Source organism: Ancylomarina euxina, assembly GCF_003863355.1.
GTDB classification, from domain to species: domain Bacteria; phylum Bacteroidota; class Bacteroidia; order Bacteroidales; family Marinifilaceae; genus Ancylomarina; species Ancylomarina euxinus.
In genome coordinates this window covers 1-57,671 of sequence record NZ_QQWG01000009.1, presented here as the reverse complement: position 1 = coordinate 57,671, position 57,671 = coordinate 1, and the positions used below count along the sequence as shown (strand labels likewise).

The 57,671-nt window shown below is 35.8% G+C and carries 42 protein-coding genes and 1 tRNA gene (1 of these 43 running past the window's edge); 21 read left to right on the top strand and 22 right to left on the bottom strand.

The window, feature by feature from the left end:
* From glgP to DWB61_RS10275, 4 genes are all read right to left on the bottom strand, one after another.
* Window positions 1-3,706 carry the 5' portion of an alpha-glucan family phosphorylase gene (gene glgP, locus DWB61_RS10290; RefSeq protein ID WP_125030830.1) on the bottom strand. The gene continues 533 nt to the left of window position 1, outside the view, so only the first 3,706 of its 4,239 coding nucleotides appear in the window; it begins with the start codon at window positions 3,704-3,706; the stop codon falls past the left edge of the window.
* Window positions 3,707-3,883: 177 nt separating this feature from the next.
* Window positions 3,884-5,104 (bottom strand): glycoside hydrolase family 57 protein, encoded by a 1,221-nt coding sequence (locus DWB61_RS10285; RefSeq protein ID WP_125030829.1) that lies wholly within the window; start codon window positions 5,102-5,104, stop codon window positions 3,884-3,886.
* A 43-nt stretch (window positions 5,105-5,147) separates the two neighbouring features.
* Window positions 5,148-6,452 carry a glycosyltransferase family 4 protein gene (locus DWB61_RS10280; RefSeq protein ID WP_125030828.1) on the bottom strand — a complete coding sequence of 435 codons (1,305 nt, stop codon included), beginning with the start codon at window positions 6,450-6,452 and terminating at the stop codon, window positions 5,148-5,150.
* A 550-nt stretch (window positions 6,453-7,002) separates the two neighbouring features.
* Window positions 7,003-7,551, bottom strand: a complete 549-nt coding sequence (locus tag DWB61_RS10275) for a hypothetical protein (protein ID WP_125030827.1) — start codon at window positions 7,549-7,551, stop codon at window positions 7,003-7,005.
* Window positions 7,552-7,723: 172 nt separating this feature from the next.
* Between DWB61_RS10275 and DWB61_RS10270 the strand changes: the two genes are divergently transcribed.
* Window positions 7,724-7,807 (top strand) — tRNA-Leu (locus tag DWB61_RS10270).
* 112 nt (window positions 7,808-7,919) lie between these two features.
* Here the strand turns inward: DWB61_RS10270 and DWB61_RS10265 are convergent.
* The 3 genes from DWB61_RS10265 to DWB61_RS10255 all read right to left on the bottom strand — a co-directional run bounded on the left by DWB61_RS10265 (window position 7,920) and on the right by DWB61_RS10255 (window position 15,706).
* Window positions 7,920-9,098: a hybrid sensor histidine kinase/response regulator gene (locus tag DWB61_RS10265; RefSeq protein ID WP_125030826.1), complete on the bottom strand. Its 1,179-nt coding sequence runs from the start codon at window positions 9,096-9,098 to the stop codon at window positions 7,920-7,922.
* 7 nt (window positions 9,099-9,105) lie between these two features.
* A complete protein-coding gene (locus DWB61_RS10260) occupies window positions 9,106-14,406 on the bottom strand; it encodes a PAS domain S-box protein (protein ID WP_125030825.1) in 5,301 nt (1,766 codons plus the stop codon).
* A gap of 601 nt (window positions 14,407-15,007) precedes the next feature.
* Complete coding sequence (locus tag DWB61_RS10255; protein WP_125030824.1) at window positions 15,008-15,706, bottom strand: hypothetical protein; 699 nt, start codon at window positions 15,704-15,706, stop codon at window positions 15,008-15,010.
* A 325-nt stretch (window positions 15,707-16,031) separates the two neighbouring features.
* Here DWB61_RS10255 and DWB61_RS10250 point away from each other — a divergent pair, with 325 nt between their 5' ends.
* Window positions 16,032-16,388 (top strand): hypothetical protein, encoded by a 357-nt coding sequence (locus tag DWB61_RS10250; protein ID WP_125030823.1) that lies wholly within the window; start codon window positions 16,032-16,034, stop codon window positions 16,386-16,388.
* 28 nt (window positions 16,389-16,416) lie between these two features.
* Window positions 16,417-16,731 carry a putative quinol monooxygenase gene (locus DWB61_RS10245; RefSeq protein WP_125030822.1) on the top strand — a complete coding sequence of 105 codons (315 nt, stop codon included), beginning with the start codon at window positions 16,417-16,419 and terminating at the stop codon, window positions 16,729-16,731.
* Window positions 16,732-17,108: 377 nt separating this feature from the next.
* On the opposite strand, the gene DWB61_RS10240 is transcribed toward DWB61_RS10245, so the two are convergent.
* From DWB61_RS10240 to accC, 3 genes are all read right to left on the bottom strand, one after another.
* Window positions 17,109-18,644 (bottom strand): acyl-CoA carboxylase subunit beta, encoded by a 1,536-nt coding sequence (locus tag DWB61_RS10240; protein ID WP_125030821.1) that lies wholly within the window; start codon window positions 18,642-18,644, stop codon window positions 17,109-17,111.
* 68 nt (window positions 18,645-18,712) lie between these two features.
* Window positions 18,713-19,222: an acyl-CoA carboxylase biotin carboxyl carrier protein subunit gene (locus DWB61_RS10235; RefSeq protein ID WP_125030820.1), complete on the bottom strand. Its 510-nt coding sequence runs from the start codon at window positions 19,220-19,222 to the stop codon at window positions 18,713-18,715.
* Between the two features lie 20 nt (window positions 19,223-19,242).
* On the bottom strand, window positions 19,243-20,766 hold the full coding sequence (gene accC / locus DWB61_RS10230; protein WP_125030819.1) for an acetyl-CoA carboxylase biotin carboxylase subunit: 1,524 nt from the start codon (window positions 20,764-20,766) through the stop codon (window positions 19,243-19,245).
* 499 nt (window positions 20,767-21,265) lie between these two features.
* Here accC and DWB61_RS10225 point away from each other — a divergent pair, with 499 nt between their 5' ends.
* The 5 genes from DWB61_RS10225 to DWB61_RS10205 all read left to right on the top strand — a co-directional run bounded on the left by DWB61_RS10225 (window position 21,266) and on the right by DWB61_RS10205 (window position 28,134).
* Window positions 21,266-21,502 (top strand): VF530 family protein, encoded by a 237-nt coding sequence (locus tag DWB61_RS10225; RefSeq protein ID WP_125030818.1) that lies wholly within the window; start codon window positions 21,266-21,268, stop codon window positions 21,500-21,502.
* A 193-nt stretch (window positions 21,503-21,695) separates the two neighbouring features.
* Window positions 21,696-22,199 (top strand): GbsR/MarR family transcriptional regulator, encoded by a 504-nt coding sequence (locus tag DWB61_RS10220; RefSeq protein ID WP_125030817.1) that lies wholly within the window; start codon window positions 21,696-21,698, stop codon window positions 22,197-22,199.
* Window positions 22,200-22,326: 127 nt separating this feature from the next.
* Window positions 22,327-23,493 carry an efflux RND transporter periplasmic adaptor subunit gene (locus DWB61_RS10215; RefSeq protein WP_125030816.1) on the top strand — a complete coding sequence of 389 codons (1,167 nt, stop codon included), beginning with the start codon at window positions 22,327-22,329 and terminating at the stop codon, window positions 23,491-23,493.
* Between the two features lie 43 nt (window positions 23,494-23,536).
* A complete protein-coding gene (locus tag DWB61_RS10210; RefSeq protein ID WP_125030815.1) occupies window positions 23,537-26,704 on the top strand; it encodes an efflux RND transporter permease subunit in 3,168 nt (1,055 codons plus the stop codon).
* Window positions 26,705-26,715: 11 nt separating this feature from the next.
* Window positions 26,716-28,134 (top strand): efflux transporter outer membrane subunit, encoded by a 1,419-nt coding sequence (locus DWB61_RS10205; RefSeq protein ID WP_125030814.1) that lies wholly within the window; start codon window positions 26,716-26,718, stop codon window positions 28,132-28,134.
* An 82-nt stretch (window positions 28,135-28,216) separates the two neighbouring features.
* On the opposite strand, the gene DWB61_RS10200 is transcribed toward DWB61_RS10205, so the two are convergent.
* Window positions 28,217-29,569, bottom strand: coding sequence for an SO_0444 family Cu/Zn efflux transporter (locus DWB61_RS10200; protein ID WP_125030813.1), 1,353 nt, complete (start codon window positions 29,567-29,569; stop codon window positions 28,217-28,219).
* Between the two features lie 200 nt (window positions 29,570-29,769).
* Here DWB61_RS10200 and DWB61_RS10195 point away from each other — a divergent pair, with 200 nt between their 5' ends.
* On the top strand, window positions 29,770-30,948 hold the full coding sequence (locus DWB61_RS10195) for a porin family protein (protein WP_125030812.1): 1,179 nt from the start codon (window positions 29,770-29,772) through the stop codon (window positions 30,946-30,948).
* Between the two features lie 87 nt (window positions 30,949-31,035).
* Window positions 31,036-31,563, top strand: a complete 528-nt coding sequence (locus DWB61_RS10190; RefSeq protein ID WP_125030811.1) for an FMN-binding protein — start codon at window positions 31,036-31,038, stop codon at window positions 31,561-31,563.
* A 1-nt stretch (window position 31,564) separates the two neighbouring features.
* Here the strand turns inward: DWB61_RS10190 and DWB61_RS10185 are convergent, their stop codons facing one another.
* The 4 genes from DWB61_RS10185 to nadB form a co-directional block, all read right to left on the bottom strand.
* A complete protein-coding gene (locus tag DWB61_RS10185; protein ID WP_125030810.1) occupies window positions 31,565-33,691 on the bottom strand; it encodes a tetratricopeptide repeat-containing sensor histidine kinase in 2,127 nt (708 codons plus the stop codon).
* A 263-nt stretch (window positions 33,692-33,954) separates the two neighbouring features.
* Window positions 33,955-34,881 (bottom strand): quinolinate synthase NadA, encoded by a 927-nt coding sequence (gene nadA, locus DWB61_RS10180; RefSeq protein WP_125030809.1) that lies wholly within the window; start codon window positions 34,879-34,881, stop codon window positions 33,955-33,957.
* A 12-nt stretch (window positions 34,882-34,893) separates the two neighbouring features.
* Window positions 34,894-35,745, bottom strand: coding sequence for a carboxylating nicotinate-nucleotide diphosphorylase (gene nadC, locus DWB61_RS10175; RefSeq protein ID WP_125030808.1), 852 nt, complete (start codon window positions 35,743-35,745; stop codon window positions 34,894-34,896).
* 13 nt (window positions 35,746-35,758) lie between these two features.
* Window positions 35,759-37,336, bottom strand: a complete 1,578-nt coding sequence (gene nadB / locus DWB61_RS10170) for an L-aspartate oxidase (RefSeq protein WP_125030807.1) — start codon at window positions 37,334-37,336, stop codon at window positions 35,759-35,761.
* A 342-nt stretch (window positions 37,337-37,678) separates the two neighbouring features.
* On the opposite strand from nadB, the gene DWB61_RS10165 reads away from it, so the two are divergent.
* The 3 genes from DWB61_RS10165 to DWB61_RS10155 all read left to right on the top strand — a co-directional run bounded on the left by DWB61_RS10165 (window position 37,679) and on the right by DWB61_RS10155 (window position 39,765).
* A complete protein-coding gene (locus DWB61_RS10165) occupies window positions 37,679-38,476 on the top strand; it encodes a sulfite exporter TauE/SafE family protein (RefSeq protein WP_125030806.1) in 798 nt (265 codons plus the stop codon).
* Window positions 38,477-38,606: 130 nt separating this feature from the next.
* The gene (locus DWB61_RS10160) at window positions 38,607-39,386 is read left to right on the top strand and encodes an HD domain-containing protein (protein ID WP_156190232.1); all 780 of its coding nucleotides are present in this window, start codon (window positions 38,607-38,609) and stop codon (window positions 39,384-39,386) included.
* A 157-nt stretch (window positions 39,387-39,543) separates the two neighbouring features.
* On the top strand, window positions 39,544-39,765 hold the full coding sequence (locus DWB61_RS10155; RefSeq protein ID WP_125030804.1) for a (2Fe-2S)-binding protein: 222 nt from the start codon (window positions 39,544-39,546) through the stop codon (window positions 39,763-39,765).
* Window positions 39,766-39,898: 133 nt separating this feature from the next.
* On the opposite strand, the gene trxB is transcribed toward DWB61_RS10155, so the two are convergent.
* The gene (trxB, locus tag DWB61_RS10150; protein WP_125030803.1) at window positions 39,899-40,894 is read right to left on the bottom strand and encodes a thioredoxin-disulfide reductase; all 996 of its coding nucleotides are present in this window, start codon (window positions 40,892-40,894) and stop codon (window positions 39,899-39,901) included.
* Window positions 40,895-41,331: 437 nt separating this feature from the next.
* On the opposite strand from trxB, the gene DWB61_RS10145 reads away from it, so the two are divergent.
* A complete protein-coding gene (locus DWB61_RS10145; protein WP_125030802.1) occupies window positions 41,332-41,748 on the top strand; it encodes a BT0820 family HAD-type phosphatase in 417 nt (138 codons plus the stop codon).
* A gap of 113 nt (window positions 41,749-41,861) precedes the next feature.
* On the opposite strand, the gene DWB61_RS10140 is transcribed toward DWB61_RS10145, so the two are convergent.
* From DWB61_RS10140 to DWB61_RS10115, 6 genes are all read right to left on the bottom strand, one after another.
* The gene (locus tag DWB61_RS10140) at window positions 41,862-42,764 is read right to left on the bottom strand and encodes a DUF4249 domain-containing protein (protein ID WP_125030801.1); all 903 of its coding nucleotides are present in this window, start codon (window positions 42,762-42,764) and stop codon (window positions 41,862-41,864) included.
* Window positions 42,765-42,772: 8 nt separating this feature from the next.
* Entirely contained in the window at window positions 42,773-45,367 is a 2,595-nt protein-coding gene (locus DWB61_RS10135; RefSeq protein ID WP_125030800.1) for a TonB-dependent receptor, read from the bottom strand.
* Window positions 45,368-45,536: 169 nt separating this feature from the next.
* Entirely contained in the window at window positions 45,537-46,217 is a 681-nt protein-coding gene (locus DWB61_RS10130; protein WP_125030799.1) for a hypothetical protein, read from the bottom strand.
* A 45-nt stretch (window positions 46,218-46,262) separates the two neighbouring features.
* Window positions 46,263-46,718 (bottom strand): hypothetical protein, encoded by a 456-nt coding sequence (locus DWB61_RS10125; protein WP_125030798.1) that lies wholly within the window; start codon window positions 46,716-46,718, stop codon window positions 46,263-46,265.
* 8 nt (window positions 46,719-46,726) lie between these two features.
* On the bottom strand, window positions 46,727-47,689 hold the full coding sequence (locus tag DWB61_RS10120; RefSeq protein ID WP_125030797.1) for a FecR family protein: 963 nt from the start codon (window positions 47,687-47,689) through the stop codon (window positions 46,727-46,729).
* A gap of 74 nt (window positions 47,690-47,763) precedes the next feature.
* On the bottom strand, window positions 47,764-48,339 hold the full coding sequence (locus tag DWB61_RS10115) for an RNA polymerase sigma-70 factor (RefSeq protein ID WP_125030796.1): 576 nt from the start codon (window positions 48,337-48,339) through the stop codon (window positions 47,764-47,766).
* 266 nt (window positions 48,340-48,605) lie between these two features.
* On the opposite strand from DWB61_RS10115, the gene DWB61_RS10110 reads away from it, so the two are divergent.
* From DWB61_RS10110 to DWB61_RS10080, 7 genes are all read left to right on the top strand, one after another.
* A complete protein-coding gene (locus DWB61_RS10110; protein WP_125030795.1) occupies window positions 48,606-51,167 on the top strand; it encodes a DUF5686 and carboxypeptidase-like regulatory domain-containing protein in 2,562 nt (853 codons plus the stop codon).
* A 45-nt stretch (window positions 51,168-51,212) separates the two neighbouring features.
* A complete protein-coding gene (locus tag DWB61_RS10105; protein ID WP_125030794.1) occupies window positions 51,213-53,114 on the top strand; it encodes an LTA synthase family protein in 1,902 nt (633 codons plus the stop codon).
* Between the two features lie 93 nt (window positions 53,115-53,207).
* A complete protein-coding gene (locus DWB61_RS10100) occupies window positions 53,208-54,416 on the top strand; it encodes an aminotransferase class I/II-fold pyridoxal phosphate-dependent enzyme (protein ID WP_125030793.1) in 1,209 nt (402 codons plus the stop codon).
* On the top strand, window positions 54,407-55,537 hold the full coding sequence (locus DWB61_RS10095; protein WP_125030792.1) for a hypothetical protein: 1,131 nt from the start codon (window positions 54,407-54,409) through the stop codon (window positions 55,535-55,537). Before DWB61_RS10100 ends, DWB61_RS10095 begins: the two co-directional genes overlap by 10 nt.
* Window positions 55,530-56,534: an NAD-dependent epimerase/dehydratase family protein gene (locus DWB61_RS10090; protein WP_125030791.1), complete on the top strand. Its 1,005-nt coding sequence runs from the start codon at window positions 55,530-55,532 to the stop codon at window positions 56,532-56,534. Before DWB61_RS10095 ends, DWB61_RS10090 begins: the two co-directional genes overlap by 8 nt.
* Window positions 56,531-57,055 (top strand): DUF4833 domain-containing protein, encoded by a 525-nt coding sequence (locus tag DWB61_RS10085; RefSeq protein ID WP_125030790.1) that lies wholly within the window; start codon window positions 56,531-56,533, stop codon window positions 57,053-57,055. The genes DWB61_RS10090 and DWB61_RS10085 overlap by 4 nt, the downstream gene beginning before the upstream one ends.
* A 120-nt stretch (window positions 57,056-57,175) precedes the next feature.
* The gene (locus tag DWB61_RS10080; protein ID WP_125030789.1) at window positions 57,176-57,559 is read left to right on the top strand and encodes a hypothetical protein; all 384 of its coding nucleotides are present in this window, start codon (window positions 57,176-57,178) and stop codon (window positions 57,557-57,559) included.
* The last annotated feature ends 112 nt before the right edge of the window (window positions 57,560-57,671 follow it).

Here is a 57,671-nt window from a genome sequence, read left to right as displayed (position 1 = left end):
GTAATTTCCCATCTTCACGATCATAAAATAAAGGAATTATTTCATTTTCGAATTTGCTATAGATGATTTTAGCATCCAGTTGATCTTGTAAATCCTGACTTTCGTAAGTTCGTTTTTCTGTTATAGCCCAACCTGCTTCTTTTTTATAACCTTCCATCCACCAGCCATCGAGAACACTAAAGTTCAGAACGCCATTCATCACGGCTTTTTCACCCGAGGTTCCAGATGCTTCAAGAGGTCTGGTAGGTGTATTCATCCATATATCAACTCCTTTAACAAGCCGCTTACCCAGTTCAATGTCATAGTTTTCAAGAAATAGAATTTTACCAGCAAACTCTGGTCGACGCGATATCTTGACAATATTTTTAATTAAATCCTGACCTGCTTTATCTGCTGGGTGAGCTTTCCCTGCAAATATAAATTGAATAGGACGTTCCGGATTATTCACGAGTTTAGATAATTGATTTAGGTCGCTAAACAGGAGATGTGCACGTTTATAGGTTGCAAATCGACGTGCAAAACCGATAGTTAAAGCATTTTCATTAATTGATTCAATAATTTCAAGCATTCTGCGTGGATCTTCGTAACGACGAATCCAGCTTTTTCTGAATTTGTTTTTTACAAAATAGATGAGATTCTTTCGCAATTCTTGGCGTATTTCCCAAATTTTCTCATCGTCAACATCATATATCTTTTCCCAATGTTCCGAATTTGATTGGTCTTGTATGAAATTCTTTGGGAATTCGGATTCGTATAGAGAACGCCATTCTTTAGCTGTCCATGTTGGATAATGTACGCCATTGGTCACGTAGTCTATGTGTAACTCTTCGGGGAAATAGCCTGCGTAAAGATTATTGAATATTTGTCGAGATACTTTTCCATGTAGCCAGCTCACACCGTTCATTTGATGAGAAGTGTTGGCCGCCAGATTACTCATTGAAAATTTCTCATTATGATCTTTAGGATTAACTCTTCCCAAAGAGAGAAACTGTTCCCAGTTAATTCCAAGTTGCGATGGAATATGGGCAAGGTAATGACGAATCATACCTTCTTCAAATGTATCGTGTCCAGCGGGAACAGGAGTATGCGTTGTAAATAATGAGGATGTCCTTACAATTTCGAGGGCTTCGCTGAAATTATGTGACTGTGCGCATAATTGTGTCAATAGCTCCACATTGATAAGGGCTGCATGGCCTTCGTTACAGTGATACAAGTCTGGATGAATATCGAGAGCGTTTAAAGTTCTGATACCCCCCATTCCTAAAATAATTTCTTGCTTGATACGATTGTCCCAATTACCGCTATAAAGTTGATGAGTAATTGCTTTGTCTTCTTCTGAGTTTGTTTCGATATTGGTATCTAGCAGGTAAAGAGGAATACGACCTACATTTACTCGATAGATTATTGCATCTACACTATGATTGGCAATTTCAATACTGATCGTTATAGGCAAACCTATTGAATCCCTTACTTGGGTGATTGGTAGGTGACTTAATTTTTGTTCTTCGTTAGTGACTTGTTGTTCTCCATTTAAAGAGAGACTTTGAGTAAAATAACCAAATCGGTACATTAAACCGATTCCGATCATATTTATATTAGAATCGCTCGCTTCTTTCAAGTAGTCTCCAGCTAAAATCCCAAGGCCTCCTGAATAAATTTTAAGATTATCATTTAAACCATATTCCATACTAAAATATGCAATCTTAGGCTGTTTAATTTCTGGTTCAACAGCCAGATAATCTTTAAAGTCCTGATAAACATGATTATATTTTTTAATAAAGTCATCATCAGTTACTAATTGTATTAGACGCTTGCTTGGGATTTGTTTTAATAGTAGTATGGGATTTTTGTTGCATTTATGCCAAAGTATCGGATCGATAAATTTAAAAAGGTCAATTGCATGATAATTCCACGACCACCAGATATTCATTGAAAGCTCTTCGAGTCCCTTGATTGATTCGGGTAAATTTGATCCTATAAATAACTTTCTCCAGCTAACCTGATTGCTTTTAGGGGTTTCTAGTTGCTGGTTTAAATATTCGAAGTTTGTATCTCTATTGGTAGTATTTCGATTTACATTATTTTTCATGGCAATTTCGTATGCTTGAAGATAATAGTTGATAAAATTTTTCCATAAAGCTTTCTTTGATAAAGCCTGAGCTTTGTTTCGAATGACTTGCAAGTCTTTTTCGGAGTTTCTTGAGAATGATAAAATAGATTGACTAAGATTTTTGATTAATTCCAATGTATTGAGATCAGTACGTTCTAATACTTCAACTCCGCTAAAATCTTGACCATTCGTTTTGTTTACCCATTTCCCAAAGCCTGCCAAAGTGGTCGTGATGGTAGGTACTTTAAAAGCAATACTTTCATGAGGCGTATACCCCCAAGGCTCATAGTATGATGGGAAAACAGACAAGTCTAATCCCACAAGTAAATTGTAATATGATAGGTTGAAAATACCATCTTCACCATTTAAATAAGTTGGACAAAGAATCACTTTAACTTTATCTTTGTCTGTGTTTTTTAAACAGATATTTTGTATTTTATTGAGAATGGGATCTTGATTCGTATTTCCCAGATAATGGGTGACATACGGTATTGATAAGGTCTTACTTCTTTCATGTTTAATATTTTCTAATAGATCTTGTCGAGGTCCTTTGGGATCGCCTGGAATAAATAAAAAGGCTACAATTTCTCGATTTAGGCTTTTGTTGAGATTGAGTTTGGCTAGTGATTCTAAAAAGATGTCGATACCCTTATTTTTATATTCGTATCTTCCGCTAGTACCAATAAATAGTGTATCTGCTGGCAATTGATATCCGAACAAAGCTTCGGCAACACGCTTGAAACTTTGGCGGGCTATATTCCGTTTTTCTTCCAGTTCAATATCACTGGGTATTAAATCCTCTTCAAAACCATTGGGGGTAATCATATTTACCGGACGACCATAAAACTGACGACATTCCCATGAAGTAATATGGCTTACAGTAGTTAAACAGTCGGCTGCAATGGCAGCTGATTTCTCAAGTGAACATTTAGAAATAACATTGTATTGTTCAGCTTTTTCTTTAGCATCAAAATAAACTAAATTGGCATATAAATTCTCGTAATTACTGGCCAATACACGCCCCATCATGGTAGCATGCGTGGTGAATATGGTCGTGATTTCAGGAGAATTCATCTCAATATAAAGGCAACCAGTACCCGACATCCATTCGTGGAAATGAGCCAATGGAATATCTGAGTCTGATAGCTGAAAATCGATAAAACTTTCTATTACGATACCACTGGCATAGCCAAATAGAGCAGCTTCCACAAATTCCCATTCGGCATTTAAGGATTCCAATCTATAGACTTCCCATAGATGTGTAAAAATCTCATCTTTACGAGGTATTAGACTCTTAAAATCGATAAGTATGGCAAGTGGATTCCCTAGGATTAACCAACGACCAATCTTGACGTTTATACCACAAGAAGCCACTTGTAGTTTCCATTCTTTAAATAAAGTCAAATCCTCTTTGAATTCCTGACAGGGGTTATTTTCATTCCATAAATCAGGCCCGATATAGATGATGTTATCGCCGAAAGCTTTTTTTAGAGATAATGCCTTTGTTGAAATTACAGTGTGTATGCCTCCAATTTTATTGCAAACTTCCCAACTAACCTCAAAAATATAATCTGGTTTTCCTTTTATTTCCTTCATAATTCATCAACTCAAAATTCTCAATGAAATTAAAATCCATTTTCGGTCTGATTCTTAACTAAAGCTATTCCTGAATATATTTATTAAAGTTCTAGTAAACTTTAGTTTGCATGTTGCTGAGCACTATGTTTTTAAGAATATTCTATTTTTACTGGCATTGAAGAATCATGTTGCATTTTAAACTTTCTGATATTCATACCCGGGAATAGCTTCAGCCTTATGCATATTTAATTCTGTGAGTCTATTTTTGAAATCGCTCAAAATATTCATGTAGTTGATAAATGCATCGTAGGGTGAATTATATGGACTACAACAGTTATGAATATCACCATCTGTAAAGAAATTGTTGCTCATATAATAGAAATGATCTGACGATTGCAAAAACTTCCAGTCCATGTTTATGTGATCATTATCTACTCTGAGAACAGAATTGCGTAATATATACAATTTACGACTTGCTTCTTTCTGTAAGTCGTTACCCTGCCAGGCCGATAAATTATCTTCTTTTTTGTTCCATGAAACTGGCTGTGGCATGTTTATAGCCCCAATAGGTTCTTGATTTTTTACGATTTCGGAAAAAGTCGCAAATTCAAATTCTGTATTTGATAAAATAACCTTTGGTAATTCAGTGAAGAAATTCAACATGCTCGTATTCTTTGTTTGATTTTCGTTGAAGATCTCGTAGTCTAAGAAGATATTGACAATATTTCCATTTTGATTTCCTTTATTAAGCAGTTTTGTGAACTTTTCAGCAGTTAATCCGTTTTTATCTGAGAATCGAGAGGTTATGGCATCACTTAACCTTTTGTTTTTCACCATAACCCTCAGATTTGGGTTTATGAAGTTAGAGTATAGATAATTTGGCTTATTTGATTCTACTAATTGTCTTGCTCCTCCAGCCAAAATACCTTCGTAACCCAGTTTGGCTATCATTTCGCCAATATGATCGGAATAGATGAGTTCGGTATTCCTGAAAATCTTGGGTTTTTGTCCGAATAGTTTCTCTATACGTTGAGAGTGTGTCTGCACTTGCGCGGCAAATTCGTCTTTATTATTGAGCGAAGCTAAAGAGTGGGAATAGGTTTCTGCCAGAAATTCAACATATCCGGTTGCAGCCAGCATTTGAAAGCTTTCAATCACTTCGGGGGCATAGTGTTCAAATTGATCTAGCGCCAGTCCTGTGATAGAAAAGGATAATTTAAACTTTCCTTTTAACGACTGAATCAAATTTAAGAGAATTGCATTGGCCGGTAAATAGCATTCCTTTGCAATTTTTTGTGTAATACTTTCGTTGGTATAATCGTCGTAATAATAATGATCGTTGCCAATTTCAAAAAAACGATATCGTCTAAGTCTGAGTGGTTGGTGTACCTGGAAATATAAACATATTGCTTTCATATTTTCGTATTTGATTGTAATGAATATCCTAGGAGTAGGTGATTTAGAATACGAATTGTTTATTTTCTATTGCTTTTATATAAACATCGTATACGTTGAGAGCTGAGTTCTCCCATTTCAAATTATCGACTTCGACTCTTCCGTTCTTTTTAAACATTTTAGGTAGGGTATCGTAAGTCACAATACCATAAATCGCATCGGCTAAAGCATGAACATCCCAATAGTCGAATTTGGCTGCATGAGTTAGTATTTCTGAGACGCCGGATTGATTCGTTATAATGGTTGGTACATCGGATTGCATAGCTTCGAGCGGAGATATGCCAAAGGGTTCTGATACCGAGGGCATCACGTAAACATCACTCTTGTGAAGCATTTCGAAAACCTCAGAGCCTTTCAAAAAACCTGGGAAATGGAATTTGTCAGAGATACCTAATTGAGCAACACGATCAATCATTTTTTCAAGCATATCGCCACTGCCTGCCATTACGAATCTGACATTATTGTTTTTTTGCAAAACAAGTTTGGCAGCCTCTATGAAATATTCGGGTCCTTTTTGCAATGTAATTCGCCCTAGAAATGTTACTATTTTTTCATTACTATCTTTCTTAACGTCCTTTCTTTCTTTCTTGGTGATGGGTTCAACAGCATTATATACCGTTGTTACTTTGTTGGGGTTCTGTCCGTATTTCTCAATCACTATCTGTCTGGTCAGATTGCTTACGGTGATAATCTGATCGGCAGCATCCATACCTCTTTTTTCTATATCGAAAACCGTCGGGTTTACCTTTCCTCCACTACGGTCGAAATCTGTAGCATGTACATGAATAACAAGAGGTTTTCCTGATACTTCTTTGGCGGCAATTCCTGCTGGGTATGCCAACCAGTCGTGGGCGTGAATCACGTCGTGTTCGTTCTCTTGGCTGATAACCGAGGCGACATAAGCATATTTATATATCTCTTCAATAAGCTTATCGCCATATAAGCCAGTGAATTTTATTTTACCTTTTTCATCGACATCAAATAAATTTTGATTGTCAATAAAGTCATCGCTAAAAAAAGTATAACGCTTTTCTGGATCATTATATGGGATAAGCATCGCATTTACTTCGAGGTAAATGTGTTTGCGTCTAAATTCTTCAATATTTTTCGGGATCTGACTAACTTTTGTATTGTTGGCTCCAAGCAATTCCATATTGTTTTGATCTTCGTCGCCGTATGCTTTGGGTACGACAAACACAATATCGAGATCATTAATTTTAGACATTCCTTTGGTTAAACCGTAGCAAGCTGTGCCTAAACCACCCGAAATATGGGGGGGGAACTCCCATCCAAACATTAATACTTTCATACTTTAATTATTCCATGTTTCTAAATATAATCTATTCCGAATTATCGGCAGAAGTAGCCCAATCAACCAATATTTGTATTAGATACAATGGCTAGCTCATTTCATATGATCTATTAATTTCAAACTATTAAAGTCCTGCAACAGAATTAGTAAATTATTAAAGTCAGTATGGTTTATTAGCTCAAGATTGTGCTTGTTTCGAATCTATTTATCTTTAATTTCATCTGTATCGCTTAACAATTATGTGTTTTTTTGTTCATCGACTAATTGATAAATACAATTCGATTTATTAGCATTAGGATCTGTATATTTTAAGCATAAAAACAATCGATTAATAAAGTTATTAAAAAAGGTTTAATAAAAAAATAAAAAAAATAGCTCCTAATGTGTTGATTGTGTGTGGATCTAAAGGGGGCGGAATTGAATCTCTGATTTTACTTTTATGCTATGTCTTATGTTGTCTACTTTTATAAAAGTAAATTCGTAGATAAAAAAAATGTGATTCCATTATGGAATCACATTTTCTAGGGTCTTTTAAGAATGGTGCTTACTATACCTTTACTCCATTATTGTGTAGAATAGTTTTAACCTCACTGCCAAGCTCAGAATAGATGAGACTCACTTGTGCATTCACCTTTTCATTATCAATATCAAGTAGTCCTAAAAGAACATAGGCAGAACGAGCATCGTTTAAATCCTCTCGAATCAGTTCTAAAAGAATTTTAGCACCTGAAATGGCTTCCTTGTTTGAGATAATTGATAGATTGACAAAAAACTGAGCTGATGTACGAATGATGTTAGCATCTTCCTCCACTTGTATAAAAGGGAAAAGCGCCATAATTGCCTTTGTATTCTTTTTTCTAATGTTAGCACTAAGTGCGGTTAGCATCTTAGTGCGATCTGTAGCAGAAGAACTGGCCATGAGGAACTCATACATTTCGAAAACGGTGAGTATCATGTTTTTATTTTGTGATTGCCCATAAAGCAGGAAAGTTCTGAAGCACATCACCTGTAATTCAGATTTATTTAGATCATTCCATTTCTCTTTTTGTAGGGCTATTTGATCGAGATAGCTATAGTCTTGTATCTGTTCTGACATATTGAATAAATTATAATATGGCACAAAGATATAAAAAGGCTTGAAAGCACCTTTGAGCTTAAGCTTTGAAAATCTGTTTTTTGATCATTTATCAGTCTTTTTTATTTTAATTGATTCTCTTATTCCTTTGCATATAGAACATATTTATTACTTTTGTTGTCACGCAAAACAAGCCCAGGTGGCGAAATTGGTAGACGCGCCAGCTTGAGGGGCTGGTGGCCTTATGGTTGTTCGGGTTCGAGTCCCGATCTGGGCACATAAAAAAAGCTTTACAAATCGATGATTTGTGAAGCTTTTTTTATTTTGATAGTCCTGAAACTCTCAATAAAGTCCTGATATTCATGATTAAAACTGAAAATACATTGAGTTTAATTTGGAAAAATTAATGAAACAATAGTTCCTTTCTCTTTATTGTTAGTGGCTATGATTTTTCCGCCATGGGCATCCATAATAAGTTTCACCAGAGCTAAATCAAGACCATTATTCTCATCTAAATATTCCGAACTGGGTACAAATAATTGGAATAAATTTTTCAACGTATCTGAATTAAATCCTTCCCCCTGATCAATAAAAGAACAGACTGTTTTTTCTACGTCAGTCTCGACTTTCACATGAATAACTCCTTCGTTGGGTGAATAATTAACCGCATTTTTAATAACACTTTCAAAGCAAAATCCAACTAGTTCCTGCGCGCCATTAATAACTGTATGATCTAGCTTACCATCATAGGTTATGCTAATGTCTTTGGTTTTAATTCGTTCTGTAAGATTTGCCTGTGCTGATTCAACTAAATCAGCTAATATGATATCTCTTTTTTGAAGCTCAATTTTTTTTGTACGTAATTCGGTAATTTTTAAGCTCACACTAGCGAACCTATCCAGCCGATTGGCAGAAATCTCAAGATAATGTATCATCTCTTTAATATTTGAATCAACCTCTTCGTTTTTCAGAACAGTAATAAAACCGATTATGCCATTTAGAGGTGTTTTTATTTGATGACTAATAAGGGAAAGAAAGTCAGATTTCGCTTTGTCGAGCTCCCTTAATTCCTGATTGGCTTCTTCAAGTTTCACGTTTGTTTTTTGAAGTTCTTTAGTGCGTTCCTCAACTTTTTCTTCAAGCCATTGGTTTACTTTTTTAAGCTGGTCTTTATTCCTTTTCAGGTCGATATGTGTTTTGACACGCGATAAGATTTCTTTTGAATTAAAAGGTTTGGTTACATAATCCTGACCTCCCACTTCGAACCCTGCAACAAGGTCTTTAGGATCATTTAGTGCGGTTAGAAATATAACTGGAATTTCCTTCAGATTCTTGTTATTACGCATGGCCTTGCAGGTTTCAAAACCATCCATTATGGGCATATTGACATCCAAAAGAACCAAATCGAAATCTTGTATTTTACTTAAAAGATCTAGGGCTTGCTGACCATCATTAGCAAACCCGACAGAATAACCAGCATCGCGTAAAATACTCCCAATGACCTGAATGTTCTTCGGGTTATCATCAACAGCGAGTATCTTAATTTTATTATTACTAATTGTTTCCATAGCGATATCAATTATGTATATAGGTTTTAAGTTGAGCTATGATTTTTGGAAATTCGCCTAATGTTTTTAATAATTTTTCTATCTCAAAATTATCAGCTAAACTGCAAATGTCAGTGGCATGATTCAGAAGAGGTTTAATCTGACTGTTTTTTGCTAAAATCTGCAAATCTTTTCCGAATTCTTCAATTTCATCAATCATTTGAGAGTTGCTTACATGCATATAGGTTGGTATAAAACTGTTTTCGAGTGTTGCTATAAGTTCCGGGAGATTTTGTAATTGTTCATCCGTAAGCGCAATATTTAAAGTGTCAGCATCCTCATCAACTGTTTTAACGACAGATTTATGATTAAGATATTTTTTCATTTTGACGAACAGATCTGCAGCATCCAATGGTTTCATAAGGAATTCATCAAAAATTGTTTTTGAGCGATCTCCATTCATGATTTTTCTTGTAGAAGCTGAAATTGCAATGATTGGAATTGATTTTGTACTCTTGGTGTTTTTTAATATTCTGGTCGCTTCATAACCATCCATCACAGGCATACGCAAGTCCATTAGTATTAAATCAGGTTGATGCTCCTTTGCAATTACGATGGCTTCTTCACCATTGGTTGCTTCAAAAACAGTCAATTGTGAATGCTCCAACAGATCCTTAATCAGATTTCTGTTTTCTGCATTGTCGTCAACAAGCAGAATTCGGGCTTCATCAAACCGGGTTGCTGAATGATCAAATTTATCTTCATGTATCTCAGATTGATCGGTTAAAGCCGGGATATTAGGAATCGTAATCTTGAAGTTACTTCCTTTATCCACTTTGCTTTCAAGACTAATCGTGCCTCCCATATTTTCAATCAGTTTTTTCGTGATGGATAATCCCAAGCCGGTACCTCCATATTTTGAATTTTGTCCTGCTTGTTGGCTGAAAGGCTCAAAGATCAATTCCTGTTGACTAATTGGAATACCTATGCCCGTATCCTCAACATGAAGAATCAGGTCATAATTATCGATCAAATTTCTATGCACATCAACTGTTAAGATAACATGTCCTTTATCAGTGAATTTAAGTGCATTTCCAATGAGGTTGAATAGAATTTGTCGCAAACGAATTTCATCCAAAAGAAGTAGCTGTGGAATTGCGCTTTCGTATTCGATAGAGAATTCAATCTTTTTTTCATTCACCTTCGGAGCAAACATATTTTCGATTTCACTTATTAGACTATAAAGGTTGATCGGTACAGGTATGATATCAATTTTACCTGCTTCAATTTTTGAGAGATCTAGAATATCATTGATAATCTTTAATAAGTTTTTGCCACTGCTACGAATCGACTCCACTTGTGAACGCTGTTTTTCATCTTTCACGGTTTTTGATAGAAGGTCAGAAAATCCAATAACGGCATTCATTGGTGTTCGAATTTCGTGACTCATATTAGCCAAAAATTCGCTCTTGGCACGGTTAGCAGAATCTGCGACTTCTTTGGCTTTGATTAAATCTTCTTCGGAGAGTTTTTTTTCAGTAATATCAAATCGAACTGATACATACTGATAGGGCTTCCCCTGTTCATCAAGAAAAGGAACAATCGTAGAATCTACCCAGTTAAAACTGCCATCTTTGGCTTTATTCTTAACTTCTCCACGCCAGACTTTACCCATTGAAATTGTACGCCACAAATCAATGAAAAAATCACTTGAATGATAAGCTGAATTTATAATTCGATGGGTATTTCCAATGAGTTCTTCCCGGCTGTATTGTGATGTTCTACAAAAAATATCATTCGCATAAATAATAATTCCTTTATTGTCGGTAATCGCAACAAGGCTTGATTCGTCAAGGGCAAATTTGTAATCTGTAATATCTCTGAGGCTTTGCTGAAGCTTCTTTTGCGAAATCGTCAGGTCCCGGGTTCTTTCAGAGACCATTTCTTCCAGATGTTCACGATGCTTCATTATTTCTTCCTCAGCATTTTTCATTTCTGTGATATCATGAAATCCTGCTATTAAGACCTGTTCATTATCAAGGGTCATTAATTTAAGCGATACACTCCCCCAGAATAATTCGCCATCTAATTTTTTTAAAACGATTTCATAATTATTAATAAATCCATCCTTAATTAGTTTCTTCACTATTTTTTTTCGATCGTCAGGATTAGCATAAAAATCAGGTGTTTTTTGTCCAATCACATTCAGTAAAGAAATTTTAAAAAGTTTACCAAAACTTTCATTTGCCATTACAATAATCCCTTCAGAAAGCTTAGAAATCACCATCGGAACAGGAGATGTCTCGATGATAGAGCGAAGGCGTTTTTCACTTTCTTTTAGATCTTTCTCGGCTTTTTTGCGTTCTGTAATATCTTTAAATACAACAACTGCACCTATCAAATTTCCTGAGTCGTTTTTTATCGGCGTACATATGTATTCAACAGGGAAACTCGTGTCATCCGCCCTCCAAAACACTTCATTATCCACATGACTCTCTACTCCTGTACGAAAAACATTATGAATAAGACAGTCTTTATGGGGATATTGAGATCCGTCCAGATGGGTATGATGGTGTCCTGCATGGCTTTGTTTGCCAATAAGTTCTTCAACAGGTTTTCCTATCATGACAGCCGCAGCCGGGTTTACAAAGGTCATTCTACCTTCTAAATCCAGTCCGTAAATTCCCTCTCCAATAGAATTCAGAATCAACTGATTATGCTCACTTAATCGATTGATTTCTTCCTCAGCCAGTTTACGAGATGTAATATCGCTATGTGAGCCAGCCATACGATAAGGCTTTCCATTTTCGTCACGCAAGGCTTTTCCCTTTGACAGAATCCATCTGTATGTTCCATCTTTATGTTGCATCCTGAATTCTACTTCATATTCCAGAATCTCATTATTGAAGTAAGATTGAATCGTGGATAAAGCGCGCTCATAATCGTCGGGATGAAGTAGAGTTTCCCAGGTGTTGAAGTTATTTTCTAATTCCTCATCGTCATAGCCCAGCATGCTTTTCCATGGGGGTGAGAAAAAGACATCGTTAGTAACTGTATTCCAATCCCAGATGCCATCATTGGAGCCCTCAACGGCTATTGAATATCGCTCCTGACTTAAGCGAATTTGTTTTTCGGCGAGTTTGCGATCTGTAATATCCATATTTGTTCCCAGTATACGGATTGGCTTACCCGATACATCATGGGTAACAAAACCATTTGCTTTTATATAATGAACAGATTTATCAGGCCAAAGCACACGAAATTCTGTATCAAACTCTTTTTCACCTTTTAAAGCCATCTGGATTTCCTCACGGCCTCTTAATAAATCATCTGGATGAAGTCCCGCCTCCCAAGCTTCATATGCGCCTAAAAAGGTTTTGGATGAAATTCCATAAAGTTTGTACATGGAATCATCCCAAAATAAAACATTATTAATGACATCCAAATCCCAAATTCCAATATTGGCTGCACTTGTAGCAAGTTTTAAGCGGTTGGTTATATTTTGAATTTCAAGCTCGGCTTTTTTTCGTTCAGTGATATTTTCCACTGTCCCTTCATAAAATAAGACTTTCCCATCATTTCCTTTCACCACTCTTGCATTTTCGCGAATTGGAATAACCTTTCCATTTTTAGTCGTCCAATTTTCTTCCAAGCCTGTTACATATCCATCTCTTTCTATTATATCAACAAACTGCTTACGGGTAATGTTGGAATCTTGACTATAGCCCTCTTTTGCAAGGTCCCGGCTTTGTAGTTCAGATAAAGAATCAAATTCCAGCATCTTCAAGAGTGCCTGATTAGCGTTTAAGACCTTTCCTTCTGGTGTTGTTTGATAAATACCCAATGGGGAATTCTCAAATAAGCTTCGGTATTGTTCGCGACTTAAGTTTAATTGTTCCCGCGCAAGTTTCTGTTCAGTAATATCACTTATTGTACCTATTAACCGGATAGGATTATCATTGCTATCAAATTCCAATTTACCTAAACCATGTACCCAACGTTCGTCTTTATTGTATAGTCTAGTTATTTTATATTCTTTATTAAAAGGTAACCTTTGAGCGATTACTTCATTTTGAAAATAATCAAGCATTAATTCTCTGTAATCGGGATGAATAATAGCACTCCATCCTTCAATTGAATGTGTGTAATTTTTATCGATCCCGAAAATAGCATCGAGTATTTCTGAGCTTTTCCAAACACCTGTTTTTAAATCAAGGGAATAGGTTCCTAAGTGTGCAATTTCTTGTGATTCTTTCAGTAAACGTTCATTTTCTTTTAGCTCAGAAGTTAATGTAGCTGCTATTTTTTGTGCCTTACGCTTTGTGCTAAGCATTGAATTGGTGAGCAACAATAGTAAAATACTAATAATTAGACCTCCAATTAATACCGTCCACGAGATAATGTAATCAATAATAAAATTTTCTTTTTTTTGAGAAAACACCAATGTCCATTGATGGCCATTAAAATCAATAGGTACATTTAAAGAGAAACGTATATTTTCGGACTCTTCCTGTTCTTCAATTTTGTGAGATTCAAACAAAAGGGATTGTGAAGAACAATCCTTTTCATCGAAAATGTGTAAGTAAAAGGTTTTTCTATTATGCTTCAATTCCCATTTGTCCAAAATACCCAACATCAGATCAGTCATGCGATAAGGACTGTAAACCCATCCTACGATAGCAGAACGTCTTTGTTCAATCGTATTTATTGCAGCTCCTTTTTGGTATACCGGAACATACATTAAACTTCCAGCTTGTACGTCTGTTTTTGTTTCCTGAACTAAAAGGACTTTTCCTGAAAGAGCAGCTATGTCTAAATCACGGGCTCGTTCCATTGCTTCCCTTCGAACCGATTCACTCATCATATCAAAGCCAAAGGCACGTATATTTCGTTGAGAGAAGGGTTCAAGAAAAATAATTGCTGTAGATGTGTCACCATGGCTTTCTGGCCAGACCTTGTAGTCGGAAAAACCTTCATTTCTGATTTGTTGAATGTGTTGTTCCAATCGAGTCTTCTGGACAAGTAAGGAAAATCCTGTCCCAAGGATTCCTGGCAAATTCGAGTCTACTTTTGATTTTTTTATATAATCACTCCAAGTCTCACGCGTTACAGTGTCTGAGACGCTAAAAAGTGCAGCTCCGCTTCTTAATAGTTGTGCATGAGCATGTAATCTTAGATTAATTTTACTAGTGATTTCGTTGCATTCAAAGATAAATTCAGCTTCATTTTTTTTATCAATTTCAGACTTAATAAAAAAAGAGGCCAGGCATGTGAGAAATAAGCTGACAACAAATAATAACCATGTCTTCCAATTGGTAAGGATTTTCATACTCTACAACGTTTTTATAATCGTATATGATTTAATGCTTATATTCTACTCAATTTAATAAACATTTTTTAAAACTATATTAATGTTATGTGTTTATGAAGTTTAGAATACATTTTGATTATTAAGATACATTTTTTTTTTAGATAAGCAGAAGTCTTATATTTTTCGATCTTTATTCTTTATCATCAATTTTACTAAAACTGAACTTAGCTTTAGTAAATAAGACTGCGATTAGAGTACGGATAAAAAGAACTTGGATCTGACTAATACCAGTTCAACCAGGTCTTGAAGAAATAGAGCTTTAAGAAACTCTTTCCTTTTGTGACATTATTCTCAAAAAAAGAGTAATTATAAACAGTCTTTATCATGTTGATATCAAACTTTGCCAATGGGTGGCTCAAAGCTTATCAGGGGAGTACATTTGATCCAATTGGAGCCAATATTTGAGTAATGGGCGGCTCATAAGTTTGCGGGAAGGCATTTTATACTCAATGGAAGCCAATATTTAACTCAGGGGAGGCATCTGCTGCCCAATGGGAGTGTAAAAACCCCGAGGGGAGGGTTTCTCCTTCTCGGGGCTAGTATTAATGGGGTATTCAGATTATGCCTTATAGTTCGCCATATACTTTTCCTTACGATTTTCGTCTTTCCAGAATACATATTTGCCATATTCGCGTATGGTACTCATATGATTCGTTAAAAGGGTATAAGCCTTGTCGCGCAAGAGCTTGCTGGCACTGGTTTCATCCTTCGATCCGTTGGATAATGCCAACAATTCTGACATTCTGTGCGATGTCGTTCGCGCTTGTTGGTTTAATGTCACATCGAAATTAATTTTGCTAAGCGGTTCAGGATTTTTATCTCCCAGTACAGCCAATTCGATTAAATCCTGTATCATATCTGCATGCGTAGAGCCCTCCTTTATTCTCGAAATCTTAGTTTTTATTTTAGGCTCGTTGCGATATGCAAAACTAAAATGATGGACAATTTCGTCACGCAACTTATAAGCCAGCGGCGATTGTTCCAACCAATCTTTCTGCGCTTCCTGCTGAGCATTGAATTCGCTCATCCATTCAGCCTGAGAAAACCTTACGGCTCCCGATAGGGTAGGCAGTTCATCTATTAGAGTCGCATCGAGCCCTGCCTCAACCAATGCGTCCTTGTCCTTGCCAGCCTCCTTGGCAAGTGTTTCAGCTCCAGCGGTAACTTCGTCGATAGGTTGGTTCGGTAATTTCACTTCCGAAAGCGGGAGGGCTTCAATCCTGTCTTTCCAGGTTTCAAAATCTGATTGATAATTCATGATTATAAAAAAATAGTTTACCTTAACGGGCTCCATCGGCCTCCTCTTCCAGTTGTCTCGCCAAAGTCGTCCGGTTGATGACCAGCCGATGGTTTACCTTATTTTGTGAACAGCGAGATTTATCTGCGATTCACTTAAACAGTTATGAATTTAAGTAAAATATCTTACTATATATAATGTTTAATAGAAATTGTTTGGATTTAATGAACTTTGCGTTTCCCAAATCTTAAATAAAAACTTATTTTTAGGTTTTTATAACTTATTAAAAGGGCCTACTTAGCTGAATAAGCAAGAGAGCCTTTATTGAATCTTAAAAATGAATATAATGAGTCAAACTAAAGAACTGGTTGATTATTATTTAGAGAAAAAGAAGTCGGGAATGGATTTCTCTGAAATAAGAAAAGAGTTAAAGGCTAAAGATCTTGATGATGCTCAGATTAAGAATATCATCAGAGAAATTGATGCCAAGGCTTTGGAGTATGCTCAGACTTCGGGAAAAATGAAACCCAAAGATTTACGACTGATTGGTTATGCCTTGATGCTGATAGGTGGGGGATTAACTTTTGCCGTTTATTTTAAGATATTGGTATTAGGTAAGTTTCTTTTTGCGGCTTATGGCCCCGTTATTATTGGTTATATCTTAGTCGTTATGGCTCGACGTCAGCAGAATAAATTGAAGTAATAGCAATCAAGTTTAGAACATTATAGATATGGATATCAGAAAAAACGAAAGCCAATTGGTTTGTATTGCGAAGTTTATTGCAGTTTCAGGTGAAGTTAATGATTTGATTAAAAATCTGCATGCCCTGATTCCTGCCACCCTTCAAGAGGGTGGATGTATTCGCTACGAATTGAATCAGTGTATCGAGGATGAGAATCGAATTACGTTTATTGAAAAATGGTTCGATCAAAAGACTTTTGATGCACACTGCGCTAAACCCTATATTGTAGAATTCTTTAATGAAGGTAAACCGCTTCATGTTAAGGAATTTGAAGTGAGTCTTCACAAGGAAATTCTGCCATAATATATTCAGACTATTCATTTTGGAATGCTGAAAAAAGAAGAGTCCAAAAAATAAAATCTACCGCAAAGTGCACTAAGTTTTATCGCAAAGCCCGCAAAGAATCCAAGGGACACAAAGTTGACTTAGATTTTTCCTTAGTGTTCTTCGTGTGCTTGGTGGTTTGATTTTTTTTTTACCGCAAAGAACACAAAGTTGATTTACATTAGTACTTAGTGTGCATGGAGGTTTAAGTTTTTCTTGTTCTTTAACGCCAGAAAGGGGGAACGACAGGCTGATGGATCATGCTTATAAATCATTGTGTGGATTTTTGTCTATAAAAAAATACAGGCTATTGAACCTCGAATTCAATAGCCTGCTTTACTGTTGTATGTAATTGATTAAAGAGGAATATTCCCGTGTTTTTTGGGTGGGTTGTGTTCGCTCTTGTTACGACACATCTCCAATGCCTGAATCAACTTGTAACGCGATTGTTTAGGTTGAATCACTTCATCGATATAACCCATTTCAGCTGCTTTATAAGGATTCGCAAATTTGTCGCGGTAATCCTCAATAGCCTCAGCTCTTTCTGCGTCGCTCAGGTTTTTACTCATTATATTCACAGCACCTTCGGCACCCATTACGGCAATTTCACCCGTTGGGAAAGAGTAATTAATATCGGCTCCAATATGTTTGGAAGCCATTACGTCGTAGGCTCCACCATAAGCCTTACGGGTAATTAGGGTAATCTTAGGCACTGTGGCTTCAGCAAAGGCATATAAAAGTTTGGCTCCATGCTTGATAATTCCGCCATATTCTTGTTCGGTTCCTGGCAAGAAACCCGGCACATCAACCAAAGTAACCAGAGGAATATTAAAGGCATCGCAAAAGCGTACAAAACGAGCCGCTTTTGTTGACGAATTGATATCAAGAACACCTGCTAAGAAGGCTGGATTATTAGCAACTATACCAACTGGTTGTCCACCCAAACGAGCAAAACCAATGGTGATGTTCTGAGCATAGAGTGGCATCAATTCAAAGAAGTTCTTATCATCAACCACCGTTTCAATAATGTCTTTGATATTATAGGGCTTGTTGGGATCAACAGGAACCATTTGCTGTAATTTTTCATCCTCTCGGTGAATATTATCGGTGCAAGGCTTAACCGGTGGATCTTCCATATTATTGGATGGAAGAAAGGTCATCAGCTCTCGTAGCATCATCATGGCTTGCTCATCGTCGTCAGCAACCAAATGGGCTACGCCTGATTTTGAGTTATGTGTAATCGCTCCCCCCAATTCTTCTTTTGTAACTTCTTCGTGAGTGACGGTTTTAATCACATCAGGCCCAGTTACAAACATATAAGAGGTATCCTTTACCATCATAATAAAGTCGGTAAGGGCAGGGGAGTAAACCGCACCACCGGCGCAAGGACCCATAATGGCTGAAATCTGTGGGATAACACCTGACCCTCTTACGTTCTGGTAGAAAATATCAGCGTAACCAGCCAAAGACTGTACACCTTCCTGAATTCGGGCTCCACCCGAATCGTTGAGCCCAATAATTGGAGCTCCCATTTTCATGGCAAGTTTGGTAACCTTTACGATTTTATCGGCATTGGCACTGCTAAGCGAACCGCCAAACACGGTAAAGTCCTGTGCAAAAACATAACATAGTCTACCATCAATTTTACCGTAGCCAGAAACAACACCATCGCCCAGTATTTTTGTCTTTTCCATCCCAAAATCTGTGGAACGGTGAGTCACCATCTTATCAATTTCGGTAAAGGTATCGGGATCCATCAAATCATGGATTCTTTCACGAGCAGTTTTCTTTCCTCCCGCGTGATGCTTGGCAATTCGTTCTTCGCCACCACCCAGTTCGGCAGCTTTGCTTAGTGTCTCAAATTTTTTGATTTTATCTTCTATAGTAAGCATGATTCTTTTTTTTTATTGATAGGAATTTGAATATCGATGAGTATAATACTCATAACTTTGTTTTTGACTTATTCGATATGTATCAATGCTTGATTGGCTTTAATCGTATCTTCTTCTTTTACAAAAATTTCAGAAATGGTCCCATCTTTCCCTGCCTTGTATTCGCTTTCCATTTTCATTGCTGAAATGATAATAAGGGTATCGCCTTTTTTTACTTCATCGCCTAGTTGAACAGGTATTTTAACGACTTTTCCTGGCATAGGTGATACGATAGTGCCTTTTTCATCTTCTATATCACCGCCTTTTCGGGCTTGTAAATATTTAGTTTCAGCATCAATTATTTCAGCATCGTATGAATGATAAAATGTATTGACGGAGTATTTCTTTGGAGAATCGGTAGCGATAAGTTCAACATTGTATGAACGCCCTTTGAATAAAATAGAATAAATACCTTTTTCAACTTGGTAACAATCCAAATCGTATTCATTATTATCCACCATTATTTTAATCTGATTGCCTGATTGGTCCAGCAATTCGACTTTAGCAATTCTGTCTCCTAGTTTTATTTCCAGTGCCATAATCTATTTTTATATGTGGATTAATTTTTATTGGCTCTATGCATGGCAGATCTTCTTCCAAATTCTTTCCATTTGGTTCCTGAAGAAATAATGTCGCTACCTGGAGCATTTTTGAGTTTGTGATTATAGTCGAGAAAAGCGGCTACAATTGCGAGATCTTCAAATCTTTCTTTTGAAGAATCTGGAGCCATTAGGAAATCTTCATTATTCTGAATAAAGTGCGTGTCATATTTTCCTTCCTTAAAGTCGGGGCATTCCATTATTCTCTCCAAAAATTTAATCGAAGTTTTTACACCAGTAATTTTATATTCATACAGTGCTCTACTCATTCTTTCAATCGCTTCGGCTCTGGTTCTGGCCCAAATAATAAGCTTCGAAATCATGGGGTCATAATGAATTGGAATTTCATAACCTTCGTAAACATAGCCATCCGTTCTAACACCAAGTCCCATAGGTTCTGTAATGTGAGTAATGAGTCCAGGGCTTGGCATAAAGTTATTGTCGGTGTCTTCAGCGTAAATTCGGCATTCTATCGAATGTCCAAATTGGAAGATATCTTCTTGTTTTATTTCGAGAGGTCTGCCTTCAGCAATTTGAATCTGAGCCTTTACAAGGTCGTATCCGGTTACCCTTTCGGTGATAGGATGTTCAACCTGAAGTCGGGTATTCATCTCTAAGAAGTAGTAATTTAGATTGTTATCAACAAGGAATTCGATGGTTCCAGCTCCGTGATAATTTACTGCCTTTGCGGCTTCTACAGCAGATTTCCCCATCTTCTCTCTTAACTCAGGGGTCATTAATGGAGAAGGTGTTTCTTCAACCACTTTTTGGTGACGACGTTGCACAGAACATTCTCTTTCGCAGAGATGGATAACATTTCCGTGCTTGTCTCCAAGAATTTGAAATTCGATATGATGTGGAGAAGAAATGTATTTTTCAACGTAAACAGAATCATCACCAAAAGATGACAGGGCTTCGGAACGGGCAGCACGCAAGGAGCTTAGAATATTTTCTTCTTTATCTACCATTCTCATACCTTTCCCTCCACCACCAGCTGAGGCTTTTATCATGACGGGTAATCCTACTTCTTTGACAACTCTGAGAGCCATTTCGTCGTCTTCTAGATTTTCTTTGGTTCCAGGAACAACAGGAACACCAGAGTTGATCATGGTTGTACGGGCTGTAATTTTATCACCCATAGTTGAGATAATTTCAGGGGTCGGACCAATAAATATGATGCCTTCTTCCTGACATCTTTTTGAAAATTCAGCATTTTCACTTAAAAATCCATAGCCAGGATGTATGGCGTCAGCTTTTGATATTTTGGCAACCTCAATAATTTTATCGATGTTAAGGTAGCTTTCATTAGATGGAGCAGGTCCAATAGGGTAGGCATAATTGGCATATCTAACGTGCATCGATGTACGATCAACGTCAGAATATACAGCAATTGATTGAATGCCAATTTCCCTACATGATCTCATAACTCTTAAGGCAATTTCACCTCTATTAGCTACAAGAACTCTTGTTATTCTTTTGGTCATAGTTAGGGTTTTGAATAAATTATGCTCAATTGAATATCTGTTTTAATTTAGATAAGCGTGGTTAATTGATGCATGATTTTGAATTAAGCAGTCTAAATATAAATAAAAAATAAGTGACCTTACTATTTTTTAATGGAATAAAAAGGAATTTCAGTCTAAACATCGGTTGAGTATATTGATGGTTGTGGTTGTGTAACTGCAAGACTAATAGTGTTTTTAAGTATGATTGGTTCTTGGGATATATTATTGGATAAAAAGATGATAAAGTCGTTTATTGAGAGTTGTATTTCTAAATGTATTGATGTTAAATTTTTGTCCCATCAATAGCGTTTTATTTCAGTAATAATGTGAAAAATTAAATAGAATGGTTTAATCTTCTTTTTTCCTGAAGTTTTTTTTCGATAATATAGATTTCTAAATGAAGATTATTTCTAATCCCTTTCATTACATTTGCGGAACCGTTCCTTAAGCGGGTATTGTATAATTAGATTCGGTTTAGATGGAGGAGAGCAAGAAAGTCACACAAGTGCAAGCATCCAACCCTTTGCATGGGGTGAAGTTGGTTGATATGTTGGAATATTTACATGCTATTTATGGTTGGAAAGAATTGGGCGATAGAATACAAATACGTTGTTTTCAGTCTAATCCATCTATCAAGTCGAGCTTGACTTTTCTTAGAAAAACACCATGGGCTAGAGAACAGGTTGAGCAATTATATTTGGAAACCTATAAATAAAGCTATTTTTAATGTAGATGTTTTGCTTTAATCCGTGCATATACATATATAATCCAGATCAGTGTGAGTCATTGATCTGGATTTTTTTTTTCGCTGGTTTTAGGACTTTATTTGTGTTTTTTTATTTTTTAACACTTGTTGGTTCGGAAGTAACCGAACTGATGGTATATTTGCATCATTAAATATTAAAACGATGAATTCAGAGAAGAGCTTAGAAATGCGTAAAAAGGAATTGGTAGAGAAATTTGGTCTCTTTATGGAGCGTCAGGATAATCTGCCTCCAATAGCAGCTCGAATTTTTGCCAGTTTGGTTGTTGATAGAGGTGAGGGAACGACTTTTGACGAATTGGTTACTTTTCTGTCTGCTAGTAAGAGTACCATTTCTACAAACATTCAATTGCTTTCGAATAGGGGAATGCTTACATTTTATACCAAACCTGGTGATCGTAAAAAGTACTTTATTCTATCTCCTGAATCCTTACTGGCCCGTGTTGACGATGAGATTGTTCAGTATAGAATGGAATATCAAATAGTCAAGGAAATCGCTGATTTTAGGGAAGAAATTCATGAAGCCAATGGTGATCCAACTATTAATAAATCATACCCTTATCTCGACTTTCTTTCAAATTCATTATCTCTTTTAGAGACGCTTAAAGAAAATGTAAGAGCAAATTGTGACATGAATTCGCATCGCTAATCATCCATTAACATACTAATTAAATAAATACAGACATTCTGTATTATTTTTTGTGCTCATGTAGTTCGGTGTGTGGCGAACTAAACGAACTGTGCATTATTAAATCCTATATAATTTAAACACAATCATGATTAAAAGTAAATTTCTAGCAATTACTGGCATAGCCCTATTGGCTTTGTCTTCCTGTGACCAATCAGGAAAACCACAAATGGCTCATAAGGCAGCTCCTTTTCTGGTTCAAACTGTCGAAAAAGCTGATGTGACAATTTATAAGGAATATGCTGCCAATATAGAAGGAGAACAAAATGTGGAAATCCGTTCAAAGGTGGATGGTTTTATCGAAAAGATATACATAGACGAAGGGGCTACCGTTAGAAAAGGACAGCTCATGTTTAAACTTAGTGCTGAGACTTTAAACCAACAGCTTAATGCTGCCAAAGCCAATATAGAGGTTGCAAAATCTCAGGTTGAAGTGTCACAAGTTGAACTTGAAAAAATAAGGCCTTTGGTTGAGATGAATATCATCAGTGGTATCGAGCTGAAAACAGCAACCAGTAAGCTGAATGCGGCTAAAGCTCAATTAAATGCAGTTGAGGCTAACTATTTAAATGCAAAGGAAAACCTGGATTATACCATTATCACCAGTCCTGTGGATGGTATTGTTGGCAGTATCCCATATAAAGTCGGCAGTTTGGTTGGTCGCAATGAAGCTATGGCTTTAACAACAGTTTCAAATATTAATAATGTGTATGCCTATTTTAGCATGAATGAGAAACAACTTTTGGAGTTCATTCGAAGTTTAGGAGGTAATAGCATGGCAGAGAAAATCGGCCAAATGCCTGAAGTTGAATTGTCTTTGGCTGATGGTAGTTTGTATAATCATAAGGGGAAAATTGAAACTATCAATGGTATGGTGAATCCCAGAACTGGTAGTGTGAATTACCGTGCAAAATTTCCAAACAGTAACAGATTGTTGCGCAATGGTAATAGTGGCAGAATTAAGTTCCCAACTCAAATAAAAAGTGCCATTCTTCTACCTGAGAAATCGACTTTTGAATTACAAGGTAAGCGTTTTGTTTATGTCGTAGGTGAGGGAGATAAGGTTAATTCAAAAGAAGTGATTGTCTCTGAGACTGTGGGAAATAATATCATTGTGCAAAGTGGTATTAAGGCTGGTGAAGTTATCGTACATGATGGCTTAATCAAACTTCGAGAAGGCATGCAAATCATGCCAAATTCTGTTGACTTAGCCGTTCAGAAAGGTTTAAACAAGGAAGTTTTATCTGACAAATAATCCTGAATTATCAAATGGTAATAATTATCTAAAAAGGTATATAATGTTTCAAAAATTTATAGAACGGCCGGTATTATCGACTGTTATCTCCATATTAATTGTTATTCTGGGCGTATTGGGTTTAACCTCTCTTCCGGTTCAGCAATTTCCTGAGATTGCACCACCAACGGTGAAAATTTCAACCTCTTATCCGGGAGCCAACGCCGAAACCGTTTTGAAATCGGTGGTTGTCCCTATCGAAGAGGCTGTGAATGGTGTGGAGGGCATGACTTATATGTCGTCCAGCTCCAGTAACGATGGATCTGCTACCATCAATGTTTATTTCGAATTGGGTACCGATGCTGATATCGCTGCGGTAAAGGTGCAGAATCGTGTGGCTACAGTTAACAGCAAATTGCCTTCGCAGGTGATTAAAGCAGGGTTAACGACTCAAAAGGTTCAGAATGGGGTGTTGATGTTCTTCTCATTGTATTCGGAAAATAAGGATTTCGACGCGACTTTTGTTGAGAATTATGCCCGTATCAATATGATTCCCTTGATCAAACGTATCAATGGTGTGGGTGATGCTAATGTGTTTGGTTCTCGAGATTATTCCATGAGAATTTGGTTGAAGCCTGAGAAAATGGCTGTTTACGGTTTGTCTCCACAGGATATTGTGAATGCGTTAAATGAGCAGAATATTGAGGCTGCTCCCGGTAAGTTTGGTGAAAACTCTTCCCAGTCTTTCGAATATGTGATACGTTACAAGGGGAAGTTTTCAGAAGTATCAGAATATGAGGATATCATTCTGCGATCGGAAGGCAATAACAACTTCTTGAGATTGAAGGATGTGGCAAAAGTAGAATTGGGTGCTTTTAATTATTCCATTCAAAATAAAACGGCTGGTTTCCCTTCGGTGGCTATGGCGGTTTATCAAACGGCAGGATCGAATGCACAAGAAATTGTAAAAGAGATTGAGAAAGTGCTTGAAGAATCATCGAATGATTTCCCTCCAGGTATTAAGTATGTTATTCCTTTTAATACCAATGAGTTTTTAGATGCTTCCATCGATCATGTTGTTATGACACTAATTGAGGCATTCCTTCTTGTGTTCTTGGTGGTTTTCTTATTTCTTCAGGATTTCCGATCGACTCTAATTCCTGCGATTGCTGTACCCGTTTCTATAATTGGGACTTTCTTTTGCTTGCAATTATTCGGGTTCTCCATTAATATGCTAACCCTGTTTGCTTTGGTTTTGGCTATTGGTATTGTAGTCGATGATGCCATTGTGGTGGTCGAGGCCGTGCATGCCAAGCTCGATGCGGGTGCCACGAGTGGGAAGAAAGCAACCCTTTCTGCCATGAGTGAAATTACGGGGGCCATTATCTCCATTACGCTGGTTATGGCGGCAGTGTTTGTACCGGTGTCCTTCCTCGAAGGCCCTACTGGAGCTTTCTATCAGCAGTTTGCCCTTACACTGGCCGTGGCTATTGTTATTTCGGCTATTAATGCCTTGACTTTGAGCCCGGCACTTTGTGCTCTTTTACTGAAACCTCATAATCCTAGCAATGCTCACAAAAAGGGATTGAAGAGTCGTTTTTATACCTCATTCAATACGGGTTTTGATGCGGTGACCGACAGATATACCAATTCGGTTCGTTTCCTAATCAATAAAAAATGGTTGTCAGGTTTAATACTTGTCGTATTTGTTGTTTTGGCTGGCTGGATGTTTAAAACCACGCAAACTGGATTTATTCCCAATGAGGATCAGGGAATGATTTTCTGTGACATAAGCTTACCTCCCGGAAGTACGCTGGATCGTACGGTTGAAGTGACAGATAAAGTTGATGCCATTATTAAGGAAATGGATGTTGTTGATACCCGTATGTTTGTGAATGGCTTTAGTTTGTTGAGTGGCACCCGGGGGGGCTCAAAGGCTTTTGCGGTAATCAAGTTAAAACCCTGGAATCAGCGTAAGGAAGATTATCAGAAGGTTAAGGCTGTGGTGGGCCAATTGTTTGGCAAAACAGCAGGTATTGCTGAGGCTCGAATTTTATTCTTTACACCGCCTACGGTGAGGGGGTTTGGTAATTCAGACGGTTTCGAAATGCAACTGCAGGACAAAACCAACGGGAGTTTCGACGGTTTGATGGCTAATACCCATAAGTTTTTGATGGCATTAAATCAGCGTCCCGAAATCAAGTATGCCGTGACCTCATTCAACACGGGATTTCCACAATACGAAATGGACGTTAATGTTGAGAAGGTGAAAGAAGCAGGAATATCGGTTAACGGTCTGTTTGCGACTTTGCAAGGTTATTATGGCAGCTGGTATGCAGCTGATTTTAACCGATTCGGAAAACAATATCGGGTTATGATTCAGGCTGATCCTGAGGATAGGGCTACTGCCGAATCGCTTAATACTATTTTTATTAAGAATGGCAAAGGTGAATTGGTTTCCGTGAGTCAGTTTGTGAATATGACCAAGGTAAATGGTCCCGATGTGGTTAGCCGCTTCAACCTGTTCAATTCGTCAACTGTAAATGGTAATGTGAATCCAGGTTACAGTACCGGAGATGCTATTCAGGCTATTCAGGAAGTGGCTGCCGAAGTATTACCTGCTAGCTATAGCTATGAATTTTCAGGAATGACTCGTGAAGAGCAGAAAGCGGGTAATAAAGCGATTATTGTTTTTATCCTGAGTTTGATTTTTGTGTATTTCCTTTTATCGGCTCAGTACGAATCTTACATTCTACCTTTCTCTATCATCTTGTCGTTGCCTATCGGTATTTTTGGAAGTATATTTTTCATCAATATGGTTGGCTTAGATAATAACATTTACTTTCAGGTTGCCCTGATCATGTTGATTGGTTTGCTGGCAAAAAATGCGATTCTGATTGTAGAGTTTGCCCTTCAGCGCCGACGAGAAGGCATGAGTATTGCACAAGCTGCCGTTGAGGGTGCTAAGGCCCGATTGCGTCCGATTTTGATGACTTCATTTGCTTTTATTCTCGGATTAATGCCATTGATGTTGTCAACAGGAGCTGGTGCAGTGGGGAACCGTTCAATCGGTACTGGTGCTGTGGGAGGTATGCTTATAGGTACTCTGTTTGGCGTTTTTGTAATTCCAGTCTTTTTTGTTGTCTTCCAGCATATTCAGGAAAGAATATCGGGGGCTCCACAGACAGAAACAGAAGAGGTTGAAGGAAAAGAATTGGAAAGCATTCAATAATTAGAAAGACAATGAACACAAAAAGAATAATACTTGGAATGGTATTTTTGGCTTTAGCCTCAACGAGTTTACAATCTTGTTTTGTTGCCAGAAAATATCAGCAACCTGAAATCCAAGTTCAGGACCAATATAGGAATATATCAACGACAGATTCAGCTACTTTAGCGAGTATGCCTTGGGATAAGTTGTTTGCCGATTTACATTTAAATAAATTAATAAGTGAAGCTTTAAATTCAAATCTCGATCTGCTAATGGCAGTAGATCGAGTAAATGCCGCCGAAGCTTATTTTAAGCAAGGTAAAATGGGATACCTTCCTAGTGCAGGCTTAAGTGCAAATGGAGGTAAATACAGAGGATCTGATAATAGTCTTTCTGGAAGTGCCGCTGGTGGGAATGGTCCAAATTATGAGAATTTTCAACTAAATGGAAACATTTCTTGGGAAGCGGATATTTGGGGGAAGATAAGAAGTAATAGGAGAGCCAGTCAGTCGGCTTATTTACAATCTGAAGCCTCAACAAGAGCAGTGGAAAGTGCCTTGGTGGCCAATATGGCTTCAGCTTACTACCAGTTATTGGCATTAGATGCTCAAGCGGAAGTTGCTCGTAGAACTATAAGTAATCGCAAAGAAAGCTTAGAGACAATGAAAAGTCTTAAAGAAGCTGGGCGGGTAACTGAGGCAGCAGTTAAGCAGACAGAAGCACAATTGTATAGCACTCAGATTTTACTTCTCGATTTAGAGCAAAATGTTTCATTGCTTGAGAATACGATTTCACTCTTGTTGGGAAGAACAGTGGGGACAGTTGAGAGAGGAAAGTTAAAAGATCAACAAATAGATTTTGAGTTGAATACTGGTTTTCCAGTTCAATTATTTAGTAATCGTCCAGATGTAATGGCAGCAGAGTTTGGCCTTAAGAATGCATTTGAATTAACTAATGTAGCAAAGAGTAATTTTTACCCAAGCTTTAGTGTTAATGCTAGTTTAGGATTAGAAAGTATCAAATTTGAGGATTGGTTTAGTGCAAGTTCGATTTTTAATAATGTGATTGGAAATCTGACTCAACCTCTTTTTAATAAACGAAGCATTAGAACTCAGTATGAAATAGCAAAGGCAAGACAGTCTGAAGCTAAACACAATTTTAAGAAAGTGTTGTTAACGGCAAGCAAAGAAGTGTCAGATGCGCTCTACAGTTATAAGACTGAACAAGAACGTTACGAAATTAGAAAACAAGAGGTGAAAGCTTTAAGTGATGCAGTTAGTTACTCCGAAGAATTGTTGAATAATGCTTATGGCAATACAACCTATTTGGAAGTATTAACAGCAAGAAGCAATGCTCTTTCTTCAGAGATCAATCTGATTAATTCTAAGTTCAAACAATTGAATTCAACTGTTGAGCTTTATAAAGCATTAGGTGGGGGATGGAAGAAGTAGAATTTAACTTCTTTATTTCTAGGTTAGAAACGAAAAGGCAGCTATTTAGGCTGCCTTTTTTAGTATCTAAAGCTAGGATGGTTCAATTATTAATTTCGCCTCCAAATTCAAAACCCAAGCTTTCAAGTTCTCTTTGAATTGTTTCTAGTTTGATTTTTTTACCAGAAATATGAAGTCGTTTTTGTTCGAGGTTAACTTCTGCTAAGTCGATATTCTTTAGAGCTCCAATATGTTTTTCCACTGAGTTTTTACAATGGTTACAACTCATTCCTAGCACAGAAATTAGATAATCTTCCGTTTCGTTTTCTATAACTGAACTAGGTATGGTCTTGCGTTTAAGAATTGCCTTTTGGAGATATCCATTCAGAATCAAAAGTGTTAATGAGATACTACTACCCCATTGTAACCAGAGTGGTAAGGAAAAGTGACCTTCATGAGCACCCATGTGTGAATGAAGACCTTGCAGAGTGAACCATTCACTGGGTAAGGCATGGTCGATTAATAAGCCAAAAACAAGAGCACCCATGATGATGGATATCAGATAGGCAAAAGTAGTTTTGCGTCCCAGCACCTTGTTCAATACTGTAATGGTTGCTGCATTGGTAGCAGGACCAGCCATAAGGAAAACTAAGGCTGCACCTGGTGATACGCCTTTCATTAAAAGGACTGCAGCCACAGGAACCGAAGAGGTGGCACAGATATATAAAGGGACTGAGGCAAGTAGAATAACCAACATGCCAATAAAGTCATTCCCTACGTAGTTTGAAAAGAAATCATCAGGAATCAAAACCGAAATGAGGGCAGCCAAAATCAAACCTATAATCAACCATTTTGAAATATCCTGTAGAAAATCGACAAAGGCATATTTAAACATGGTGTAGATTTTCGAACGCTTTTTGTCAGTTTGTATGTCACAAGAGTCTCCACAACCACAATCGGATTCAGTTTTGGTATTGCAATTTGTATCACAGCTAGCAGTCTTAGTTGGAATGTTTTTTTCAAGTCCATACTCCCTTTTGTCGTATCGATTAGCTAACATGCCACCCACGTAACCTGTAACTAAAGCGATGATAGGTCGTATAATGGCAAATGGAAGCCCAAGAAGGGAGTATGTCACCAGTATAGAATCGACTCCTGTTTGTGGGGTTGAGATTAGAAAAGAGACTGATGAGCCTTTACTTGCTCCACTTTTATAAAAGGAGATACCAGTAGGTATAACACCACAGGAGCATAAAGGCATAGGAATACCCAGTAGTGAAGCATTTAGTACCGATCTGCCATTCTTTTGCCCCATGTACTTGTCTATGAATTTTTGTGGAATGGCAACTTTTAAAAGACCTGCAAAGAAGAAACCCAGCATTAGGTAAGGTGACATTTCATTTAAAATCTGAATGAAATCGATGAAGAATTGCTGTATATATGATGTGATATTCATTATTTGTGTTTTGATATATTTATGTAAGCGAAAGTATAAAAATATATGGATTTATGGATGTGTTTCGACTGAGTTTATTAAGAATAGATAAAAATACCTATATGTAGGTATTTCCTTTCATTAAGATTAGATCTAGTTTAGCAGCGTCAAACAAAGGTTGATTTTTGTTTAAAAGGGATTATATCTAAACTATATAAAAAATGAAAAAAGGATTATTGTTATTGATGGCTATTGCTTTTGTTTTTGGATTGAAAGCACAAGAAGTAAAAGATGAGTACAAGAGTATTGGTACAACAATTTTAGAAAGAGTTAAAGACGAAAGGTTAAGCATTGGCGGCTACGGTGAGATTCACTACAATCAACAAGTGAGTGGACAAACTCGTTATAATGGTAATATGGATGTTCACCGTATGGTGATGTTCTTTGGATATCAGTTTAACGATAAGACTTCATTCGTTACTGAGCTTGAATTTGAACATGTATCGGAAGTTTACGTTGAGCAGGCGTTCTTAAACTACAATGTTAGACCAAACACAGCTTTACGTGCAGGTTTGATGTTGGTACCAATGGGTATTGTTAACGAATACCACGAACCAACAACTTTCAATGGTGTTGAGCGCCCAAGTGTTGATCAAAAAATTATTCCAACAACATGGAGAGAGATTGGTTTCGGTATTAATGGTCGTTTAGCTAATGCACCTTTGAAATACCAAATGTATATCATGAATGGTTTCAATGGTTATGACGGATCAAGTAAGCTAAGAGCTTCGGATGGTGTACGTAAAGGTCGTCAGAAGGGTGCTGAGTCAACTTTCACTTCTCCTTCATTATCAGCTAAAGTTGATTATTATGGTGTTAAAGGTTTAAATTTGGGTCTTTCTGCTTACTTTGGTAAAACTCAGTCGTCTGCATTCGACGGATTAGATAAAGATGATAGTATTGCTGAAAATTTTGCAGATTCAACCCGTGTAGGTATCAGTATGTTTGGTCTTGATTTCCGTTACAAATTTGATGCTCTTCAATTAAAAGGACAGTATATTCATTCCTTCCTGAATAATGTTGATGAGTATAATAAAGTTGCTGATGGTGCTGATTTAGGTAAACAAATGATGGGTTACTATGTTGAAGCGGGATACGATTTACTTCACGGTAAGGAACAAGCTTTAATCCCATTCGTGCGTTACGAAAACTACAATACTCAGCATAAAATGGCTTCAGGTGAAATGGCTAACAAAGCCAACGATCGTCAAGATTTAGTTGTTGGATTGAGCTATCATTTAGCAAAAGGAGCTGTTGTAAAAGCAGATTACCAGTATTCAAAAAATGGAAACGATGATAAGGCTTACTTCTTAAACTTTGGAGTTGGTGTTTGGTTCTAAGAGGATATTAACTAAGGTATTATAACCTTTAATTGCGAAGTAGATGGTTTTCCATGTGCTTCGCAATTTCTGTTTTAAATTATATTTATGAGAAAGATTTCTATTTTAATTTGTTTGCTGGTTTCCAGCCTATTACTTAATGCGGCTGATTTTCCAAAATCGATACAAAAGAAAATTGATAATACCTTGTTGAAGCTTTACCCTAAAAAGGTGGTTGAGTTGAAGGATATGCTTGTGCCTGATAGTTTGCTTTTATCGTATACTTCAGTAAAAAATGTTAAGGTGTCTCTTTTAAAAGCAGCGGAATCCGAATTGGGATATGCTTGTTTTGCATCTTCGAAAGGTAAAAATGATTACTTCGATTATATGGTTATATTCGATGCTGACCTGATTATTAAGAAAGTTGTTGTGCTTGTTTACCGATCAACTTATGGAGGAGAAATCATGTCTCGTTCCTGGTTGAAGCAATTTATTGGTAAGAGTAGAGGAGAATCTTTGCAAATAGACAAAGATATTGATAGTATATCTGGAGCAACTCTTTCTGCGCCTTCAATCACTTTAGGTGTTAAAGATTTAAGTTTGTTGATTGCTGAGATTAATAAACAGGAAAAATAAATTAAGAATTATGTAAGGGGATCGTAAATATGAAGTTTGCCCCCTTGCTATCTTCACTTTCAATCCAGATTGAACCACCATTAGTTTCTACAAATTCTTTACAAAGAATTAAACCTAAACCAGTTCCTGTTTCATTATTAGTCCCCAATGTGGACATATTGCTGTCAATTTTAAAGAGTTTGTCTTGTTTCGATTGACTAATACCAATGCCTTTATCTTGAACTGATAATTGAAGGACCTTACCATCAACTTTAGTAAAGAGATTAATTTCTGAATTCGCAAATGAAAATTTGATGGCGTTACTAAGTAGGTTGCGAATTACCGTATTAATCATGTTTATATCTGCATTAACATGAATGCTTTTATCAACATGAGATATTATCTCTATGGATTTTTCTTTCGCTTTAAGTCTCTGAATTTCTATATTCTCCTCAATAACTTCCGATAGGTTAAAAATGGAGGCTTTGTATTTTATATTTCCTAGTTGAGATTTAGACCATTGCAATAGGTTTTCAAGTAGAGAATTCAAATTACGTGCAGATTGGTTTAAATAGGTGTTGTATTCTGCAACAGTTTCTATTTCTTTTGATGAAGAGCATTCGTCGTCTATCAAATTTGAAAAGCTAAGAATAGCGCCCAGAGGGGATCGTAAGTCGTGAGCAATGATTGAAAAGAATTTATCTTTGGTGCTATTGATCAATCTTAGTTTCTCATTTGATTCTTCTAGTTTATTATTAAAATCCTTAATTGTCTTGTGAGCTCCAGACATTCTTCGCAAAAGGAAGATGATAATAATGAGGATCACAATAGAAATTCCAAAGCCTAAAATGAATTGATTTTTTCTTTGGATTTCCTCTTTCAGATTATGCTGAGATATTTGATTTTGGGCTTTTAGTAAGTCGTTTTCTTTTTCTTTTTTCTCTGTTTCATACAGCGTCTGCATTTGAATAATCTTCTCAGATTTTTCAGTTTCGCTAAAATCATCTCTTAGAGAATCATATTCTGCAAAGGTTTTTTGAGCCAGTTTTAATTTTCCAGTTTCAAAAAAGTATTCAGTCTGCAGTTTAGCTAAATCAAGCTGCTTTTTGATTAAGTTTAGCTCTTTAGCTAAAGTTTTGGCTTTTGAAAGAAAACTGGCAGCCTTCTCAAATTTTTTTATCTTAATATAAACTCTTGAGAGGTATTCGTAATTGTATATGTATAAGGGGTTTGATTTGCTTCCTTGCTCGATATCTAAAGATGTGTTTAGGAAGTAAATGGCTTGTTCATAATCACCAAGGCGATAGTTTATCGAACCGAGATTGTGATAGTTAGATGCCAGTCCTGCTGTTATGTTTCCTGATTTTCGAATCTCCAGAGATCTAAGGTAATGTATCAGGGCTTTATTGTAGTTGTTTAAAGCTTCATATACGGTTCCGATATTATTATTAGCGACTGCCTGTTGGTAAATATCATTATTCTCTTGGGCTAATGCCAAGACTTCATTTAGTTTAATAAGTGCGGTTTCCCATTGCTCATCAGCGCTGTATATATTTGCTATATTTGCAAGTGTGCTTAATTTTAAATCTTTAAGATCATTTTTTTCTATAATGGTATTTGCACTTAAGAATGCTTGGAGTGCTTTTTGAAAATTATCTTGTTCCCAGTAAATACTCCCCAGTAGATTGTATGTGATTGCTTGATAGTATGCAAACTGATATTTCTGGGACAAATTTAAAGCTTCACTAAAATAAGAGAATGCCTTTTCATGTTCAGATTTAGTATTGTAGTTTATTCCAATTAATATCTGAGATCTGACAATTAGATATGGAAGGTTATTTGTTTTAGCTATATTAAGTGCGGTGTTGAGATGATAAAATGATGAATCGAGTTGTTTGTTTGCTTCAAAAGCTCTTGCAAGATCTTGATGAGTCCTTGCAAGTAAGCTATCATTTGAGAACTTGTTTAAATGGTTTATGAGCTGATAAGCGTAAAATGTGCTTGAATCAATATCTGTATCCTTGTATTTCTTAAATTGTTCTTGTAAATGCTTAGATGTGGAATCCTTCGTTTTATCATCTGTTGAAAAGCCAAAGCTGGCCCAGCAGAGGAATAAAAGGAGGAGTATGGGGGTGGTTAATTTAGACATAAATAAGTCTTGGGATATGATTAGTTGGTAAAGATGTGCGCTAAAGAAACATCATGCTAAAACTGTTTTTTTTATTGCCGACTAAAGATATGATTTTCTATATGAAATCGTTTATTAAATTAATAATATTAGTTCTAAATAGACTGATATTGTAAAGGATTAAGTATTTTGTTATGACTGAGATAGATTGGATAGTTTTTGTTCCCAATTTGTGTTATGTACATAAAAAAAAGCCTTGTCAATTTTGACAAGGCTTAGTGTATTTATCCAATCTCTAACATCCTGTTTATAGAGAGTTGAGCTTTTTTTGTAATCTCAGGATCTATCTCTACACGATATTGCTCATGAAGCAGAGCTTCGTATAAGCCTTGTAGCGTTACTTTCTTCATAGAACCACAGATAACTTTAGGATGAACTAAAATGAACTCCTTGTCAGGATTCTCTTTCTGTAGTTGGTGTAAAGTGCCTTTCTCGGTTGCGATAATAAATTGTTTCTTATCCGACTCTTTAGCGTGTTTTATAATTCCAGCAGTAGAGTAGAAGAATGTTTTAGGATGAGCTAAAATCAAATCATCACCAGAGCAATTACTTTCAGGATGAATTAGAATATCTGCATCAGGATATTGCTGGTGCATATCTAAAACCATATCAGAAGATATGCATTCATGAACGCAACAATCACCATCCCATAACTCCATATTATAACCTGTTTTCTTATTTAGATAAGCCCCCAGGTTCTTATCAGGTGTAAAGAATATTTTTTTATCCTTACCCAAGTGTTCTATCACTTGCAAAGCATTCGATGAGGTACAGCAATAATCCGTTTCAGCTTTAACTTCAGCCGTTGTGTTTACATAGGAAACTATTAAACCTTCAGGATTAGCTTCTTTCCACTTTCTTAAATCAGAACCTGTAATACTTTCAGCTAATGAGCAACCACAACGTTGAGCAGGAATTAAAACCTTCTTTTCAGGAGAAGTAATAGCTGCCGTTTCAGCCATAAAGTGAACTCCACAGAATACAATGATGTCTGCTGTAGTTTCAGCAGCTTGTCTAGCTAAACCTAATGAATCACCAACGTAATCAGCTAAATCCTGAATTTCTGTATCGGTATAATAGTGTGCAAGAATAACAGCATTCTTCTTCGCTTTCAAGTCTTCAATTTGCTTGATTATTTCTTGTTTTTCCATCTTAATCTCTGATTATAATTGGCAAATATTCTGGCTGATATCAAGAGCTATAACTGAATGTGTTAATGCGCCCACAGAAATCACGTCGATACCTGTTGCTGCAACGCCTTTTAAGCGATCAATATTCATATTTCCTGAAGCTTCAACAAGACATCTGCCACCAATTAGCTGTACTGCTTCAGTCATAAGTTCATTACTCATATTATCTAGCATGATAATATCTGCCCCAGCATTAGCTGCCTGAGCTACCTCGTTTAGCGTTGTTGTTTCGACTTCAATTTTAATGTCAGAAGGAATGGCTGCACGAACTTGGGCAACAGCCTTAGCTATTCCACCAGCAATCTTAATGTGGTTGTCTTTAATCATTGCAAGGTCGAATAAACCAATACGATGATTGGTACCACCACCCATTTTCACTGCATACTTATCAAAGGTACGTAGGCCAGGAACGGTTTTACGGGTATCTAGAATCTTAACTTTTGTCCCTTCAACTTCCTTAACGTACTTAGCCGTTTCAGTAGCAATACCTGATAGTCGTTGCAGTAAATTTAATGCTAGACGTTCTCCTGTTAAAAGGGCTCTGAAACTAGCTTCAATTTCAACAATTAAATCTCCTTTTTTTACGCTGTCCCCATCTTTTACAAGAGGCTTCCAAATAAGATTAGAGTCTAATTTTTCAAAAACTTTTCTAGCAATAGGTAGGCCTGCAATAACACCATCAGCTTTTGCTGTCATACTAGCTTTAGCTGTTGTGCTTTCAGGAATTAAACTGTTGCTTGTGATGTCGCCACTTCCGATGTCTTCGCGAAAGGCGTGATCTATAATGAAATCGACTTCCTGTAAGTTTAGTCCGGTTTCTTCCATTTTTATTCTTCTATTATTTGTTTTCGATGGGAACAAAGCACAAGTCTTTGTCTTTGGTTTGTATTGAGTGAGCCATATAGGCTTTATTTTCTTTTTCGAAATCGCTTCTAATATGACCGCCACGACTCTCTTCACGTTGAAGAGCAGCTTGGGCCATCAGTTCGCAGACTTGGATTAAGTTTAGCATGCGAGTGCTATAATATTCATTTGTATCGAATGGGAAATTTTGCTTAATAAATTCTAAGTTGTCAATTAAATTATTGATATCTGCCTGACAGCGAACAATTCCTAATTGGCTATTCATTGCATTTGCAATGAGATTGACTTGATTTAGAAACTCAGGTTCTATTTCAGGATTTAAATGTAATTCCTTTGAATTAAACTCAGGACAATAATTATTTATAGATTGACTTGTCGCATGTATGATGGCACGTTTACCAAACACCAAACACTCTAAAAGGGAATTGGATGCTAAGCGATTAGCTCCCATTACACCAGATGAAGCAAGTTCACCGAAACTGTAGAGGTTTGCGATATTAGTTTCGCCGTTTAATCCAGTTTTAATTCCACCAACCATATAATGAGCAGCAGGAGCAATTGGAACTTGAATACACATATCGACTCCAAACTCAGCACACTTTTTATAGAGAGTAGGGAAGCGTTGTTTTATTTTTTTTGAATCCAGATGATCGAGTCTTAAGTAAACAAAGTCATCCTTATTCTCTTGCATTTGTTCAAAAATAGAACGAGCAACCACATCACGAGGAGCTAATTCAGCAAGCTCATGTTTGTTGAGCATGAAACGTTCTCCCTTTTTATTGAATAGTTGGGCTCCTTCTCCACGAACGGCTTCGCTTATGAGAAAGGTGTTACCGTCTTCAGAGTAAAAGGCAGAAGGGTGAAATTGAATAAACTCCATGTCAGCAAGTTCAACGCCTTCAGCATAAGCCAAGGCAATTCCATCACCAACTGTAGTATCAGGATTGGTTGTTCGTTGATAAATTGCTGAAGCACCTCCCATGGCTAAAAATGTATGCTTAGCCTTTATTTTAAGATTGGTATGATCACAAGGATTATAAGTAAGAACACCAAAGCATTGTTTATTCTCGCATAATAGCTTATAAACCATCTGATTTTCGAGAACTTCAATATTTTTGTTGTCTCGTATTTTTTGAGTTAAAAACTGAACCAACTCTTTCCCTGTGGAATCTCCACCAGCATGCAAGACTCTTCTTCTGTGATGCCCGCCTTCGAGTCCGCGAGATAACTCACCCTCAAGTGTGTCAAATTGCATACCCATATCTATCAGGTCTTTGATTCTTTCAGGCCCCTCGTTAACCAGAATATTAACAGGAGGATAATCGCACAAGCCACGCCCTGCTTCGAAAGTATCTTTCAAATGTAAATCTGGAGAGTCGTTTGAATCTGTTACAGCAGCAATTCCCCCTTGTGCATAATAGGAATTGCTAACATTGAGATTAGTCTTAGTCACGAGAACAACTCGTCCAAAGTCAGATGCACAATTGGCTGCATATAGTCCAGCTAACCCGCTACCAATAATCAAAAAATCATACTCTTTTTCTGTAAACATTTTTTTTTGAAATCGTTTTTTATTCGTTTCGAACGAAGACTTTTTAATCTTGCTGCGAAAATAGGTCTTTTTAGCGGTTTAGTTCACCAAAAATAAGCTAAAATTAAGGTTGAAGCTTGTTTTACTCATAAAAAAGGGCTTGGAATGTGGTATTTCATTTGTTTCAGTTTGTTACTATTTGATGTGTTATCAAGTATTCGTTGAAGGGATGTAGTCTTTGTTTTTTTTGAAATGACACTCTGATTTAATAAAAAACCTTAATTGTTTTATTAAAAATTATAAATTCACACTTAAGATTAATTAGTCATAAGAGCTATTTTTATAATGATTTAAATCAGAATTATGTCTGGAATTATACAGTATCTACAAGAATTGGACATCTATTCTTTACCTATAATCGCTTTGTTAATTGGTGCTGGTTTTTTTGTGGGATTTATTAACACTTTAGCAGGGAGTGGTACAGTCATTTCCTATTCCTTATTTATGTTTTTAGGTTTATCAGCACCTTTTGCCAACGGAACAATTCGTTTAGGAGTTATTATGCAGACTTTATCAGCTAGCTTAAATTTTAAACGGAAAGGCGTTTTAGATATTAAAAAAGGCTTGTTTTTAGCTTTGCCCACTGTTTTAGGTTCCATTTTAGGGGCTCAAATCGCAGTTAATATTCATAAGGATATTTTTGAGATTGTTATTGCAGTAGTGATGCTGATCATGGGTGTTTTTATTTTTCTAAAGCCTCAAAGATGGCTCAAAGGTGTAGACGTACTTCAAAAGAAGCGCTTGGGTCTAAAATCTTTTCTTCTTTTTTTTCTAATTGGTATATATGGCGGTTTTATTCATATTGGAGTAGGTATTTTTCTTTTAGCAGCTTTGGTTTTGCAAGGAGGTTTTGATTTAGTTAAAGCTAACGCTTTGAAAGTTTTCATCGTCTTCCTATATAGTCCTTTTGCTTTGTTGGTGTATATGCTTAACGGCCAGGTTCATTATGGTGTTGGGCTGATCGCTGCTATCGGAAATGTTGCAGGAGGAGTCGTAGCCTCTCATTTTGCTTTAAGTTGGGGATCTAATTTTGTCAGGTGGTTGTTAATTCTGATTATTTTGTTGTTTTCTCTTCGTGCTTTAGGTCTTTATAGTTTGTAATTGGCTGGCAGCTACTGGTATACTTGTTCGTATTTTATGTTGGGATTGAAATTAGCAAGTCATGTTCAAAATCCTTTTGCAATTTGAGGAAAAGATGTAGTTTTGCAGGAATTATCAAATTAGACTTACAGTGGTAGAAGAATCCTATAATAAGATTAGAACTTGGTATGATGCTTACGTTTTAGAATTTTCAAGTGAAGATTCTGAAATTCAGATCAATATTGACCTTTTGAAAGAACATGCTTCTCGTGTTATAGAGAATGTTAATGAGTTGGCTTTGAGTATAAATATTGATGAATCAAATTTATTTCTACTTCAAACAGCAGCTCTCTTGCATGATATCGGACGATTTGACCAGTTGGTGAAGCATGGTACTTATGCCGATAATGAATATTCAAATCATATTCAGATTGGTTTGAATGTGATTGAAGAACATGACGTATTGATGGGCTTGGAAGAAGAGGAAAGACTGTTGGTGATTGATTGTGTGAAAATGCATGATTTAAGCGAATTACCAAAGATTTCTGATGAACAATCACTTATTTTGATTGATCTGCTTCGCGATGCTGATCGAATTGATGTGTTGAGAATTGTTTCTGATTATTACACTCATAAAAAGGTTCATCCTAACAGACATTTAGATATGGAGTTAAAGGATATGCCAGCGATTGCCAAAAAAGTGAGCAGTGCTATTATGGCTGAAAAGGTCGTTAGACGTGAAGATGTTGAGACGGTGAATGATTTGAAATTATCTCAGATGTCGTGGATTTTTGATATGAAACACAAGAGAAGTTTTAAAATAGTGAGCGAGAAAAGTTACATAAAGGCTATTTTCGAAACCCTTCCTAAAAGTGATGTCGTTATTGACATGTATCGAAACATGAAGATTTTCATGGAAAATCAATTGTAGAACTCAATCAATACATCAATAATATTTATGTAGACTCGTTACAAATAGCGAGTCTTTTTTTATATCTTTGTTTTAGAAAGAAAAGCTAAAGGATTTATCATATTTATCCTGAATTGCTTTTGGCAGAAGTATAATTATTGAAAATACGAAATATAGAATGAGAGATATTGTTTGTAATTGTCAGATGGTTGACAGAGAGACTATAGATAAAGCTATTCACGAGAAATATGCAACGACTATCGAGGAAATTCGTCGATACACGGGTGCTAATACGGGATGTGGAAAATGTATGAGTTATATTAATACGATTTTAGACTCAGAAGTTCCTAAAGTAGCCCCGAAAAAGCCTGCAAGTACAAGTAAGTTTAAGTTGTGGTAGGCTAAAAAAAATATAAAATGAAACGCTCTTTTTTTTTTAAAGGGCGTTTTTTTTATTCCGTCTTGATTCTCTAAAAACAAAAAAACACCGCCCATAATAGGCAGTGTTTTTGAGTTATTCGATTTGATTTGTATTACTCGTGCTCAGCAAGAAATTTTTCAGCATCCATGGCAGCCATACAACCTGAACCTGCAGATGTAACAGCTTGGCGGTATACTGAGTCTTTGAGGTCACCACAAGCAAATACACCAGGCACGTTAGTTCTGGTTGAATCTGGCTCTGTTATAACGTAACCATGCTCGTCAGTCTTAATATATTGCTTAAAGAAATCTGAGTTTGGAGTATGTCCAATTGCTAAGAAGAAACCATCAATTTTGATTTTAACTTCTTCTTCATTCTCTTCGCCTAATCTTTTGATTAAAGTTGCACCTTGAACAACACCATCACCAGTAATCTCTTTAGTGTTGTGTTCATATAGAACTTCTATATTGTCAGTACGTTCAACACGATCTTGCATAGCTTTTGATGCACGTAAGAAAGGTTTACGAACAATTAAATAGACTTTATTACAAAGACCAGCCAGATAAGTTGCTTCTTCAGCAGCAGTGTCACCACCACCAACAACGGCTACATCCATACCACGGTAAAAGAAACCATCACAAGTTGCACAAGCCGAAACACCTGATCCTGCATATTTAGTCTCCGACTCAATACCCAAGTATTTTGCAGTAGCACCTGTTCCTAAAATTACAGATTCGGCTTCGATAGTTTTGTTGCCATCAACCACAACTTTATGAGGATATGATGAGAAGTCAACAGAAGTAACAACGCCCCAACGACAGTCTGTTCCAAAACGTTGAGCTTGCTTTTTAAGGTCAGCCATCATTTCGGTACCTGTAACGCCATCAGCGTATCCAGGAAAATTATCAATTTCAGTTGTTGTTGTTAATTGTCCGCCAGGCTGCAATCCTTCAATAAGAACTGGGCTAAGATTAGCCCGAGCAGCGTAGATTGCAGCTGTGTAGCCAGCTGGGCCTGATCCTACAATTAGACATTTTACTCTTTCAATATCACCTTCAGGCGCAGTCGATTTTTTTTCCTCTAAGTTCATAGGCTTAAAAAGATCCATTTTATGTTTTTTTGTTCTAATTCTAAATAATTTTGAATGAGCAAATCTATAAAATATCTATTTAAGTTCAGACTTTCAGTGTCTTAAAAAACGTTATTTATCAATAAGATGTATACTGGGATCTGTAAATTGAACTTATTTAGAATAGGGTAGAAATCAAAAAATGAACTTTACTTGATTTTTACACGCTGCTAATATACTCATGTAGGGAAAGTTCGTTGAGTTGTTATTGAATAAAGTGTTTCTTATTTCGCGATAAATATGTTTGTCGCTTTTTTTTGCTTAATGCTTTTTTTAGAATCAGAATTAGCGTGTGATAATTGAATCAAAACTATTCTTCCAAGATGGAATGAGGTCTAATTTATAAATAATGTAAAGTTTTGGCCACTATGTCGTATACTTTTAATAATTTAAGACAATAAACCAAGCACTTAAGCATGATTATAGCAGTTGATTTTGACGGTACAATCGTAGAACATCGATATCCTGATTTGGGAAAAGAGATTCCTTTTGCCATTGAGAGTTTAAAATTGATACAAGAGCAAGGTCACCAACTAATTTTATGGACATACCGTGCCGGGAAAGAATTGGATGCTGCAGTTGAATTTTGTAAAGAGAATGGCCTGGAATTTTATGCTGTAAATAAAAATTACCCAGAGGAAATTTTTGATGATAGCATTAGCCGAAAGATAAATGCTGATATTTATATTGACGATCGTAATTTTGGAGGCTTGCCAAGCTGGGGTGAGATTTATATGCATATTCAGGGTGAAAACACATTGCCTTTTTGGACTGGTCACATTACAAGGAAAAAAGGATTTTCACAGTTGATTAGAAATTTTTTTGAAAAATAACGTCATAAACAGGCTTTTAAAACCTAAGTTGTTGATTGTCTTAGTGAAATTTCTAAGCGTGCTTCTGATCTATAGTATCTCGCTCAATTTCTGTTTTGATAAATAAATTGGGTTTAGTCTGTAATTTCCCATTCATTAAGCGTATAACCTGCAAATATGCCTGCACCCCCATTAATATTGGAGTGTAGGTTTATCTTTTTGTAAATAGGCATATCTTCACGATTCGAGATCATTCTTTTTGAACGCTCGTAAGCAAAATAATCTCTGGAAATGTGTAATAGTTTCACTTTGAATACTTTAATTTCGTAAGGTGGTACTTGAATTGGTGCATAAAATTTGATGTCGAATTTTTCACCACTCTTATTGTGGTCCGAAAAACCAAGACTTCCTCTCAATAGGTTTTGGTCTAAATTAGTTGTGTTTTCTAATAGGTTATCTTTAAATATGATATCTTCGCTATAATAGGACAGTAAGCTATTCTGTTGATAGTTTTCTCCATTTATCACCTCATTTGTTACGGCATATAACAATATCATATAATAATCTTTACTATAGGATTTGTCTTGAAATTGGAGCTGAAAATGATAAGCCGTCTCATTTTTTGTCATTTCACAATGACTGATTTTAACTTCCGACGGTATTCGAGTTTCAGCGCTGATACTTTTGTATTTGGGGTGATTCACTTCAACTCGATAGTTCAAATCTGCCTGGAATCTTGACTGTATTTCGTACCAAGCATCTTCGGTTTTTTTTAATTTTCCGAGTAGTTTGCCTTCTTCGTAGATACTTAATGTGGCATCGGCCAATGTGGTTTGGACATTATTATTATTATTATTATTATTATTATTATGCAATTGTTTACTTAAAGAAACATGTACACGCACCAAGCTGTCGTTACCAGCCAATGCATTCACGACCATTACAGGCGAGTCGGGGTTTAAGTTCAGTTTAATATCATCCTCGCAAGAGTAAGTTGCCAATAGAAGGATGATGAAATAGATGATATAATTTTTCATAACACAAACTAAAATTGATAGGAATAAGAAACACTAGGTATAAAACCAAAAAAGCTCAATTGCTTAATATTGTATTCTGATTTGCCTTGATCGTTATACTTTTGTTGTAAGTAAACGTAGCTGGCATTTTTTCGATTGTAAATGTTGTAAAAACTCAGATTCCAAACACGTGTCCCTCGCTTTTTCTTCTTCTTAAAATTGATAGAAATATCCATTCTTTGGGAATTTGGCATGCGAACCGAATTACGTTGAGAGAAAACAGGCGTTTCGGTAATTTCTGCCTGCTGATAGGGCGAAAGGGTATTCACCGACATATTGGGGATGGTGAGTGGTAAACCACTACCAAAAATCCAATTGATATTGATATCGATTTTCGAACTTAGTTTTTGGCTTACTTGTATGGAGAGATCGTGACGGCGATCGTAAGGAGAGGGGTAAGCCATCCCCTTATTCAAGTATTTATACTTAACCTCCGATTTTGCAAGTGTATAAGCCAAATGCCCTTGCGTATTTCCTTTGTGTTTCTTGATTAATAACTCAAAGCCGGTGCTCCAGCCTTTTCCGGCTTCAACCATACTCGACCATTTGTGTTTCCCTTCGTAGAGGTAAGCGTTTTTACTAAACTCTAAAGTGTTTTTTGTGTGCTTGTAGAACAGTTCAGAATTCAGTAACCATTGATTGCTGATTTGCCAAATGCTACCCATATTAAGCTGGTGAGACCTAATGGGTTTGATATTTTCACCTACAGGGAGCCACACATCAGTAGGAAGATTTAATGTACTCGATGTAATTAAATGCATATACTGCGACATCATAGAATAGCCCGTGTTTAAGCTCAGTTTAGGGTTTATACGGTATTGTGCCGTTAATCGTGGTTCTAAAGAAATGTAACTTTTACTTTTCAGCATAAAGGAGGTAAACCTGAGGCCAAGACTTGTAAGTAGCTTCTTATTCCATTGGGTTTGGTTTTGAAAATACAGAGCGAATTCTAAAGCATCAATGTTTCTATCCTTCATAGAGTCCTCTATATCGACTTGTGCATTGTCGTAGAAACTACTTCCGGGTTTCGTTCGATGAAAATTAGCTTCGATACCAAACTTGTTATAGTATTTGGACTGGGGGATATAATCGAACTCCGATTTAAATGAATAATCGCGTATGCCTGAGTAAAATTCATGATAAAAGCTTTCTTTATAAACATTATTTTCGTCTTTAGTTTCACGAATATCCTTTACCAAAAACGTGTAGCGACTTAGTATGAGAGAAGTATTTCCAAATAGTTTATCGTTATAAACATGATTCCAACGTAGTGAGTTGGTGAAATTACCCCATGCCACTTTATTGATACTTTTTTGTGCTTCATCATCGAAAAAAGAAATGTCTGTAGCCTGTAATTTGGCTAAATCGCCTCCCCAGTAGGTGCTTAAATACAGCTTGTCTCTGTTCGAGAATTTATGTGAGAGTTTAAAATTTAAATCTCCAAAGTAGTAGGAAAATTTAACATCCGAATCGGCCAAATTAAGTAGTGCTGACGAAATAAGATCTAAGTAGGAGCGACGTAAAGACAGGTTAAAAGAGGTTTTTTCTTTAATAATAGGTCCTCGAATATTTAGTTTTGTGGTGAGTAGACCTATGGAGAAATCGCCCTCAATTTTTTTATGATTGCCATCTTTCATTCTAATATCCAAAACGGATGAAATACGTCCTCCATATTGTGCTGGGAACCCGCCTTTTATCAATCGGGCTTGATGAATGGCATCGGGATTAAATATCGAAAATAGTCCCAAAAGATGAGATTGATAATAGACAGGTACATCGTCTAACAGGACCAAGTTCTGATCGGGAGAACCACTACGAACAATTAAACCGCTAGAAGCCTCATTTGCCGATTGCACACCTGGTAAATAGAGCAGGTTTCTATAAAAATCATCTTCACCCAGCACCGATTTTTTATTTAAATCCTGAGCAGTAATATTATAGGTGCTTAAAAATAGGTGGTTAATATTATTGGCATTTTCATCAGCAAGCACTTTTACCTCATTTAATATCTTATGGGCTTTTAATTTGATATTGACAACGGTGTCGGCGCTTTGCGACAGATCGATATTTGTATCCTCGTATCCCACGTATGATATTCTGACCTGGGCATTTTGTTTCTGTTGCTTAAAACTAAAGAAACCAAAATTGTTGCTTACAGTACCTATATGACTATTGGGATTGTAGATACTGGCATTAATCAGACTTTCGCCTGTATCGGCATCATAAATAAAACCGCTGATTCTAACTGTTTGCTCCTTTGAAGGGATGGGGATAATAAAAATCTTATTGTCATCTAATACCCAACGGAATTTTTGGGTGTTGATACATTGTTGTAGGTAATGATCGAGACTGGCAATTGTCGATTCGATTCTGATTTTTTCATCGGTATTGATTTGGCTGGTGTAGCTTAACTCTATGCCTGTCTGGCTCTGTATTTCTTGGAAAATTTGCTCAATCTTGTAAGTCTGCTTATGTAGATTGATTTTCTGTTTTAAACTTACTTTTTGAGCAAATGATGAAATGCTTAGTAAGGATATGAAAATTAGAGTAAGTGTAAATCGCATAGGTAATTGTGTGTAAATCGAAACGGCCGCAAATTTGTATAGAATTTTCAGTTTAAACAATATTCTTCAAATGATTCTTCTTTGCTCACTTATAAATACAAATGCCCCACCGATATTTCGGTGGGGCTCATAATTCAAAATGACTATGAATGCATCATCTATTAAAAACTTATTTCATTCTCATTTGTGATTCTTCTTTCATGATATCGAAATTAAAATCAATTTCTCTATTATGAAATGGCGTACCTGTATAGGTGTTTTGCCCTGTGAATTTGTTTCCTGAATGCCGTAAATCGACATGAGTCATTCTCTTATTGGTCATAAAACCTGGAAAATAAGGTGCCTCAATATAAAATGTATAGGAGTCGTGAGAGTTGTACCAAATTTCAACTTTAAATTCATCAACGTAATAATTAGGATAATACACATAAGTTTTGCCAAGTCCACCAAAACTAGCATGCTTCAAATCACAGTCTCTTCCATTTACCGATACGCCACCGTTTAGCAAGTCTACATAATTGCCATTTTTATCATTCACCTTAATAATCAATTCTTTATTGTTATCGAAATCTTGATAAATATGAGCAGAAACGTACAGACTTGATGGGTTGTAAATTTCAACATCCGATAGAGGTGATTCAGAACAAGAACTGATTCCCATAAGGAGTATCATACTTATGAATACATTGATTATTCTATCCGAAGTGCGCCTATTTCCTTTCTGCTTAGTCCAATTAAGCATCACATATTTGTTATGTATATGGTGTAGTGCTGTATAATATGGTTTTAAGATAGATTTTCGTAAACTCCAATCTATTCTCAATTCAGTAAATATGGATTTTAATATCATAGTTATTTATTTAAGATGATGGAGACCTATCTTATCTTCAGTCTCTTATATCTGTTTTTTAAAGATGTAACGAGTAATAAAAATACCTTTACCATCGCCTTTACCACTATCCGATTCAACAGCAGAGTTCACAAAAGCTAATTCCCATCCTTCGCTAACAAGTGTGTTCATTTTCGATGATAATAGAGCATCATTCGAAGCGATATTCTGGAAATTGATACCTGCAATTGAGTAGAAATTTAAAAGCTTAGTTTCAGCAAATCGGTCTACTTTGGCATCCTTACGTTTTACATCTTTTTGCTTACTTTTTTTCCCATTGGTACGTTCTGTTGTAAATTTCTGTGCATCCATTGGATTCTTTTCTTCGATAATTCTAGAACGACCCAATCCCATTGGTACGATAGACTCAATTGAAGTAATTACTTTGTATTTTATTGATTGTGCGTTCGACTCGAATACAAATGCTAAGGCAATAATTGCTAATACTAATACTTTTTTCATTTCGATTTTTATTTTATGATATAGATATTTTTGTGTTTTATAATTTTTACTTGCAGTAATAACTCAAGCTGATGAATAACCTTTTCAATTTCTTCATTATCGAAAGCAAGAGTGATTTCTAAATCCTTTATTTTCTGGTTTCTATTTTCAAATTTTACTTGGTAGTGCTTTTCCAAATCTTTTAAAACCAGTGTTAGGGGTGCCTGATGGAATTTAAGCGCCCTAGTTCTCCACGAATCTTGATTCTTAAATTTCGATTTCAGTTTAATCACTTTATGATTTCTAAGTAAACCGACATCACCTTTTACCAATACTAATTCTTGGTCTTTATCTTTCCTCGATTTTAGACTCACCTTACCCGTTTTTACACTTAGTTCTGTACTATTGTCAACCTTATTATAAACATTAAAACTGGTGCCTAAAACTTTTATAATTGCTTCACCCGATTCAACAATAAAGGGTTTATTGGCATTGGGTTTCACATCAAAGAAAGCCTCGCCTTGTAGTTTCACCAATCGTTTATCATCATCAAATTTTTTAGGATAAACCAACCTGCTGTTTTTGTTTAAATACACCTTTGTTCCATCGGCAAGTAGTAGTTCGCTCTTCTCTTGCTCTGTTTTAATCTGAGCAATTTTGCCAAAACCTACAGTGTTTTCGTGAAGATAAATAAGGCTGAAACCCATTGTGATCATTATGGCAGCAGCATATTTTAGCCAGGGTCCTAATCTGTTCTTTTTTGCTCGACGTTTGGCTTTAATTTTTTTCCAATCGGCTTTTTCGTCAATTTCAGAAAATTCCTTTAGCTGCTTACTGGCGGACCAAATCTGCTTCATTTTTTCGAAAAGAGCTTTATTGGCATCCGAAGCTTGCAACCATTCGTTCAGCTCCTTTTCTTGGGCTGCACTGGCGCTTCCTTGCAATACATTTTGCAAAACTACCTCGTTGATATGTTGATTTCGATCTTCCATTTTATGCTTTTCTGTTACTAAGACAAGTTAAGGGTTGATAACACGTACCTCTAATTAAAAAAAACTTCATTTTTTTATTCTATGCTCGATAATAGAAACAAGAGGATAGTTTTAAGTAGGCTAGGAGCTAGTTGATTGCGAAGGGCTTTTAGGGCTTTGCTAATTTGTGTCTCTACTGTGCGCTTCGAGATATTTAAATAATCGGCTATTTCCTGATTGTTCAACCCCTCTATGCGATTCATCTTAAAAATATCGCGACATTTTTTTGGCAATTCCTCAATGGCCTTATACAATTCATATTCGAGTTCACTTTGCCCATACAGTTCATCTGTTTCGTAACTGTAGTCCCCATTTAAATACTTAATGTTCTCGTGATGCAAGGCATATGTCTGTTTTTGTTTGATGCTGCTGAGGCAGGCATTTTTTACCGATTGGTATAAATGTGACTTAGCCGATGTATGTATGCTTAACGCTTCTTTTTTATCATAAAGATTTACAAATACATCTTGCACTAACTCGCGCGAAAGGTCGAGATCTTTTAAAAATTTATTGGCATAAACACATAATAAGGAATAGTAGGTAGTATACCACTGTTCTATACTTGTTTCGTTTACCAGAACCAAAGTTTGGTTTGCTTGCTGATGAGTCATATATGTTTCTCTGTTTACAGATAAATGCTTTAATATTTATAGCTAACCGCTTATCTCTTTTATTCACGATAAGCGCTAATTCTAGTATGACAAGTGAGAATGCAAATACACTTACTCAAAGTGAAAATATTTCAATAAGTAATTACAACGAATATAATAAGGGTAATAATAATTGTTTTTTTCTTAAATGGGAGTACGTGTTTTTCCCAATCGAAATGTCTCATTAAAGTTAAAGATTTTATAATATCAATTTCTCAATATACAATATGAGTAAAAGCACAAACACGACCAATAGCAGTTCTTGTAAATTAATATATAATGCAGAGTCTTCACGTTTAAAATATTTTTTTTATAAACTATTGATATGTGTTTTCGTGTTGATTTCACATTCATCAATAGCATCTACAATAAGTGGTTCAATAAGAGATTCTAAAACTAAAGAGAGTATTCCATTTGCGAATGTTGTTATTAAAAACACAACAAATGGTATGATGTCGGATATAGAAGGCTCATTTATTTTAGATGTAGAAAAATTCCCTTGTACACTTGTCATCAAATTCATTGGGTATAAAACCAACGAAATCACTGTCAAAAACCAAGAACAGATATTAGATATTCTTCTTGAAGAAGATGTCTATTCATTGAATGAGATTATAGTAAAACCAGATAACGCTTACGAAAGATCTTTACTTAGGAAAGTTGTTAAAAATAGAAAAAGAAATAATCCTGATCACTTATCCAATTTGTCGTATACAGATTATACAAGAACAACCGTATTCCTTTCCAATTTAGGAATTAAAACAGCACAATCTGGAACATTCAAAGAGTCTGCTGATGCATTTGTAAAGACTTCAGAATCAACTCTTATGATGCCCTTTTTTATGGATGAAACAGTGAGTTCGCATCAAAGGGCTGATAAAAGGAAACAAAGTCAGGTAATAGCTCAAAAAACAGATGGTATTCTTTCTCAGATTAATACACAAGTAAAATCTATCTTAGAAAAGAAAATTACAACCGAATTCAATTTTTATAATAATCAAATTAATATTCTAGCTAGAGGATTTCCAAGTCCAATATCGAATACTGGCCTTCTTTACTACAATATATACTTAAGTGATAGTACTATTTATAATAATATCAAACACTACAAGTTTAATTATTTCCCAAAAAGTTATAAGAATATCACTTTCAAAGGGCATTTTTGGGTAGAGTCTGAAAGCTGGGCTTTAACCGAAATAAAAGCGTCCTTACCCAATTCGGCAAATCTAAATTTCGTGAAGGATTTAGAAGTTTTTGTCAACTATGAAAAACTGAATAAAGATCAGTGGTTCTATAAAACACAGAAAATAAATTTAAAATTGACTCTCAATAAAAAAGAGGGCAAAAAGCGAAAGAAAAAGAATTTTGATGTCCAGAAATTAATTTGCTACAGAAATGCAAATACCAACACAATACAATTACTAAATACAAATTCTAAATCAGAATATTTAATTCAAAATTCAATTGAGAGTAGTGAAGAAATTCTAGCTATAAGAAAAGAATTCGCTCCACTAGATTCCTTTGAACGATCTGCATATACAGGCATCAAAAAATTAAAAGAAAATAAATTTATAAGAGTTGCTGACAAATTTAGTGCGATGACCATTAATGGTTATTACAATATGGGGAAACTTGATCTTGGTCCTTACTTTTCATTTTATCGTAAAAATGAGATTGAAGGAAATCGTTTTACGATACCTCTAAGAACCAGTGAGAAACTCTTTAAGAATTTTATGCTGGGTGCATATGTTGGTTATGGAAATAAAAACAAAGAGTTCGCTTATGGTGGGAATATGAAATATCTATTACCTAATACTCAAAGAAGTATTTTATCTACCAATTACCACTATGATTATTTCGACCTGACGAAAAATAAATTTATTGAATTCATCCGTGAGAATCCCTATCAACAAGGAGGCGGGAACATCGTATCTTCTTTCACATCAAAAATTCCAAATCCTTATATGATGCGAAATCGTCATTTCGATATCACCTATGAACATCAGTTAAATAAAAGTTTTGGGCTGTTGATTAGACCTTCATTAAACCGTTATTATTCAAATTACAATTTAATATTTAATAAAAGGGGTGATGATTTACCCTACTTCGACACACAAAATCTAATGCTCGATTTAAGGTTATCCTTTGGTCAAGATTACGATGAGGGGTATTTTTCTCGTATATACTACGGAAACCAAAAACCAGTATTCCATTTCACAACTCTTCTAGGGCAGTATAAATTACCAATAGCTAGTGGTAATAAATCAGGTTATTACGCCAACCTAAATGTCTCAATGAAAAATAGAGTGAATATGGGACCTATGTTTCTAAAGACGATGGTTGAAGGTGGAGCTATCCTTGGCAATGTGCCTTATCCTTTACTTCAATTACCCCGAGGAACACGCGATATTGGTGCTGCACGTTATCATTTCAATTTATTACATCATACTTCATTTGCAAGTGATTTGTACATGAGTGCACACTTGAGTTTAAACTGTGGTGGTATCATTTTCAACAAGCTGCCTCTGGTCAAAAAACTCAATCTACGCGAAATAGTCACATTCAAAGCCTACTATGGCAAACTATTGGGAGAACACGATAAGGTTTTAAATATGCCCAATATGCTTCAGGCACCTAACAAGGCACCTTATATGGAAATGGGTTTCGGGATCACCAACATTTTTAAATGCTTAAGAGTGGAATATGTCAATCGAATTAATAGGGGAGATGCTTTTAATAAATTCTCATCTAAACACGGTTTTCGTTTCAGAATAGAAGTAAGTTTTTAGAACTGACTCAATAACAAGATTTACAATTCCCTTATTTATATTTAAATGCAACTTAGAATAAACACAAAGTCTAAACTCAAAGTTTTATCTTATCAGTTACTATTACTGATGTTCCTTTTTCAATTGAGCAGATTACTTTTTATTGGTTTCAACCAAGCCTTATTCAGTAACACGGACTGGTATCAATACCCTTTTTATATTATCGATGGCATTAAATTCGATTTGGCAGCGGTCTGTATGATTAATACCCCCTTTATTCTTTTATGCTTACTACCCTTTAGGTGGTGTGAGAATAAATGGTATCAATATGTATTAATGGCTATTTACGCATTGACAAGTACAATAGCCTTGGTAGCCAATCTAGCTGATATATTTTATTACCCTTATACGCTTAAACGACTTACATTTTCAATATTCGATTATTTAGGAACTCAAGCTAATATGTCTTCCTTGGGAGGTGAATTCTTTTTCACCTATTGGTATGCTTTTGTTCTATTAGGCCTATTGGTGTTTATTCTTATCAGATTCTTCCTCTTTACCTTAACAAAACGAGTTAAAACTCAACGAGAATTCAATTACAAAACAGCTTTAGCAGTATGTTTATCTGTCTTGTTTCTGTGCATTGCGGGAATTAAAAACAATTTAAACATTTTTGGTGATTCCTTAGAAATAAAAGATGCGATACAAGATGTTGAGCAAGTTGAAGATGCAGGAATCGTTCTTAATTCTGCTTTTACTCTTTTGGCTTCATATTTTGAGAAAGCGCCAATTAAGGCATATTCTCAGGAAATGCCAGTTTCATCAAAACTGAAGGCTGAATCTAAGCTCCTAAATAAAAAAGCCTTCCGTCCTGATAATGTCGTGATTATTATACTTGAGAGTTTTACAAAAGAGACTTTTAAAAGCCTTAATCCAAACTTAGAAAATGGGAATTACCCCGGCTATGCTCCATTCTTAGATTCCCTAATGCATGAAAGTTTATATTTTACCAATGCTTATGCTAATGGACGTAAAAGCATGGATGCATTACCAGCAATCATTTCTTCGATACCAGCATCTCAAACCCCATTTATTTTATCAAACAAACCAGCTGAAAAAGTTCCAGGTTTAGCTTTCTGCCTTAAGCAAAAAGGATATGAGACCATGTTCTTCCATGGTTCCCACAACGCAACAATGGGATTTGCTGATTATTGCAAAGCTGCAGATATTGACACGTATTATGGTCTAAATGAATACCCTTATACCAATGATTTTGATGGAACCTGGGGAATATTCGATGAGCCCTATTTAAATTATATGGCCAAGGAGTTAAACCAATGTAAGAAGCCTTTTTTAGCTACAGTTTTCACTTTGTCTTCTCATAATCCATATGTTGTTCCAGCTAAATATAAAGGCATATTCCCTAAAGGAACAGATGGAATTCATGAAACCATGAATTATACAGATCATGCGCTTCGACTGTTCTTTAAAACAGCTGCGGAAATGCCTTGGTATAAAAACACATTATTTGTTATAACGGCTGATCATGCCATTACACCATGGCACAAAGAGTATGCAACATCTGCCAACGCTTTTGCCATTCCACTCATGTTTTATGCGCCAGGTAAAGACCTGAAAGGCAAGAGAGAAGAATGTGCACAACAAATTGACATTTTCCCTACTGTTCTTAATTATCTGAATTATGACCAAGATTTTAGATCTGCAGGTCATGATCTATTAGACCCGAATTCTGAAAAATTTGCGATCAGTATAATCAATCAATGCTACCAAATGATTCAAGACGATTACTTACTTCTTTTTGATGGTAAAGAATGTAAGGCACTGTATCAAATTAAAAATGATCCTTTTCAGAAGAATAATCTGATTCAGAAAGAAACAGAACAGATCAATATAATGCTTCTAATTTTAAGAAATTGGATTAAAAACTACACAGCAAAATATATCTAAACCAAGCACCTTTTTATCTCAACAAATAGTTGGAAACAGATCAAGAAATGAGATGATTTTGAAAATCTTTTTTTAACTAAAAAAACAATTGACATGAGTAAATACGATTTTGTAAAAAATAGCAACCTAGTAATACAAGCTAAACTTTTACGTGAAACCAATATGTATCCATTTTTTCGACCTATTTCTTCTCCACAATCAGATACTGCGGTTATCGAAGGGAAAGAGGTTTTAATGTTTGGATCAAACAATTACTTAGGATTAAATAATCATCCTCTAATTAAAGAAGCAGCAAAGCAAGCCATTCAAAAGTATGGAACTTCGTGTACAGGTAGCCGTTTTATGAATGGGACCCTTGATTTACATCACGAATTGGAAAATGAATTAAAGGATTTCCTAGGAAAGGAAGCTGTTATTATATTCCCAACCGGATTTCAGGTTAATACAGGCGTATTACCAGCTATGGCAAGTAAAGGTGATCATGTTTTCATCGATGAACTTAATCATGCTTCCATTATCGATGGTTGTCGTATGAGTTTAGCTCAACGCATTAAATACAAGCATAACGACATTTTTGATTTGGATAGAAAGCTCAATAGAGTTAGAAATTCAAGCGGTGTGAAATTGATTATTACGGATGGAATTTTCTCCATGGATGGTGATATTGCTAAGCTAGATAAAATTGTACAAGTGGCTCAAAAACACGATGCTTTTACTTTTGTAGACTGTGCACATGCCATTGGTGTTTTGGGTAAAAATGGTGCTGGTACCGCATCGCATTACGGTATTACTGATCAAGTGGATCTCATTGGAGGAACTTTTAGTAAATCGATGGCTTCAGTCGGAGGATTTGTAGCTGGCAACAAGGATATTATTGATTATTTGAGTCACGCCTCACGTTCATATATGTTTAGTGCCAGTCTTCCTCCTTCTGCAACCGCAAGCGTTTTAGCTTCACTAAAATTAATTAAATCGGATGACTCATATCGATTAAAGTTATGGGATAATACACAATACGCTTTGAGATTAATGCGTGAGCATAACTTAGATATTGGTATGGCCGAGACACCTATTATTCCGATTTATATTCGAGACAGTATTTTAACTTTTCGTGTTGCAAAGAAACTTTTAGATAAAGGCATTTATGTAAATCCTGTTGTTGCCCCAGGCGTTAAAGAACATGATGCACTACTGCGCTTCTCATTAACTGCAGCACATAGTAAAGAGCAAATTGAATATGCTATTAGTGTTATTAGTGAAGTTGTTAAATCTTATATTCCAGAGGAGGCAGTATGCCATTAGAAATTAGAGAAGTTAAAACCTCCTCAGAGCTTAAGAAATTTGTCAAGTTTTATACAAAACTCTATCGAAATAATTCTCAGGTCGCCTTTCCTCTTCATTTGGATGAACTTAAGACTTTAAAACGTGATAAAAATCCAGCACACCAGTTTTGCAAATGCAATTATTGGATAGCCTACAGAGATAATAAAATTGTTGGGCGTATTGCCGCAATTATCAATACTAAAGAACAAGAAAAGGAAGGAGAGAATATTGGTCGCTTCGGGTGGTTCGATTTTGAGGATGATTTTTCTATATCAGAAAAATTAATGGAAGTTGCTTTAACTTGGCTAAAACAGCATTCTGTTATAAATGTGCATGGTCCAATGGGATTTACAGATATGGATCGCCAAGGCTTGTTGATCAAGGGGTTTGATCGCAAGGGAACAATGGCTACAATCTATAACTATCGCTACTACGAAAAACATCTCGTAAGATTAGGCTTCGAGAAAAGTACAGATTGGGTCGAATACGAATTACATCCTGATGAAACTGTCGCCGATAAAATAAGTTTACTTGCAAAAAGATGTAAGGATAGAAACGAGCTGATTTCTTTAAAACCTAAATCGATAAAAGAGCTTAAAGCAATGGCTCCTGATATCTTCAAATTAATCAATGAAAGCTATAAGGATTTGTACGGCTATATTCCATTAACTAGAGATCAAATGGATTATTACACAAAGGCTTATTTGAGTTTTGTTAATTTAAATTTAATCAGTCTTGTTGCAGATTCGGATGGAAAGCTCGTTGGAGTAGGAATTTCCTTGCCTTCATTTACTCATGCTCTTCAAAAAGCGAAAGGAAAACTCTTTCCTAGAGGTGCATTTGAGATGCTAAGGGCTCTTAAAAAGAATAAGCGATTAGATCTTTATCTGATTGCCGTCGATTCGCAATATCAAAGCAAAGGTGCCAATGCCATTATTATGAGTGACATTATAAACGGAGCTGCAAAACTTGGTATTCATATCGCTGAAAGTAATATTGAGTTAGAAGATAATAAACAAGTTCAATCCATGTGGCGCTTTATACCACATGAACAGCACAAAAGACGTAGATGTTACATCAAACATATAGATCATGAGTAAAATATTAATAACTGGAGCCAATGGATTTATAGGTAGTTTTTTAGTAGAAGAAGCGCTTAAACAAGGGCATGAGGTATTTGCAGGTGTAAGAAGTACTAGTAATCTGAAATCTTTAAATAATTATCGTATTCAAACCTTAATTCTCGATCTGTCTAATCCAGAAAAGTTAAGACAAAAATGGTATGTACTCAGTCAATACTTTTCAAAGTTTGACTATGTGATTCACAATGCTGGAGCAACACAAGCTATTAATTCTGACAATTTTGAATTAGTAAACAACCAATACACACAGAACTTATTACAATCATTGGTTGATGCCAATTTTATGCCAAAGAAGTTCATTTTGATGAGTAGTTTGGCTGCGCTAGGACCAGGTGACCCAAAAACATTAGCTCCCATTGAATTGGAACAAACGCCTCAACCAATCACTGCATATGGGAGGAGTAAATTTAAGGTGGAACAATATTTAAGCAAACAAAACGATGTTCCCTATTTAATTTTTCGACCAACTGCAGTATATGGACCAAGAGAAAAAGATTTTCTAACTCTCTTTAAAGCGATAAATCGACATCTTGAACCTTACATCAGTAGTCCCAAACAATTGTTATCCTTCATTTATGTGAAAGATTTAGCTCGATTAGTCATTCAATCCTGTTCCTCAGATATAGCAAACCGATCCTTTATCGTTTCAGATGGGCAAACATACACCTGTAAAGAGTTATCTGAGATCACTAAAAAAGTATTAAATAAATGGACTATACCACTTGTTTTACCAGAAATCATTGTAAAAGCAATTGCACATTTTACTGAGTCATTTGCTAAAATGATGAATAAGACTTCGGTATTAAACCATGATAAATTTAAAGAACTCACTAGTCTTAACTGGTCTTGTAATTCAAAAGAAACACAAATTGCATTCAACTATACCCCAGAATATAAGTTGGGAAAGGGTATAGAAGAAACGATTAATTGGTACAAACAAAACAACTGTTTATGAACTTCTTAAATATCACACTTATATTTCTTTCAGCATTATCAGGATCACCTGTACGCTATCCTATTCCAACAAAAAGTGAAGGGCATTTGTTTTATATTCAACGTACTCATAATACGAATACTGTAGTTTATGAAGCTAATTTTGATACTAATGGGAACTTAAATCCGGATATGCCCATCAAAATACATTGGGTTCTATATGAAGAAGGAAGTGTTATTGAACCACTAACTCGACTTGAGAATAGGTTTGCTTTCGGTGTTAAACACAAATTAGTAGAAAACAATTCTCAAGAATATGACATACAGTTAGTCTCTTACAAAAAACTAAAACTAAGATTAAAACAAACTGCTCCTTTTAAAGCAGAAATCTTTCAGGGAGAAGGCCAAATAGCTTCAAGTTTGGACCATATATTTGTAATCGCTAATGATGCCGGACTATGGACCAAAGTAAAATACCTTGAAGTTTACACGCATATTCCCAAAAGTGAGAATTTAAAACAAGAAAAGATTGAAGTCAATTAATATCATAAATGGCAACTTCAGGTATGATATGTCTGAATTATTTTTGAGTCGAATATATGACGTTCTTTTCTCGAAAAGACGATAAAGAAATCCATAGAACTTGGAGGCTTACACAAAAATATGTGGACTATTGATAATGGCTCTAATCTGCCTATCAGTGAGGTTTCTGCTCAGCGAATTATTGACAACCTGATTAGCCCTTTAGCGGAAATGAAGGGTATCAATATTTCTAGAGAAAGAGTTTCTGCTAACGGAAGTTTGGATTTCTTTTTTCATTATACAAAGAATGGTAAATCTTTTAAAGTTTGTGTTGAGTTAAAGAACGCTCATCATGCTAAAGTTGATCAAGGGAATTGTAAGCAACTAACGGAATACATTAAAGACTCGGGTAATAAAGAGGGCATATATCTAGAGCTTTGGTATAAAGGTGAGGATTTTCCTAAGCCTGTGAAATATGCATCTATTGATGAATTACAACAGATTTTAGATCCTAGATTCAAGTAACCAATGCAACTTAGGTGATTATATGTAAGTTTAGTTTATGATAACTTTTACAGAACAATGGAGAGAGTATCATCTCCCCTTGTTCTGAAGGAATAAAAGTTCTTATTTTACG

What these genes read in the sequence shown, in the direction of transcription:
- DWB61_RS10285 (WP_125030829.1), bottom strand. Translation starts at nt 5,104, where the DNA reads ATGAAAGCAATATGTTTATATTTCCAGGTACACCAACCACTCAGACTT.
- DWB61_RS10280 (WP_125030828.1), bottom strand. Translation starts at nt 6,452, where the DNA reads ATGAAAGTATTAATGTTTGGATGGGAGTTCCCCCCCCATATTTCGGGT.
- DWB61_RS10275 (WP_125030827.1), bottom strand. Translation starts at nt 7,551, where the DNA reads ATGTCAGAACAGATACAAGACTATAGCTATCTCGATCAAATAGCCCTA.
- DWB61_RS10265 (WP_125030826.1), bottom strand. Translation starts at nt 9,098, where the DNA reads ATGGAAACAATTAGTAATAATAAAATTAAGATACTCGCTGTTGATGAT.
- DWB61_RS10260 (WP_125030825.1), bottom strand. Translation starts at nt 14,406, where the DNA reads ATGAAAATCCTTACCAATTGGAAGACATGGTTATTATTTGTTGTCAGC.
- DWB61_RS10255 (WP_125030824.1), bottom strand. Translation starts at nt 15,706, where the DNA reads ATGAATTATCAATCAGATTTTGAAACCTGGAAAGACAGGATTGAAGCC.
- DWB61_RS10250 (WP_125030823.1), top strand. Translation starts at nt 16,032, where the DNA reads ATGAGTCAAACTAAAGAACTGGTTGATTATTATTTAGAGAAAAAGAAG.
- DWB61_RS10245 (WP_125030822.1), top strand. Translation starts at nt 16,417, where the DNA reads ATGGATATCAGAAAAAACGAAAGCCAATTGGTTTGTATTGCGAAGTTT.
- DWB61_RS10240 (WP_125030821.1), bottom strand. Translation starts at nt 18,644, where the DNA reads ATGCTTACTATAGAAGATAAAATCAAAAAATTTGAGACACTAAGCAAA.
- DWB61_RS10235 (WP_125030820.1), bottom strand. Translation starts at nt 19,222, where the DNA reads ATGGCACTGGAAATAAAACTAGGAGACAGAATTGCTAAAGTCGAATTG.
- accC (WP_125030819.1), bottom strand. Translation starts at nt 20,766, where the DNA reads ATGACCAAAAGAATAACAAGAGTTCTTGTAGCTAATAGAGGTGAAATT.
- DWB61_RS10225 (WP_125030818.1), top strand. Translation starts at nt 21,266, where the DNA reads ATGGAGGAGAGCAAGAAAGTCACACAAGTGCAAGCATCCAACCCTTTG.
- DWB61_RS10220 (WP_125030817.1), top strand. Translation starts at nt 21,696, where the DNA reads ATGAATTCAGAGAAGAGCTTAGAAATGCGTAAAAAGGAATTGGTAGAG.
- DWB61_RS10215 (WP_125030816.1), top strand. Translation starts at nt 22,327, where the DNA reads ATGATTAAAAGTAAATTTCTAGCAATTACTGGCATAGCCCTATTGGCT.
- DWB61_RS10210 (WP_125030815.1), top strand. Translation starts at nt 23,537, where the DNA reads ATGTTTCAAAAATTTATAGAACGGCCGGTATTATCGACTGTTATCTCC.
- DWB61_RS10205 (WP_125030814.1), top strand. Translation starts at nt 26,716, where the DNA reads ATGAACACAAAAAGAATAATACTTGGAATGGTATTTTTGGCTTTAGCC.
- DWB61_RS10200 (WP_125030813.1), bottom strand. Translation starts at nt 29,569, where the DNA reads ATGAATATCACATCATATATACAGCAATTCTTCATCGATTTCATTCAG.
- DWB61_RS10195 (WP_125030812.1), top strand. Translation starts at nt 29,770, where the DNA reads ATGAAAAAAGGATTATTGTTATTGATGGCTATTGCTTTTGTTTTTGGA.
- DWB61_RS10190 (WP_125030811.1), top strand. Translation starts at nt 31,036, where the DNA reads ATGAGAAAGATTTCTATTTTAATTTGTTTGCTGGTTTCCAGCCTATTA.
- DWB61_RS10185 (WP_125030810.1), bottom strand. Translation starts at nt 33,691, where the DNA reads ATGTCTAAATTAACCACCCCCATACTCCTCCTTTTATTCCTCTGCTGG.
- nadA (WP_125030809.1), bottom strand. Translation starts at nt 34,881, where the DNA reads ATGGAAAAACAAGAAATAATCAAGCAAATTGAAGACTTGAAAGCGAAG.
- nadC (WP_125030808.1), bottom strand. Translation starts at nt 35,745, where the DNA reads ATGGAAGAAACCGGACTAAACTTACAGGAAGTCGATTTCATTATAGAT.
- nadB (WP_125030807.1), bottom strand. Translation starts at nt 37,336, where the DNA reads ATGTTTACAGAAAAAGAGTATGATTTTTTGATTATTGGTAGCGGGTTA.
- DWB61_RS10165 (WP_125030806.1), top strand. Translation starts at nt 37,679, where the DNA reads ATGTCTGGAATTATACAGTATCTACAAGAATTGGACATCTATTCTTTA.
- DWB61_RS10155 (WP_125030804.1), top strand. Translation starts at nt 39,544, where the DNA reads ATGAGAGATATTGTTTGTAATTGTCAGATGGTTGACAGAGAGACTATA.
- trxB (WP_125030803.1), bottom strand. Translation starts at nt 40,894, where the DNA reads ATGGATCTTTTTAAGCCTATGAACTTAGAGGAAAAAAAATCGACTGCG.
- DWB61_RS10145 (WP_125030802.1), top strand. Translation starts at nt 41,332, where the DNA reads ATGATTATAGCAGTTGATTTTGACGGTACAATCGTAGAACATCGATAT.
- DWB61_RS10140 (WP_125030801.1), bottom strand. Translation starts at nt 42,764, where the DNA reads ATGAAAAATTATATCATCTATTTCATCATCCTTCTATTGGCAACTTAC.
- DWB61_RS10135 (WP_125030800.1), bottom strand. Translation starts at nt 45,367, where the DNA reads ATGCGATTTACACTTACTCTAATTTTCATATCCTTACTAAGCATTTCA.
- DWB61_RS10130 (WP_125030799.1), bottom strand. Translation starts at nt 46,217, where the DNA reads ATGATATTAAAATCCATATTTACTGAATTGAGAATAGATTGGAGTTTA.
- DWB61_RS10125 (WP_125030798.1), bottom strand. Translation starts at nt 46,718, where the DNA reads ATGAAAAAAGTATTAGTATTAGCAATTATTGCCTTAGCATTTGTATTC.
- DWB61_RS10120 (WP_125030797.1), bottom strand. Translation starts at nt 47,689, where the DNA reads ATGGAAGATCGAAATCAACATATCAACGAGGTAGTTTTGCAAAATGTA.
- DWB61_RS10115 (WP_125030796.1), bottom strand. Translation starts at nt 48,339, where the DNA reads ATGACTCATCAGCAAGCAAACCAAACTTTGGTTCTGGTAAACGAAACA.
- DWB61_RS10110 (WP_125030795.1), top strand. Translation starts at nt 48,606, where the DNA reads ATGAGTAAAAGCACAAACACGACCAATAGCAGTTCTTGTAAATTAATA.
- DWB61_RS10105 (WP_125030794.1), top strand. Translation starts at nt 51,213, where the DNA reads ATGCAACTTAGAATAAACACAAAGTCTAAACTCAAAGTTTTATCTTAT.
- DWB61_RS10100 (WP_125030793.1), top strand. Translation starts at nt 53,208, where the DNA reads ATGAGTAAATACGATTTTGTAAAAAATAGCAACCTAGTAATACAAGCT.
- DWB61_RS10095 (WP_125030792.1), top strand. Translation starts at nt 54,407, where the DNA reads ATGCCATTAGAAATTAGAGAAGTTAAAACCTCCTCAGAGCTTAAGAAA.
- DWB61_RS10090 (WP_125030791.1), top strand. Translation starts at nt 55,530, where the DNA reads ATGAGTAAAATATTAATAACTGGAGCCAATGGATTTATAGGTAGTTTT.
- DWB61_RS10085 (WP_125030790.1), top strand. Translation starts at nt 56,531, where the DNA reads ATGAACTTCTTAAATATCACACTTATATTTCTTTCAGCATTATCAGGA.
- DWB61_RS10080 (WP_125030789.1), top strand. Translation starts at nt 57,176, where the DNA reads ATGTGGACTATTGATAATGGCTCTAATCTGCCTATCAGTGAGGTTTCT.